The sequence below is a fragment of the Mycolicibacterium sp. XJ870 genome (genome assembly GCF_053483975.1).
Window position 1 is genome coordinate 225,590 of sequence record NZ_JBEFTI010000007.1, and the last position, 41,809, is coordinate 267,398.

Consider the following 41,809-nt stretch of genomic DNA (forward strand, 5'->3'; position numbering starts at 1 on the left):
CACCACCCGCCCAATCTTGCCTCATCAGCGGCCACAAGTACAGCCGTTGAACAGTACGGCCTTCAACTCACTTGCGGTGCAACAACACTCAGACGTCAGGGCAATAGTGCATTGAGCTACCACGGGCATCCAGCGGCGGAAGATTGCGCGCCGGCGTCTCGGGCAGTGGGGCATTGGCCGAAAGCCGGCCCTTCGCCCGGTCCCAGCCTGCCCGGGCGCGCGGGTGCATACGCCGGCGCACGGGCACCATCTTGAACGTGTAGTGCACCAGCTTGCCGAACAGCCGGTGCAGCTTCTCGTCGCGATCCGACCAGGTATAGCCCATCAACTCGCGCACCGCCGGGTCGTAGAGACCGACTGTCACCCAAACCGCGAAGGGCCCCAGCACTTTCAGGTTGAGCTTCCACAGCGGATCCGGAATCCATTGCAGTGAAGGATGTTTGGGCATGGTCGAAAGGTCGAGCACTTCACGGGCCGCGTAATTGTTCTCAAGCACATTGCGGCACATGTGGTCCCAGTAAACCTGGAATTCCTCCCACGTCTTGGGCACGGGGCGCATGCTCATTCCGTACTGGCGGTACCAGGTGACGTGCTCGTCGAAGAGCTGGCGCTTCTGATCCTCGGTGAGCCCGCCGCCGAAGCGCTCGGCGGTGAGGATGGTGCCCATGAAGAAGGTGGAATGCGCCCAGTAGAAGACGTCGGGGTTCAGCGCGCTGTACCGGCGGCCCTGATCGTCGACGCCTTTGATGCCGATGTGGTAGTCGCGCACCTGCGCGCCGGTCCTGGGGGCGCGGTCGCCGTCGAACACCACCCCGCCGATCGGGTACAGCGAGCGCAGCAACCGCGGAATGCGCTCCCGGAAGAAAATGGAGTGCTGCTCGACGGCCGCACCCAGTTGCGGATGCATGTTCTGCATCGAGCCGGCCCACGGCCCCTGCAGCAGACCGCGCCAGTCCCCGAAGATCCGCCAGGTGAGCGAATCCGGCCCAAGCACCTCCGGCAGCGCCTCGTATCCACCGGGAGCCGCGGGGCAACCCGCCGCAAGAGCGGCGGATCCGCTGGTCACGGGGCACGTCTCAGAAGTATCTTGTGTCACGGGTGCACTTTCTGCCGGCAAAAACGGTAGCCTGTCCGAATTTTGACTACGCACGTTGTCACACAAGCTTAGGAGTACATGTGGCGTCCGGTCAACGACCCGGCCGATGGTCCGGCGTTCCCCTGCGGGAGCGCACGGCCCTGCGCCGCGACGAACTGATCGCCGCCGGGGTCAAATTGCTCGGCGATGCACACGGCCCGGCACTGACGGTTCGTGCGGTTTGCCGGGAGGCCGAGTTGACCGAACGATACTTCTACGAGAGTTTCAGCGACCGCGACGGGTTCGTGCGCGCGGTGTACGACGACGTGTGCGCCAGGGCGATGACGGCCCTCACCTCAGCGATCACCCCCCGCGAGGCGGTCGAACGATTTGTCGCGCTGATGGTCGACGATCCCGCCAGGGGCCGGGTGCTGCTGCTGGCACCCGAGTCCGAACCGGTGCTGACGCGGTCGGGGGCCGAGTGGATGCCGACCTTCATCGACCTGCTGCAGCGCAAACTGACCCGGATCGCCGACCCGGTGCGCCAAGCCATGGTGGCGACGAGTCTGATCGGCGCGCTGACAGCGCTGTTCACCGCCTACCTCAACGACCGGCTGCCGGCCAGTCGGGAACAGTTCATCGACTACTGCGTCGACATGCTGCTCGGGCGGGTTCCGAGCTTCTGACTACTCGTCGGGCGTGCTGACCTCGGCAAGCTCTTCTTCCTCGGCAGCCGCGGCTTCGTCCGCGGCGGCCTTGGCCTCCCGGCCCAGCGGGCTCGCCACCGACGCACCCGGGTTCGTCGCCGTCGCGTAGTCACCCGTGCAGTTCAGCGCAACCTTGACCACGTCCTCGGTGAACTCCCAGTAGACGTCGTCGGTCATCGGCACAAGAGGCCGCGAATCCCAGGCGTTGGTGACGATGCACTCGTCCTTGGGCAACCGGCCACCGACGGTCACCGCAACCTCCGGAGTGGCTCCCTCGTCCTCGATTGCGGTGGCCGCGTCGGCATATGGCTGACCGACGACGTCCGGGGCTGCCGCCGCAGCTCCAGCGCCCCACACTGCGAGCGCACATCCCGCAGCTGACGCGCCAACGACACTTCCGAGCACTCTGACGGTCTTCATTTGGCTCGACCTTCCCCATCCGGTGAGATCTCTCCCGGAAAGTGGGGCGCCGACGCCGTTCGCTGAGTCGCCCCACGACCACGACGACGTCGCGGCTCTAGGAGCTAGCCAAATCCTACTCGTCTGGGGTGCTGGCCTCGGCGAGTTCGGCTTCCTCGGCTTCGGCGGCCTCGTCGGCGGCGGCCTTGGCTTCCCGGCCGGCCGGGCTTGCCAGCGACGCGCCCGGGTTGGTGGCCGAGGCATAACCGCCGTCGCAGTTGAGCGCGACCATCACCTCGTCCTCGGCGTGGGTGTACTCGTCACCGGCATCCCGCACAAACGGCGCGTCCCAGGCATTGGTGACCACGCACTCGTCCTGCGACAACTTGCTGCCGACCGTGACGGCAACCTTCGCCTCAGCGCCGTCGTCCTCTATTGCGGACGCGGCGTCTTCGTACGTCTGGCCCACGACGTCCGGCGCGGCAGCAGCGACCCCCGCTCCGAACAGTGCGGCGGCACCAGCGATGGCTGCTCCAGCCCCGGCAACGACAAGCTTCTTCATCTGCGCCCGACTCCTCATGGTCGTCCAAGCACTGCACCAACGGCAGTCCGCGAGGAGATTACCGAGCGAATCGCATGAAAAGCGGTTGCGCAGAACGGAATTGTGCGTGAACGCTGGGTGAAGCGCGCACCCTACTCGTCGGGCGTGCTCGCCTCGGCGAGCTCTTCTTCCTCGGCGGCAGCGGCCTCATCGGCGGCAGCCTTGGCCTCGCGGCCGGCCGGGCTGGCGACCGAGGCGCCGGGGTTGGTGGCGGTGGCGTGGCCACCGTCGCAGTTCAGCGCGACCATGACCTCACCGTCGGCATGCGCGAACTCGCCGCCGTCGTCACGCATGAACGGCGCGTCCCAGGCATTGGTGACAATGCAATCGTCCTGCGACAACTTGCTGCCGACCGTGACGGCAACCTTGGGTGTGCCGCCGTCGTCCTCGATGGCCGACGCGGCATCCGAATACGTCGCGCCAACGACGTCAGGGGCGGCAGACGCGATAGCCGCAGCCGGGAAGGTCACCAGGGCGAAAGCGCCAAGTGCACCAGCACCCACAACCAGGGTTTTCTTCACGCAGACCTCCGTGCCTAGTTCAGTTGATCGCAATGGCCCCAAGACCGTGCAGAAGAACACCGACGGAGCGTTGTTATCTAACCGCGGATCAGAGGTGGCTTCAACATGAACAGATCGGAAACGCGCTGGCGAGCCGACCGATTACTCGTCGGGCGTGCTGGCCTGGGCGAGCTCGGCTTCCTCGGCAGCTGCAGCCGCGTCGGCGGCAGCTTTTGCCTCGCGGCCGACCGGGCTGGCGACTGATGCGCCGGGGGTTGTGGCGGTGGCGTGGTCACCGTCGCAGTTCAGCGCCACCATGACCAGGCCGCCGGTGTGCTCGAACGTCGGCGCGTTCCACGTATTGGTGACGATGCAGTCGTCCTGCGCGAGTTTGCTGCCAACCGTCACGGCCACCTTGGGGCTACCGCCGGAATCCTCGATCGCCGAGGCGACATCCGAGTAGGGATAGCCCACCAGATTGGGGTCGGCACCCGCCACGCCCGCACCTGAAAGTGCGGCGCCGGCGGCAATCGCCGCTCCCGCCGCGAGAACGACGAGCATCTTCACGTATCCGAAACCTCCGAGTCGACAAGCATTCCCATGGCAGCGCAGCGTTTCAATCCACGTCGCTTCGGGGATCCTAACTGGCAGGGTCTGGCCCGGTCGTCCATACGCGACACCCAGCCACGGGTAACTTGATGTCACCGGGTTACACAGATATATTGACTGCTACCAACAGGTACAGATATCTGGCGTCGGACGCGAGGAAGTGGGACGTATGTCGAAAGAACTCAGCGACCTGCAGCTCCTGCACGAGCTTGAGCCAGTCGTCGAGTCGAGCATCAACCGCCATATGCGCATGCGCAAAGACTGGAACCCGCACGACTACATCCCCTGGTCGGACGGCAAGAACTACTACGCGCTAGGCGGTCAGGACTGGGAGCCCGGTCAGTCGAAGCTGTCCGAGGTCGCCCAGACCGCGATGGTCCAGAACCTGCTCACCGAGGACAACCTGCCGTCCTATCACCGTGAGATCGCGATGAACATGGGCATGGACGGCGCCTGGGGCCAGTGGGTCAACCGCTGGACCGCCGAGGAAAACCGCCACGGCATCGCCCTGCGCGACTACCTCGTCGTCACCCGCGCCGTCGATCCGGTGCAGCTGGAGGAACTGCGCGTCGAGCAGGTCACCCGCGGCTTCTCCCCCGGCCAGAACATGCAGGGCGACCTGTTCGCCGAGAGCCTGTTCGACTCGGTCATCTACGTGACCTTCCAGGAGCTTGCCACCCGCGTTTCGCATCGCAACACCGGCAAGGCCTGCGACGAGCCGATCGCCGACCAACTGCTGCAGCGCATCTCCGGTGACGAGAACCTGCACATGATCTTCTACCGCGATGTCAGCGCGGCCGGCCTGGACATCTCCCCCAACCAGGCGATGGCCTCGCTGCACCGCGTGCTCGACAACTTCAAGATGCCCGGCTACACCGTCCCGGATTTCCGCCGCAAGGCCGTCATCATCGCCGTCGGCGGTGTCTACGATCCGCGAATCCACCTCGACGACGTGGTGATGCCGGTGCTCAAGAAGTGGCGCATCTTCGAGCGTGAGGACTTCACCGGCGAGGGCGCGCGGTTGCGCGACGACCTCGGCCGGCTGGTCAAGGAGCTCGAGGACGCCTGCGAGAAGTTCGAGGTCGCCAAGGAGCGCCGCCTCGAGCGCGAGCGCAAGATGGCCGAGAAGAAGGCCATGAAGAACCTGCTGGTGTCGTCTTCGTCCCCTGCATGACTCTGACCGCAATACCCGCCGATACGGCCCGATCTGAACTGCAGATCGGGTCGATCGCATTGCGCAGCCCCGTCGTACTGGCCCCGATGGCCGGGGTGACCAACGTGGCGTTCCGCACCCTGTGCCGCGAGCTCGAGGTGGCGCGAGCGGGCACCGTGAGCGGGCTGTACGTGTGCGAGATGGTGACCGCGCGGGCTCTCGTCGAGCGCCATCCGGTGACGATGCACATGACGACGTTCGCGCCCGACGAGTCGCCGCGGTCGTTGCAGCTCTACACGGTCGACCCGGACACCACCTACCGCGCGGCGAAGATGATCGCCGACGAGGGCATGGCCGACCACATCGACATGAACTTCGGCTGCCCGGTGCCCAAAGTCACCAAGCGCGGGGGCGGCGCTGCGCTGCCGTTCAAGCGGCGGCTGTTCGGCCAGATCGTGTCCGCGGCGGTCCGTGCGGTAGAGGGCACCGACATTCCCGTGACGGTGAAGTTCCGCATCGGGATCGATGACGCCCACCACACGCACCTCGACGCCGGCCGGATCGCCGCAGAGGAGGGCGCCGCTGCCGTCGCACTGCACGCCCGCACCGCAGCGCAGCGCTACTCCGGCACCGCCGACTGGGATCAGATCGCCGCCCTCAAGGCGCATGTCACCGGCATCCCCGTGCTGGGTAACGGAGACATCTTCGAAGCCGACGACGCGCTGGCCATGATCGCCGCCACCGGCTGCGACGGGGTGGTGATCGGCCGGGGCTGCCTGGGCAGGCCCTGGCTGTTCGCCGAACTGTCGGCGGCGTTCAACGGACGTCCCGCTCCCACCCCGCCGACGCTGGGCGAGGTCGCCGACATCGTCCGCCGCCACGGTGCACTGCTCAGCGAGCACTTCGGCGAAGACAAGGGTATGCGCGACATCCGCAAGCATGTCGCCTGGTACCTACACGGCTTCCCGGCGGGTGCCGATCTGCGCCGTGCGCTCGCCCTTGTCAAGTCCTTGCGCGAACTCGACGGGCTGCTCGACCAGCTTGATCGCGACGCCCCGTTCCCGCCCGCCGCCACCGGGCCGCGTGGCCGGCAGGGCTCGGCGGCTTCGGTATCGCTTCCGGAAGGCTGGCTCGACGACCCCGACGACTGCGCGGTGCCGGCCGGCGCAGACGTGATGCATTCCGGAGGCTGATCTATCGAGATGACTTCGAGACGACCCCGTCATCTCTTGTGACTGGCCGTCTCTCAGGATGTCTCAGTACGATGAGGAACCTGTTGCAGCTGGCGCCGATCGCTTCGACTGGCGGAGACACGCATACAGCTGCTAGAAGACTTAGGGGTAAAGCGCTAGCAGCGCCACGAAGAACAACGCGCGCCGACGCGCACTATCCATAGAGTCGGAGGCCGGTAGGACATGAGTGACGGCGATAACGCCACTCCTGGCCGTCGGCGCCACCGCGCCCCAGATGACGGCCCTGACAACCAATGGATTACCCGATCCCCGCAGCCTTTACCAGGCGCCGCGCCGTGGGAGCGCCAGGATCATCCGCGTGTCCATGAGCCGGCCGATCAGCGCACGCCCGACGAGCCGACTGGAAGCCATGCCGACGGCGTCACCGTCGCCGACCTGATCGCGAAGATCGCAGGCACCGGCGCAGAGCCGCCGCCCGCCAGGTCCCGACACCGCCTCGAACCGGAACCCGAACCCGAGCCCGAACCAGCGCCTGAACCTGAGCCCGTGCCCGTGCCCGAGCCCGTGCCCGCAGCTGAGCCCGTGCCCGAGGCGCCGGCCGAACGGACCGAGGTTCTGCAGGCGGTTCGCTACGAATATTGGGAGCCTGAGCCCCCTGCACCGGTACGCGACCCGGACGCGATGGACACCGAGATCATCCCGGCAGTCCCGGCACACGCTCACCAGCTGCCCGACCGGCTGCGATCATGGCGCCCGGGCCGCCCGCCCGCGGGCGGAACGCCGCTGGAACCCGACGACCTTGACGACCCGACTGACCTGCCGACGCACCGCAGGGTGATGCTGGCCGGCCGCGCGGTTGCCGCCTTGATCGCCGTGCTGACCCTCGTCCTGACGGGCAGCGCCTGGCAGTGGCAGACGTCCAAGAACAACCTGCTCAACAAGGTGGCCGCGCTCGACCCCCACTCGCGCGACATCCTCGACCCCAATGCCCAGTTCGGCGACGAGAACTTCCTGATCGTCGGCGTGGACAGCCGCTTCGGAGAGAACGCCGGCATGGGTGCCGGTGACACCGAAGACGCCGGCGGCGCGCGCTCGGACACGATCATGCTGGTGAACATCCCGGCCAACCGCGAACGCGTCGTAGCCGTGTCTTTCCCGCGCGATCTGGAGATCAGCCCGATCGAGTGCGAACCGTGGAGTGCCGAGTCCGCGACATACGGCCCGCTTTACGACGAGGAATCCGGCACCTACGGCCCCGACGAGATCTACACCGAGACCAAGCTGAACTCCGCTTTCGCGTTCGGCGGACCCAAGTGTCTGGTGAAGGTCATCCAGAAGATGACCGGATTGTCCATCAACCGGTTCATGGCCGTCGACTTCGCCGGTTTCGCCAAGATGGTCGACGCCCTCGGCGGAGTCGAGGTGTGCAGCACCACGCCGCTGGAGGACTACGAGTTGGGCACCGTGCTGCCCAACGCCGGACGCCAGATGGTCGACGGCCACACCGCGCTGAACTACGTCCGCGCTCGCCAGGTCGTCACCGAGTTCAACGGGGACTACGGCCGCATCAAGCGCCAGCAGTTGTTCTTGTCCTCGTTGCTGCGCTCGTTGATCTCCAAGGACACGTTCTTCTCGCTGAACAAGCTCAACAACGTGGTCAACATGTTCATCGGCGACAGCTACGTCGACAACATCAAGACCAAGGATCTGGTTGACCTCGGCCAGTCCGTCCAGGGCGTAAATGCCGGCCGCATCACCTTCGTCACGGTTCCCACCACCGGCTACGCCGACGAATGGGGCAATGAGGAGCCCCGGCTCGAGGACATGCGGGCCTTGTTCGACGCGATCATCAGCGACGATCCGCTGCCCGGCGAGAAGAACCCGGACAACACGCCGGTGCCGGGAACCCCGGAATCGACCACGTCGTCGGTCCAGGCGTCCGAAGCCCCGCAGTCGACTACCGAGGCGCCCGCGCCCTCGACGCCGGAGTCCGCCGAGCAGGTCAGCGCCGTCACCACCGAACCGCAGCAGGTCACCGTCCAGGTGTCGAACTCGACCGGTCAGAGCGGCCTCGGCGCGACCGCGGCCACCGAACTGCAGCAGCACGGGTTCAACGTCACCACTCCCGACGACTATCCGGAGGCGCTGGCATCCACCACGGTGATGTTCTCCCCCGGTAATGAGGAGGCGGCCGCCACGGTCGCGTCGTCGTTCGCCGACCCGACCATCGAGCGGGTCAGCGGTATGGGCGACACAATCCAGGTCGTACTCGGCAGCGACTTCAATTCGGTGAGCCCGCCCACGCCCAGCGGATCGGCCGTCGAGGTGCAGGTGGTGCGCGGCACGAGCAGCACACCCACGCATCTGCCCGAGGATCTGGCCGTCACCAACGCGGCCGACACCACCTGCGAATAGGCCGAGAATCGCCATTCACCTGGCGTTCACTCTCGGCATCGTGACTATCAGGCCGCCGACCGCCTAATCTTGGTGCATGCGTACCCAGTACCACGAACAGTTAGATTCGCTGACGGACCAGCTCGGCAGGATGTGTGAGTTGGCGGGTACCGCGATGGAACGAGCCACCCAGGCACTGCTGCAGGCCGATCTGGTTCTGGCCGAACAGGTCATCACCGACCACGACCAGATGTCCGTGCTGAGCACTCAGGCCGAGGAATCCGCATTCGTGTTGCTGGCACTGCAGGCACCGGTGGCCGGGGATCTGCGCTCGGTGGTGGGCTCGATCCAGATCGTGGCTGACGTGGACCGGATGGGTGCGCTGGCCCTGCACGTGGCCAAGATCGCGCGTCGGCGCCACCCCCAGCATGCGCTGCCCGAGGAGGTCAACGGCTACTTCGCCGAAATGGGCCGGGTCGCAGTGGAATTGGGCCACGCTGCCCGCGAGGTGCTGGTCACCCGGGATCCGGAGAAGGCCGCCAGGATCCAGGAGGAAGACGATGCGATGGACGATCTGCATCGCCACCTGTTCACCGTGCTGATGGACCGGGAGTGGAAGTACGGCGTGACCGCCGCGGTCGATGTGACCCTGCTGAGCCGGTTCTACGAGCGCTTCGCCGACCACGCCGTGGAGGTGGCGCGCCGGGTGATCTTCCAGGTCACCGGCTCCTACCCCGAGGGCGAGACGGTTACCAGCCAGAAGTAACCGCTTGCCCCTGCGTCAGCAGACGCTGAAGCCCCCTGGAATACGTTTTCCAGGGGGCTTTAACGTCTGCTCGCCGAAGAAACTCGGCGGAGAAGGTCAGCCGAAGCGGCCGGAGATGTAGTCCTCAGTCGCCTTCTTGCTGGGGTTGGAGAAGATCTTCTCGGTGTCGTCGATCTCGATCAGCCTGCCCGGCTTGCCGGTGGCCTCGAGATTGAAGAACGCCGTCTGGTCGCTGACTCGCGCGGCCTGCTGCATGTTGTGCGTGACGATGACGATCGTGTAGTCCAGCTTGAGGGTCGAGATCAGATCCTCGATCGCCAGTGTCGAGATCGGGTCGAGCGCCGAGCACGGCTCGTCCATCAGGAGCACGTCGGGCTGCACCGCGATGGCGCGGGCGATGCACAACCGCTGCTGCTGACCACCGGACAGGCCACCGCCCGGCTTGTCCAGACGATCCTTGACTTCGTTCCACAGGTTGGCGCCCTTGAGCGAGCGCTCGCAGACCTCTTCGAGGGTCTTCTTGTTGCGGACGCCCTGCAGCTTCAGGCCGGCCACCACGTTGTCGCGAATCGACATGGTGGGGAACGGGTTCGGCCGCTGGAACACCATGCCGATGGTCTTCCGCACACCGACCGGGTCGATGCCCGCACCGTAGATGTCCTCGCCGTCGAGCAGCACCGAACCCTCAACGCGGGCACCGGGAATGACCTCGTGCATGCGGTTCAGCGTGCGCAGTACCGTCGACTTGCCACAGCCCGACGGACCGATGAAGGCCGTCACACTGCGCGGCTGCACCGACAGTGCTACGTCGGCGACGGCGTGAAAGGCCCCGTAGTAGATATTGACGTCTTTGAGATCAAGTCTCTTGGCCATAACAGTGAACTCCTAAACCTACTCAGACCTTTTTAGGGGCAAAGAATTTCGCGATGACGCGAGCACCGACATTGAGCAACGCGACCAGCAGGATGAGGGTGAGGGCCGCCCCCCACATGCGATCGGTGGGCACCGGGTTGGAGCCCGCGCCCGCCGAGATCTGGTCGTACATCATGCCGGGCAGCGAACCCATGAACCCGCCGAACATGTCGAAGTTCATCGCCTGGGCGTAGCCGACCAGGATCAGCAGTGGGGCCGTCTCGCCCATCACGCGTGCCAGGGACAGCATCACGCCGGTCACGATGCCCGACAGCGCCGTCGGGATCACGATGCGTGCGATCGTCTTCCATTTGGGCACGCCGAGCGCATAACTCGCCTCGCGCAGGTCCATCGGGACGATGCGCAGCATCTCCTCGGTGGCCCGCACGATCACCGGAATCATCAACAGCACCAACGACAGTGACACCGCGAAACCGGACCGCTCGAATCCCAGCGTCGCCACCCACAGCGCATAGATGAACAGTGCGGCCACGATCGAGGGGACACCGGTGAGGATGTCGACCATGAACGTGGTGATCTTGCCCAGCTTGGTGCCACCGCCGTACTCGACGAGGTACACCGCGACCATGACGCCGATCGGGATCGAGATCAGCGAGCACACGAGGCCCTGCAACAGGGTGCCGATGATCGCGTGGTAGACACCGCCGCCGGCCGAGAAGGCCGTCATGCCGGCCTGCGAGTGGGTGAACCAAACCGGCGACGTGATCGCCGCGAAGCCCTTGGTGACGACCGAGAAGAGCACCCACAGCAGAGGCACCAGAGCGATCAGCACGCACAGCGTGACGAGCACCGTCGCGAGGTTGTTGGTCACCTTGCGGCGCAGGCTCACCCCCTGGAACGCGGCAGCCTTGACCGGCTGTTCGAGCGTGGAAGTCATTTGGCACCCCTTCCGGCGACGGCGGCGCGGGCCAGCGTGTTCACGATGAACGTGAGGATGAACAACACCAGGCCGGCGGCGATGTAGGCGCCTGCCTTGTATTGGTCGTTGAATTCGCTTGCGGTGGCTGCGATCTTGCTTGCGAAGGTGTAGCCACCGTCGAACAGCGACCAACCGAACGCCGTCTGGGTGCCGCGCAGGATGATCAGCAGCGCGATGGTCTCGCCGAGCGCGCGGCCCAGACCGAGCATCGCGCCGCTGATGTAGCCCGAAAGGCCGAACGGAAGCACCGTGGTGCGCACGACCTCCCAACGGGTGGCGCCCAGCGCCAGTGCGGCTTCGATCTGCCCGCGCGGGGTCTGGATGAACACCTCACGGGTCACGGCGGTGATGATCGGCAGGATCATCACCGCGAGCACGATGCCAGCTGTGAAGATGGTGCCGCCACCGGCCACCGAGGCGTTACCCGTCTGGAACAAGAACAGCCACGACAGGTTCTCGTTGAGCCACACCGCGAACGGTTTGATCACCGGCGCCAGCACGTACAGGCCCCACACGCCGTAGACGATCGACGGCACGGCAGCCAGTAGATCGACCATGTAGGCCAGCGGGCCGGCCAGGCGCCGTGGCGCGTACTGGGTCAAGAAGATGGCGATGCCCAGGGCCACCGGCATGGCCAGCACAAGGGCGAACACCGATACGAAGACCGTCACCTGCAGCAGATCGAAGATGCCGAAGTGCATCGCCGAGGTGTCGGTGGTGATCCAGTTGCCGCCGTAGAGGAAGAAGTTCTCCTCGTTGCGGACCAGCGCCGGAACCGCGCGCCAGAGCAGGAACACCCCGATCGCCGCGATCAGCGCGATGATCAGGATGCCCGAGCCCTCGGCAAGTCCGCGGAAGATCCGGTCCCCCAAGCGGACCTTGGCACCCTTGGAGGGATTGGTGGAGATGGGTTCCGGTTCGGGGAAGGGGGCAGCGAGTGCTTCCCCCGACCCCGAGTCAGATGGATTCGGAGTGGTCACTGCTGTCCCGTCGGGGCGCCAGTCGGTCATATGGTCCGAAATCCATCCTCACCAGTTTCGTTCTGTTTCGCCAGCCAATTAGGCAATTGCGTCGATGGAGGTCGTCAGACGCTCCTTGAAGGCGTCCGGCAGCGGCACGTAGCCGGCAGCGGACAGGTTCGCCTGGCCCTGGTTGATCGCCACCGTCATGAACGACTTCACCGCAGCGGCGGTGTCGGCGTCATAGCCCTTCGAGCAGACGATGTTGTAGGTGGCCAGCACGAGCGGGTAGGACCCGGCTTCCTTGGAGGAGTACAGCGCATTCAGGTCGAGCGCCAGGTCGTTGCCCTCGGCGACGAACGTGGCGGCGTCGATGGCCTTGCCTGCGGTCTCGTCGGTCAACTCGACCGCGCCGGCACCACTGTCGATCTGCGCGAACGGCAGCTGAGCCTGCTGGGCGAAGCCCTTCTCCACATAGCCGATGGCACCCGGGGTGGCCTGCACGGCCTGCACCACGCCGGCCGACTTCTGGGCGCCCTCGCCGGCACCGCCGTTGAACTCGCTGCCGTCGCCCTTGGTCCAGCTCTGCGGGGCGGCCGCGGTCAGGTACTTCTGGAAGTTGTCGGTGGTGCCCGAGGAATCCGAGCGGTAGATCGGCGTGATGGCGACGTCGGGAAGGGTGGCGCCCTCGTTGAGCGCCGCGATGGCCGGGTCGTTCCACTTGGTGATCTGACCCTGGAAGATCTTGGCGAGCAGGTCGGCGTTGACGACGAGCGTGTCGACGCCCTCGATGTTGTAGGCCATGGCGACCGGGCCGAACACCAGTGGCAGGTGCCAGGCCGGGTTGCCGCCGCAGCGATCGGCAGCGGCCTGGATCTGCGCGTCCTCGAGCGCGGAGTCCGAGCCCGCGAAGTCGACCTGCTTTGCGATGAACTGCTCACGTCCGGCGCCGGACCCGGTCGGGTTGTAGGACAGGTTCTTGCCCGAGCAGGCCTGGCCCCACGCGTTGTTGAACTCGGCAATGGCGTTCTGCTGAGCCGTCGAGCCCTCAGCCGTCAGCGAGTTCTTGCCCCCGCACTCCGCGGAGGCTGCGGCATCGCCGTTGGTGGGTGATCCTGCGGTGCCGGCGTTGTTGTCGCTGCCGCACGCGGTCAGCGTGAGCGCCGCAATGGCCGTCGCCGATAGCGTCGTGCCAAAGACCCTGCCAATGCTGTTGAGCTTCACTTGTCCCACTTTCAGTTGCTGGCTTCAGACTCCCCGGCAACGTATTCGGCCCCGGTGGACGAATTGGGGACAACAGGTAAACGAGCAGTGAACAGGTTCAGGGTGTTCACAGCTAGCCGGGTTAACCGGTGGCGTACGCCACGTCGACGGCGAACACTTCGAAGCCCAATTTCCGGTACGTGTTGACCGCTGCCGAGTTGTCTGCCTCGACGTAGAGCAGGACCGTGGGCTGTGAGCTTGCGGTCAGCCGTTCAGCAAGGTGGTGCAGGCCGGCCAACGTGAGCACCGAGCCGAGTCCGCGGCCCTGCGCGGCCGGGTCGACGCCGACGACGTAGACCTCGCCGAGATCGGCGTCATGCACTTTCGTCCAGTGGAAACCGAGGAGCGCGCCGGTTTGCTCGTCGAACGCCTGGAACAACCCGTCGGGGTCGAACCACGCCTCGTTGCGGCGCTCGGCGAGGTCATGTTCGGTCCAGCCGCCCTGCTCGGGGTGCCAGGAGAACGCGGCGTTGTTGACACGCAGGATCTCGGCGTCATCCTCGGGACCGGAGTATGTGCCGATCCGGACCCCTGGCACGTCGCGGACCGGTGGAAGGTCGGTGAGCGGGCGGCGCATCTGCAGCAGCTCACGGGCCACCACCAAGTCCAGCGCGGAGGCCAGTGCACGTGCGGGTTCGAGGTTTCCGTGTGCCCAGATCCGGGCGCCGGATCCTCCTTCGGCCAGCGCGGTGCGCGTCATGGCGGTGCCGATTCCGCGCCGCCGGGCCTGCGGTCCCACCACCAGTTCAGCCATCGCCGGGTCGTCGCCGTCCGCCGGGGCAAGATTGAGATATCCGACCACCCGATCGTCGTCGAGGGTCAGCAGGTGGCGGGTGCGGTCCAGGGCGAGCTCGCGCAGCACCTGGTCCCCGACCGGCGCGATGCCGTCGTGCTGAGCCGCGGCCGCGATGAGTTCACGAATCTGGCCCTGGACAGAACCGGACAAGCCGGTGTGCCAGTCGGTCACCATCACTGGCTGGGCAGCCGGTCGGCCATCGGGCCGTCGGCGTCGTCGAACGCCGGGTCGAACCCGTCGTCATCCTCGGCTGCCGCATCCTCGACGCCGTGGGCCTCAGCGGCCGGGGTCCTGCCCCGGGACGGGCGTACCGCCTTGTAGCCGACGTTGCGGACCGTGCCGATCAGCGATTCATATTCGGGGCCCAGCTTGGCGCGCAGTCGTCGGACATGCACGTCGACCGTGCGGGTACCGCCGAAGAAGTCATAGCCCCATACCTCCTGCAGCAGCTGGGCCCTGGTGAAGACCCGGCCGGCATGCTGCGCGAGGTATTTCAGCAGCTCGAATTCCTTGTAGGTCAGGTCGAGCGGGCGGCCGCGCAGGCGTGCGGTGTAGGTGCCCTCGTCGATGGCCAATTCACCCAATGTGATCTTGCCTACATTCTCCTGATTGGCGGCGCCACCGCGGCGGCCCACCAGCAGCCGTAGCCGCGCGTCGATCTCGGCAGGGCCAGTGCCGGGCAACAGGATCTCGTCCAGCCCCCACTCGTGGTTGACCGCGACGAGCCCGCCCTCGTTGACCACAGCGACGACCGGTACCGAGGTGCCCGTCGTCCCCAACAACCGGCACAGGCCGCGCGCTGCGGCCAGATCGGTGCGCGCGTCGACGATCGCCACGTCCGCATTACCGGCCTCCAGCAGCGAAGACACCTCTGTCGGCGCAGTCCGCACGGTGTGAGCCAGCAGCGACAGGGAAGGTAGGACCGAGTCGGGATGTGGGTCAACGGTCAGTAGTAATAGATCCAACTGGCCCTCCGGCGCGCCGGGAATCATGTCGGGAGTTCATTCGGACGTCGATGTCCGAGTGATATCCCAGATTCATGGATGACATCTAGCCGTTACCGGCTATTAGTCGTCCAACGATAACGCTTCACCTGCTGATTAGCCGCGCCGAGCGGGGCGATCGGTCCGCGACGGGCCACCGGTGGGCAACAATGTGCCGGTGCGCAAACTGGTGATCGGGTTCGTCGCAACCGTGGCCGCGCTCGTCGTCGGAGCCGTCAGCACCGACTTCGGCGCCGCCATCTATGCCGAATACCGGCTGGCCCGCAATGTACGCAGCGCCGCAGGCCTGAACTGGGACCCGTCGGTCGCCATTCTGGGATTCCCGTTCATCCCGCAGGCGCGCAAGCACCTCTACAAGGAGGTGGAGATCCGGGCCGGCGCCGTCGACCACCCTGTGGTCGGGAAGGCCTCGCTGGAAACCACCCTGCACGACATCGACCTCACCGAATCCTCCTGGCTGATCCGGCCGGATGCGCCGATGCACGTCGGCAAGGTGGAAAGCCGCATCATCATCGGCTCCACCCACGTCGGGCGGTTCATGGGCATCGAAGACCTGCTCGTGGAGGCCCCGGCCCGGGAGACCAACGACGCCACCGGGGGCACCACCGAGTCGGGGATCTCCGGCAACACGGGCCTCGTGTTCACCGGCACCCCGAAGGCCTCGGGCCTGGACGACCGCGTCAGTGTCGCCGTGGACCTGTCGATCGCCGGGCCCGACCGAACCACCCTCGTCCTGACCGCCACCGGGATCCTGACGGGGCCCGGCACCGCCGACGAGCCGGTCCCGGCGGACAAGACGGCCGCGGTGCTGGCGGAGTTCAGCAGCGCGATCTCCGGCCAGAAGCTGCCCTTCGGCATCGCGCCGACGAGCGAGGGCGCCCGCGGATCGGACATCATCATCGAAGGGATCGCCGAGGGAGTAACCATCGACCTGTCGGGGTTCAGACAGACATGAGCTCCTCGATGGTGGTGGCGATCGCGGTGCTCGTCGCCGCGCTTGGAGTGGCGTATGTCGTCGCCCGATTGATCATGCTGCGCGCCAACCTCATCGCGGCAGGCGAGAAAGCCGCCAACGTAGACACCACCGGCCTGGGCTTGTCGCACACCGGCCCGACCGTGCTGCACTTCACCGCCGAGTGGTGCGGGCCCTGCGCCGCAGTGCGACGAGTCGTCGAGCAGGTGTGCGCCGACCTCCCCCAGGTGTCCCATGTCGAGATCGACATGGACGCCAACCCCGAAGCGGCGAGGCGACTTTCGGTGCTGTCTCTTCCCACGACCATCATCTTCGACAGGGGCGGGCGGCCCCGGTACCGCACGAGCGGTGTGCCCAAGGCCGCTGACCTGCGCTCGGCGCTCGAACCGCTGTTGGCTTGACGTCCCGGTCATTGGGTAAGCTGTCGCACGTGTCCGCCCGCCTTGAGCTTGTGCTCACCAAGCGTCGCGCAGTCGATCTGTGCCGCACCGCGGGCTGCTGCTGTCGTTGTTGTTGCTGTTGAGCGCAGCTGCGCGTTCTGACGCGCCCGCTCGGAGCCTGTGCTCGGAGCCTGCACCCAACCAGACCCTCCACGACAACAACAGGAGTTTGTGCACATGTCATCGTCAATCACCTCCTCGCCGGCGCGGATAAAGCCCATCGCCCTTCGCTGTCAGCTCTATCCCCTGGTGCTGAGGTTCCGCCGCAGCCCCGCCTGAAATCTTCAAAAACCAAGCAACCGAAAGGATCTCGTACATGGCACGCTCTGACGTCCTGGTCACCACGGATTGGGCCGAGAGCAATCTCAACGCTCCGAAGACCGTTTTCGTGGAGGTCGACGAGGACACGTCCGCCTACGACACCGGTCATATCGAAGGCGCGGTGAGGTTGCACTGGAAGACCGATCTGCAGGATCCGGTGCGCCGGGACTTCGTCGACGCCCAGCAGTTCTCCAAGCTGCTCTCCGAGCGCGGTATCGCCAACGACGACACCGTCATCCTCTACGGCGGCAACAACAACTGGTTCGCCGCCTACGCCTACTGGTACTTCAAGCTGTACGGCCATGCCGATGTGAAGTTGCTCGACGGTGGCCGCAAGAAGTGGGAGCTCGACGCCCGCCCGCTGTCCACTGACAGCGTGCAGCGGCCGCAGACCAGCTACGCCGCCAAGGACCCCGACAACACCATCCGGGCATTCCGCGACGAGGTCATCGCCGCGATCGGCGAGAAGAACCTGGTGGATGTGCGCTCCCCCGACGAGTTCTCCGGCAAGATCCTGGCACCCGCGCACCTGCCGCAGGAACAGAGCCAGCGTCCCGGGCATATCCCCGGCGCCATCAACGTTCCGTGGAGCAAGGCGGCCAACGAGGACGGCACGTTCAAATCCGATGAGGATCTGGCCAAGCTGTACGCCGCGGCCGGCCTGGACGGCGAGAAGGAGACCATCGCCTACTGCCGCATCGGTGAGCGTTCCTCGCACACCTGGTTCGTGCTGCAGGAGCTGCTTGGCCACCAGAACGTCAAGAACTACGACGGCAGTTGGACGGAATACGGCTCCCTCGTGGGGGCCCCGATCGAGTTGGGAAGTTGATATGTGCTCTGCACCGAAGCAAGGCGTGACGTTGCCCGCTGGCGTCGATCTTGAGAAGGAGACGGTCATCACCGGCCGGGTCGTCGACGGAGCCGGCCAGTCCGTCGGCGGCGCGTTCGTGCGGCTGCTGGACGGCTCTGACGAGTTCACCGCCGAGGTGGTTGCGTCGGCAACCGGTGATTTCCGGTTCTTCGCCGCTCCGGGCAACTGGACGCTGCGTGCGCTGTCGCCGGCCGGTAACGGCGACGCCAGCGTGGCGCCGACGGGCGCAGGAATCCACGAGGTCGACGTCAAGGTCGCCTAGCGACGATCGAGGCGAGGCACGAGCCGATGAGGAGCTAGGCCATCGGGTACCGCCTAGCGACGATCGAGGCGAGGCACGAGCCGATGAGGAGCTAGGCCATCGGGTACCGCCTAGCGACGATCGAGGCGAGGCACGAGCCGATGAGGAGCTAGGCCATCGGGTCCCGCCTGATCTCACTGCTCGAACGTGAGCTTGTGTGCGACGAATCGCGAATATCTCGCACACAAGCTCATGTTTGGCGGGGTGCTCCACCCGGGGCGCCGACACCTCTGACTAGGAACTAGACTCATTCCCGTGGTTTTGATCTTCGAGATCCTGCTAGTCGCGGCCGTGGTGGTCATCACGTGGTTCGCGTTGTACACCGTCTACCGCCTGGTCACCGACGAGTCGTGACATCGGGCGAGGACGTCCCCGACCTGGGTTCCGGTGACCGGGCCTTAGCCGCGGCCGCTGAACGCGCCAAGGCCACCGCAGCCCGCAACATCCCGGTCTTCCAGGATCTGCCGCTGCCGGCAGACACCGCGAACTTGCGCGATGGCGTCGGCCTCAACGATGCACTGCTGGCCCTGCTGCCGCTCGTCGGCGTCTGGCGCGGTGAGGGCGAGGGCCGCGACACCAACGGCGATTACCGGTACGGCCAGCAGATCGTGGTTTCCCACGACGGCGGCGACTACCTCAATTGGGAAGCGCGGTCCTGGCGGCTGACGGAATCCGGTGAGTACGACTCCCCCGGCCTGCGGGAGACCGGTTACTGGCGTTTCGTCAGCGACCCGGCCGATCCGTCCGGGCTCGATGAGTCGCAGGCAATCGAACTGTTGGTGGCCAATTCGGCCGGCTACGTCGAGCTGTTCTACGGCCGCCCCCTCACCCAGTCCTCCTGGGAACTGGTCACCGATGCGCTGGCCCGCAGCAAGTCCGGAATGCTGGTCGGCGGGGCCAAGCGGCTCTACGGCATCGTCGAAGGCGGCGACTTGGGCTACGTGGAGGAACGCGTCGACGCCGACGGCGGCCTGGTGCCGCATCTGTCGGCCCGTCTGTCGAGGTTCGTCGGCTGATGCGGAATTCCTGGATTGCGGCGGCCATGCTCGCCGCGGCGGCCACCCTGGCCGCGTGCTCTTCGGGTGACACTCAACCCGCCCCCAGCCCGGAGACCACACCGGAGCACGGCTCCTATGCATATTGCCTGACCGAGCACGGGGTTCCCGCCGTCCCGGGTCCCATGGCGGGCGCGCCCGCCGGTGTCGACGCGGAGAAGTGGCGGCAGGCCATGCAGGCATGTTCGACGCTGGCGCCCGGCCCCGGCCCCGGCCCCGCAGCACCCGCCGGCTGACCGAGTTACCCAACCCCAGACATGGGGCGACCCCCGAGCCGTTGGTTCCTGGTTGGACAAACCGAGGGGCTCGGGGGCCGGGTGGCTGCGGGGAATTCGCCAGCGCGCGCAGGCAATTCACCCGGCGCTGCTAGCGGGCAGCCACCTCACATGTCCATAAGTCAATCAATTTCTCGGACCACCTCCTCTCCTGTGTACGAGCGACCGTACTCCCGTCCGCGAACCCCGACAAGCGATTTTCACGCTCAGCGATCGCTGAGGATCGCCGCGTCGACCAGGCCCGCGACGTCGGCCGCCGCGGTGGCGTCGGGCAGCCGCTGACCGTCAAGGGTGTGCACCCGGGCCGCCAGCGTGATGCTGGATATCAACCAAACACCTTGTGCGGCAAGCAGATCAGCGGGGCGCAGGGCGCGATAGTCACAATCCAGCCCCTTGTTGCGAGCCACCTCGAACAGGGCTTGCTGGGTCGTCCCACGCAGGATTGGGTACCACGGTGGCGGAGTGAGCAGCACCGGTTCGCCGTCCTCACCCTCCGTCGCGATCACGACCGTGGAACGCGGCCCCTCCAGCAGGTAGCCGTCAGAGCTGACGAAGATGACGTCGCCGGCGCCGTGGCGTTCGGCATGCCGTAGCGCGGCCATGTTCACCGCGTAGGACAGGGTCTTGGCGCCTGCCACCAACCACGGCATCTCGCTGGCGCCGACGGGAAGCCCACGGTCGAGGGTGATGGCGGCGACCCCGGCGCGGCGCGCCCCGGCCACCCGGTCGGCGAGCGCGCCGATCGTGGCGAATGCTGTCGGCGGCCCGCCACTTTCGCGGCCCCGGCTGTACACCAGGCGCAGCACGCCCTCGCCGTCATGGTCGGCGGCCCAGCGTTGTGTGCCGAGCGCGACGGCGGCCCGCCAGGCCACCAGGTCCGGTTCGGGCAGGTCGAGCATCTTGGCGGACTGGCCGAGCCTGGCCAGGTGAGGCTCGAGCAGGCATGGCCGACCGTCGCGAACCAACAGCGTCTCGAAGACTCCGTCGCCTCGCACCGCGGCCAGCTCGTCAGCGTGCAGCCGAGGCAAGTTCGGATCGTGGAGTTGGCCGTCAAGGGTGACCAGCACGGCTGGTTGGCTCGCCATGGAGCCACACTGTAGCGCCGTACAGTTGACGTATGTCAGCAGCAGTCCCCGCGCCCGAGACCGGTCCGGACGCCGGCGCAATTTGGCACTACGGCGATCCGCTCGGCGAGCAGCGAGCCGCAGCCGATGACGCAGTCCTGGTCGACCGTTCTCACCGGGCGGTGCTCACCGTTACCGGGAAGGACCGCCAAACCTGGCTGCACAGCATCTCCACCCAGCATGTCAGTGCGCTGCCCGACGGTGCGGTGACCGAGAACCTGAGCCTCGACCTTCAGGGCCGTGTCGAAGACCACTGGTGGCAAACCGAGCTTGACGGCACCACGTACCTGGACACCGAGCCGTGGCGAGGCGAGGCCCTGCTGGACTACCTACGCAAGATGGTGTTCTGGGCCGACGTCAAGGTCGAGCCGGCTGATCTCGCAGTCCTGTCGCTGTTGGGACCCGGGTTGGCGAAGGATCCGGTGCTGGCCGCTCTCGGCATGGACGCCCTGCCCGACGAATCGTCGGCCGTGGCGCTGCCCGGCGGAGGATTCGTCCGTCGGTTGGCGGCCGCCGGAATCGAGCTGGATCTGGTGGTCGGACGGGATCAGGTCGACGAGTGGAAGGCACGGCTGACCGGTGCGGGCGTGCGACCGGCCGGGGTCTGGGCGTACGAGGCGCATCGGGTTGCGGCGCGTCGGCCCCGGGTTGGCGTGGACACCGATGAACGCACGATCCCGCACGAGGTCGGCTGGATCGGCACTGCGGTCCATCTAGACAAGGGCTGCTATCGCGGCCAGGAGACGGTCGCGCGGGTGCACAACCTCGGCAAACCCCCTCGGATGCTGGTGCTGCTGCAGTTGGACGGCGCCTCGGAGCGGCCTGCCACCGGCGACCCGGTGCTTGCCGGCGGTCGCACTGTCGGACGGCTCGGCACCATCGTCGAGCACGTCGACGAAGGCCCGGTCGCACTGGCCCTGCTCAAGAGGGCGCTGACCGCCGACGTCGAGCTGGTTACCGGAGGCGCCGTGGAGGTGCCCGCGGCCATCGATCCTGACTCGATGCCGCCACCGGACGCGGCGGGCGCGGGACGAGTGGCGGTTGACCGCCTGCGCGGCGGGTGACAGCTCTTCGGACCCGCAGAGGCTCGCCGAACGCGTAAACTCACCCGGTCACCAGACACGTGACTCCGGTCACGTCGAAGGTCCCTGTGGATCGGCGCGCTGCTGGTGACAGTCACGCTGCCGCGCAACGACGCACAGTAGCAGGGCACCGAGTCGCTCACCGCGGGGCAGGGCCTGCCAGCACTTCGCGGACGGGCACGGTAAAGTGTTGGCAGGACAATAAAGACACACAGATCGGAGCCGCCTAGCAATTGGGCCGCTCCGTTATTGCGCGAGGGGGTCCCCCCATGGGCCGCGGCCGGGCTAAGGCAAAGCAGACCAAGGTTGCACGTGAGCTCAAATACAGCTCACCGCAGACCGATTTCAGTCAGCTCCAGCGGGAGCTGTCCGGAGGTCCCGATGGCGAGGATGTCAACGGCGCCGACGACGATTGGGCGAGCGAGGACGACTGGCGGCGATAAGCCGACCGGCGCCCTCGCCCGACCTTCTCAGAACCTCGGGTGCTGGCCGACCAGTTGGGCGCGCAAACTGTCCTTGCCGCCCTTCTTGACCGTGCCCAGCGTCCAGCAATTCAGATGCCGGGCGGTCAGGATGGCCAGCGCGCGATCAGTGTCTTCAGGTGCCACGACCGCGACCATGCCGACACCCATGTTGAACGTCTTTTCCATCTCGACGCGTTCGATCCGGCCACGCTGAGCGATCATCTGGAACACCGGTGCCGGCGTCCACGTGCCGCGATCCAGCTCCGCGGTCAGCCCGTGGGGAACAACTCGCTCCAGGTTTCCGGCCAAGCCACCACCGGTGACATGGCAGAACGTCCTGACCTGAGTTTCGGCAGCCAGCGCCAGGCAGTCCTTGGCGTAGATGCGCGTCGGCTCCAGCAACTCCTCGCCGAGCGTGCGGCCGAACTCCTCGACGTGCCCGGCGAGGTTCATCCGGTCGATCTCCAGCAACACCTTGCGGGCCAGCGAGTAGCCGTTTGAGTGCAGCCCACTGGCAGCCATCGCGATGATCACGTCGCCAGGCCTGACCCGGTCGGGCCCCAGTACGTCGTCGGCCTCCACGATGCCGACGCCGGTCGCGGAGATGTCGTAGTGGTCAGGCTCCATCAAGCCCGGGTGCTCGGCGGTCTCCCCGCCCAGCAGGGCGCAGCCGGCCAGCACACAGCCGTCGGCGATGCCGGACACGATGGCGCTGACGCGTTCTGGGACGGTGCGCCCCACCGCGATGTAGTCCTGGAGGAACAGCGGCTCGGCCCCACACACGACCAGGTCGTCGACGACCATGGCTACCAGGTCGAGCCCGACGGTGTCGTGCTTGTCCATCGCCTGGGCGACGGCAAGCTTGGTGCCCACCCCGTCGGTCGACGACGCGAGCACGGGCTCGCGATATCCGCCACGCAGCGCGAACAGCCCGGCGAATCCGCCCAGGCCACCCCGCACTTCCGGACGGGTCGCCTTAGCGGCGAGGGGTTTGAAGAGTTCGACGGCACGGTCACCGGCTTCGATGTCCACCCCGGCCGACGCGTAGGAAATACCATGTTGTTCGGCGATGCCGTGCTGTGCGGCGCCCTTAGTCATCGCAAGCAAGGCTACCGCCCCGCTGATAGGGCGGTACAGCGAAGGACGGTTAGGGCCGTCTTAAGGCGGACGCGTTGTCGTTGTCGGCGGCCTGCACCGGGACGCTCCTCGCGTGCGCAGAATCCAGCATGTGTTCGATCACGTTCTTCCCCAGCGAGGTCTCGCCGGGCAGCGCGATCGGGTATTCGCCGTCGAAGCAGGCCGAGCACAGGCGCGTCGGGGGCTGTTCGGTGGCGGCGATCATGCCCTGCTTGGAGATGTAGCCCAAGGTGTCGGCGCCGATGGCGTGCCGCACCGCCTCGAGCATCTCGCCCTCGTGTTCCAGGGGCGCGGCGTTGGCGATCAGCTCGGCGGGGGTGGCGAAGTCGATGCCGTAGAAGCAGGGCCACCGGACCGGCGGCGAGGCGATCCGGACGTGAACCTCGATGGCGCCGGCTTCGCGCAGCATCCGGATCAGCGCGCGCTGGGTGTTGCCGCGGACGATCGAATCGTCGACGACGATGAGCCGCTTGCCGCGGATCACCTCTTTGAGCGGGTTGAGCTTGAGCCGGATACCGAGCTGTCGGATCGTCTGCGAGGGCTGGATGAAGGTGCGTCCCACATAGGCGTTCTTCATCAGGCCCTGCCCGAACGGGATGCCTGAGCCCTGCGCATAGCCGACGGCGGCGGGGGTGCCCGATTCAGGAACCCCGATCACCAGGTCGGCGTCGATCGGATGTTCAATGGCCAGCCGACGGCCGATGTCGACGCGGGTGGCGTGCACCGAGCGGCCGACCAGGGTGCTGTCGGGGCGGGCCAAGTAGACGTACTCGAAGACGCAGCCCTTGGGGGTGGGGTTGGCGAAGCGGGTGGAGCGGACACCGTCGGCGTCGATCGCCAGCAGTTCGCCGGGTTCGATGTCGCGGACGAACGAGGCACCGACGATGTCGAGCGCCGCGGTCTCCGAAGCGACCACCCAGCCACGGTCGAGGCGGCCCAGCGACAACGGCCGCACGCCGTGGGGGTCGCGGGCCGCGTAGAGGGTGTTCTCGTCCATGAAAGTCAGGCAGAAGGCGCCGCGCACGGTCGGCAGCAGCTCAAGGGCAGCCTGCTCGAGAGTGGCGTCGGCGGCGCCGTGGGCCAGCAAGGCACCGAGGATGTCGGAGTCGGTGGTGGCTGCCGGCGCGCCCTTCATATCGATCAGGCCGGCATCGCGGGCCCGGGTGGCCAGTTCCGCGGTGTTGACGAGGTTGCCGTTGTGACCGAGTGCGACGCCGGTGCCTGCAGCGGTGTTGCGGAACACCGGCTGGGCGTTTTCCCAGGTGGTGGAGCCCGTGGTCGAGTACCGGCAGTGTCCGACGGCGACGTGGCCGGGCATGGCGGCCAGGGTCTGCTCGTCGAAAACCTGGCTGACCAGCCCGAGATCCTTGAATACCAGCACCTGCGAACCATCGGCTACGGCGATACCCGCGGCTTCCTGGCCGCGGTGCTGCAGCGCGTAGAGACCGTAGTAGGTCAGCTTGGCGACTTCCTCGCCCGGCGCCCAGACCCCGAACACACCGCACTCTTCACGTGGTTCGTTCTCGTCGAGCTGGTGGTCGGTCACGATAGGGCTGCTCCCGGGGCGGCGGTTGGTGACATAACTGAGTCTACGGTCAACGCGAGGGTGCAACGGAATCGAATGGCCCATCGGTACCGATGTTTTGCAACACCGGGCACCCCGGTCTCATTTCCAACTCGTGTTCGCGGCGGGATCAGCCGTACCGGGATCCGGCGGGATAACCGTTCGCCACAGCACGTTTGGGAAGCCACGATGGTCGGGTGACGCGTCAACTCTCGGAGAACCTGACCATCGATCCCGTCGATTCCGTTCCAGGGGCACCGTGGGGTGGGGTGACGAAGATCGCATTCCGGTTCTGCTTCGTCTATTTCAGCCTGTTCTGCCTGACTTTCGCGCAGATCACGTTCGCGTTCGTCGGGGTGATCGGCCAGTGGTTGCCCGAGCGGGCGGTGATGTGGCAGATGGTGCTGCTCGACCCGGCGCTCGGCTGGGTCGGCCGCACCGTGTTCGGCGTCGACGCCGAGTTGCACCGCGATTCGGGCAGCGGGGACCAGACGGTGATCTGGGTGCTGGTGTTCTGTCTGTTTGCGGTGGCGGTGGCGGCCACCGTGGTCTGGTCGGTGATCGACCGACACCGACCGGGATATCCGCGGTTGTGGGCCTGGTTCCTGACGTTCCTGCGGTTGGGTGTGGCCGGGCAGATGTTGTTCTACGGGTTCGCGAAGCTGATCCCCACCCAGATGCCCGCACCGCCGTTGACGGCACTGCTGCGGCCCTTCGGGGACTTCAGCCCCGCCTCGGTGCTGTGGCTGCAGGTAGGCAGCTCCCACCCGTACGAGATGATGCTGGGCGCGGTCGAGGTGCTTGCCGGAGTGCTGCTGTTCGTGCCCCGTACCGCGACGCTGGGCGCGCTGCTCGGCCTGACCAGCATGGCTCAGGTGTTCCTGCTGAACATGACCTTCGACGTGCCGGTCAAGATACTGTCCGGACATCTCCTGCTGATAAGCCTGGTGGTACTCGCGCCGCAACTCGATCGATTGACGAATCTTCTTGTGCTGCAACGCCCCTCAGAACCGGCCAGCCAGCCGGAACTGTTCACCGGTGCGCGGGCCAACCGAATCTCCGCACAGGTGCAGGCCGCACTGGGCATCTGGGTACTGATCGGATGCCTCTGGGCCAGCTCACAGGCGTGGGTCGAGTACGGCGGCGGCCGACCCAAGCCCGAGCTGTACGGAATCTGGACGGTACGCGAGTTCAGTGTCGACGGCAGAACGCTGCCGCCCGTGACCTCCGACCAGACTCGTTGGCAGCGGGTGGTTTTCGATGAGCCCGGGGTTCTCACCTACCAGCGCATGAACGGTGAGCTGGTCCCAGCGACCGCGCGGACCGAGGACGGCACCATCGCACTGTCCGCGCCGGACGGGGCCGCCCTGGCCGATTTCACCGTGTCGCGGCATGCCCCGGAGCACATCGAGTTGACCGGCAACCTCGACGGCCGCCCCGTTCGGATTTCGCTGGACCAGGTCGACCTGAACCAGTTCACGCTGCACAACAGGGGCTTTCACTGGGTGCAGGAGTACCCGTACTTCCGCTGAGTCAGGCGCCCATGGCGTGGGCCATCGCCACCACGACAGGGCCGAGGAGCGGCAGCGCCACATTGGAGAATGCGTAGACGATCGTGTACGCCATCAGCGGAGTCGCGTTGCCCGCGGCCTGCTGGACGGCGGTGACGCCGGGCGTCGAGCACTGCTGGCCGGTGATGGCGCCCAGTGTGAGCGGCGCGGGCAGGCGCATGACCTTCCAGGCGACGAACAGCGACACGGTCGCCGGTATCGCGGTCATCGCGACGCCAGCGATCGGCAGACCGACACCGAACTCCTTGACCAGCGCCACCGCTTGCGGACCCGACGACAGGCCGACCGCACAGATGAACACGGCCAGGCCCATCGTCTTGATGACGTCGGCCGCGCCCGAGTCGTACTGCCCGAACGTGGGCCGCTTGGAGCGGATCCAGCCGAACAGGAGGCCGGCCAGCAGGCACCCTCCGCCGGTGCCGAGGGTGAGCGGAATGTCGCCGATCTGCCAGATCAGGCCCCCGATGAGGAACCCCGCGACGACGCCGAGCGCGATGAACACGAGGTCGATCTTGACCGTCGGGTTGAGCCGGAACCCGACCCGGCCGATCACGCGCGCAAGGTCACGGGACGCGCCGGCGAGGCGAACCACGTCGCCGTGCTGGATCGTCATCCCGTCGTGGACGGGAAGGTCTTGGTCGCCCCGGGTGACCCGCTGGAGGAACACGCCGCGCCTTTCCTCCGCGTTGACCTCGCGCTTGAACCGGCCGAGCGTCGTCGTCCGGTAATCCTTGGCGGTGACGACGACGTCGGCGACGTCGAGGTCCATCGCGAGATCCCCTACGGCGACCTCCTCGCCGATGCTGTCCTCCGCCCCCACGAGCCCCTCCCGCAGACCCACGACGAGGACGCGGTCGCCTTCGGCCAGTTCCAGGTCGGGATGGACATCGAGGAGCTGGCGGCCTCTGGAGACCTGTTCGACGACGGGTCCGTCGCCCAGGTCGCCCTGGACGCGCGCGACCGTCTTGCCTGCCGCGGTCGCCACTCGGTAGACGCGCCCGACGATCCGCGGCGCCGCCGGGGTGGCGGTGTCCTCGTCGGCACCTCCGCCGAGCTGCTTCCACAGCTTGGCCGCCTCGTCGCGCAGGGAGACCCGCATGATCAGCGGAAAGACCTGACTGGACAGGAGCACGATGGTGATGAGCCCGCAGATGTAGGAGATCGAGTAGGCGGTGCCGACGTTGGCCTGCAGCGTCTCGATCTCGGAGTTCGACAGCGGGAGCCTGGCGATCGCGTCTGTGGCGGTGCCCACCACCGCGGACTCGGTGGCCCCGCCCGCCAGTAGTCCGGCCGCGGTGCCGATGTCCACGTTCATGATGAGGATCGCGGCGGCGGTGATACCCAGGACGCAGACGACCTCTATGGCGGTGAACGCAGCGTACTTCAGGCTCTCGCGATTGAGGCTCGCGACGAACGTCGGCCCCGAGACGTAACCGAGCGTGAAGATGAACATGGCGAATGCGATGGTCTTGACCTGGTCATCCAACTTGATGTCGCCCATCATGCCGACCAGGATCGCCACGACCAGTGTTCCGGCCACGCCGCCGAGGGAGATCTTCCAGACCCGCACCTTGCCCACCGCGAACCCGAGCGCGAGGCACGCGAAGAGCGCGATCTCGGGAGTCGATTCAAGCGTGTCGATGATCCAGTCCACCCCGTCACCCCTTCCCCGCCCGGACGATTGCGAATGTATCCGGATTCCGAACTTCACGCTGCGCAACCGCAGATTCCACTGGCGTGCACGACAATCCGCACTTCAGCTGGTGTCGAGGCGGACCAGCGGCAGCCAGTTCGCCACCTCCGGCGCCCGTGAGCCGGACATCTGCACCGCACCACCCGCCGCGGTGAGATCGAGAAGGCCTGCGGCCAGCAGCAGCCAGGTGCGGGGATCGGTCTCGACGACGTTGGGCGGGTTACCGCGAGTATGGCGCGGACCCGAGATGCATTGCACCGCAACAAACGGTGGCACGCGGACTTCGACGCTGGCGCCGGGGGCGATAGCGGCCAGGGTGCGGGCGGTCAGCCGCACCGCGTCGGCGAGTTCGGTGCGCGCGGGTTCCGGCCGAGATGCGTCGCGCAGCCAATCAGCCACGGCCGCGACCGCTTCGGCGGTCTTCGCCGGATCGGCACTACGGCGTGCGGCCATACTCTAGTGTCTCAAAGTGTTTGTCGATCGCCGCAATCCGCCGTACAAAACGGCCGGAGCGCTGTTCCTGGCGATCCTTGCGCTGATTCTGACGCTCGTCGCGCTGCAGTTCCGGGGCGCGTTCGAACCCCGAACCCAGCTGACGCTGCTGGCCTCGCGGGCCGGCCTGGTGCTGGACCCGGGGTCCAAGGTGACCTACAACGGGGTCCCGATCGGCCGAGTTGCCCGCGTCGGCACGGAAAGCGGCGACGACATCGTCGCCCGGGTGACCCTCGACATCGACCCGCGGTACCTGAACCTGCTGCCGGCAAACGTTGAGACCTCGATCCAGGCCACCACCGTCTTCGGCAACAAGTACGTCGCCTTCCGGACACCGGAAACCCCGAGCCCGCAACGAGTTTCGGTCGCCGAGCCGATCGACGTGACCGGGGTGACAACCGAGTTCAACTCCCTGTTCGAGACCATCACCGAGATCACCGAGCAGGTCGACCCGATCAAGCTGAACCAGACCTTGTCGGCCACCGCGCAGGCGCTCACAGGCCTGGGCGACAAGTTCGGCCGATCCCTCGCCGACGGCAACGCCATTCTCGACGACCTGAACCCGCGCATGGACCGGGTGGGGCGCGACATCAGCGCGCTCGCCGACCTCGGCGGGATCTACGCCGACGCGGCGCCCGACCTGTTCGGCGGACTGGACAGCGGCGCACGCACGGCTGCCACCCTCAATGCCCAGCGCGACGATGTCGATGCGGCACTGATCGCCGCCATCGGCTTCGCAGGCACCGGTGCGGACATCCTCGAGCGCGGCGGGCCTTACCTGCAGCGGGGCGCGCAGGACCTGATTCCGACGTCGAAGCTGCTCGACGACTACCGCGGCATGATTTTCTGCACCATCCGCAACTACCACAACGTGGCACCAAAGATGCGCGAGGTCTTCGGCGGCGACAACGGTTACTCGCTGGAATCGTATGGAACACCCATGGGCGCGGGGAACCCGTACGTGTACCCGGACAATCTGCCGCGGGTGAACGCAAAAGGCGGGCCGGAAGGGCGGCCGGGCTGCTGGCAGGAGATCACCCGCGAGCTGTGGCCGGTGCCGTATCTGGTGATGGACACCGGGCTCTCGATCGCGCCCTACAACCACGTAGAACTGGGTTCGCCGATGTTCGTGGACTACGTCTGGGGGCGCCAGATCGGTGAGCCGACCATCAACCCGTGATGTTGACATCAACTTCCGTTGAGGTTTTACGTTGGGTTCATGACGTTCAAACCGCACGAGATCGTATTCCTGCGTGAGGCCGAATTGGGCCGGCTGGCGACGATTCAGCCCGACGGTACACCGCAGAACAGCCCGGTCGGATTCACGTTCAACGAGCAACTGGGCACCATCGACATCGCCGGCTACCGCATGTCGCACAGCCAGAAGTACCGAAACATCGCGCACAACAACCGGGTCGCCTTCGTGGTCGACGACATCACGTCCCGCGATCCGTGGCGGGTGCGTTGTCTGGAGATCCGTGGCACGGCCGAGCAGGTTCAGGTGCCTGTGGCTATCGGCGCGGCGGGCGACGAGCTCGACACCGCGATCATCCGGATCACACCACGCCGCATCATCGGCTTCGGCATCGACGACCAGGAATCCGAACCACACCAGCTGGTTGCGGACATCCGATCGGTCGAGTAGCGCTATTGCGCCGGCCTGCGTTGGGCGACCAACGCGGCCACCGCCCCCGCCTCGTTGACCGCCAGGTGTGCGAGCATCGACGCGGCCACGCTGCCCGACCGCGCCGCGAGCAGGCCGAACACCCAACCGGCCACCCCTGTCACCACAACGGTCCCGATCACCGGCGCACCGGTAGCTCGGGCGTCGGCGATGTGTGACAGCCCAAACGCCGTGGCCTGCAACAGTTGTCCGCCTACGGGCCCGAACGCGTCGGCACCCACCGTGCCCAGGGCCGCCCGGAACGCCGCCTCCTCCGACCAGACGGTGCCTACCGGTATCCGTACCAGCAGCCATCCGGCCGGTGCATCCGGCATTTCACGCAGAAGCATCGCCGCACGCACCACGGGCAGGGTTGTGCTCGCCGAAACCCCTGCCGCCACCGCGGTTGCGGCCGCAGCTCCCAGCTGCAACCCCTGCCACACGGCGGGCGGGCGCAGGCCTGGTCGCGACCGGGTCAGCACCATCAGCCCGGTCCCGAGCAGCGCCCGCACCAACGGCTGCGATCGGGCAGGTAGCCGCGGATCCACCAGACCGTTCCACGCGACCAGCCCCGCGGCCAGCATCACCGCTCGGATTCGGCTGGAGGCCATCAGTATTCGGGACCGTCGTCGCCGGCTGTCTTCTGCAGCGCGATGCGGATGCGTTCGGTGTCCTCGGGCGTCCAGCCGTCCGGCGGCGCCACCGCCGCCCAGCCGTCGAGCACCGATTCGCCGTAGTTGTGCCCATGCCCGGCCGGCACGCTCGACGCGTTGGTCATGTCGGCGGCCACCTGCCAGAAGGTGATGATCGGATACCAGCGCATGGATGCCGTGCGGTCGCCACCGGGCGGCCCCTCCAGCCAATCCGGTTCGGAGAACAGCAGATCCGTCGACCACCAGATGATCGGGTCGGACGGGTGCTGGAGGAAAAGCACCCGTGTGCCCTCCCACGGTTCGGCGGCGTCGCGGGCGATCTCGACGGCGTCGGCAGCTTCGGAGAACCGGACGGTGCGGCCGTTGTCGTAGCGCGGACGGACCTCCGGGGTGCCGGGGTCACGCCGGACGGTAAGGCCGCGCCACAACGGGCTGGCGTTGGGCGGACCCACCCACAGCACCGACGAGAACCCCATCCGGGCGATGTCGGGCAGCCAGTCGAATGCGCCCTGCCCGGCCATCGATCCCAGGCTTTCACCGTATAGCACCAGTTTGGGCCGTCGCTCCGGCGGAAGTTGTTGCCAGCGAACATGAATGGCGTCGATCATCAACCGGCCGGTTTTCATGGAGATCTGGCGGTCACTCATGAACGAGATCCAGCTCGGCAGGTAGGAGTACTGCATTCCCACCATCGCCGTATCGCCGTTGTACATCAGCTCGAGCGCACGCGCGGCCACCGGGTTGACCCAACCGGTTCCGGTGGTCGGGACGATGATCAACAATTCGCGGTCGAATGCGTTGGTGCGCTCAAGTTCGCTGAGCAGCACCGCAACCCGTTGCTCATCGGTGTCCGCGGTCTGCAGGCCCGCATAGACCCGGATCGGTTCGGTGGCGGGCCGTCCGTTGACCTGCTCCAACTCGTCGGCGCGCGGACCGGTCGCCACGAAGTTGCGGCCCTGGAAACCCAGCGTATCCCACGGCGCGAAAGATGCTGGGCTACCTGATCTTTCGGACTCCGTCGGCTGGCTGACCCCCTCACGGGTGGTGGTATTCTGCGGCTGGAACAACCGGCTGGCGCCGGCCAGGAATCCCCGGTACAGCACGCCGTTGGCAAGGGTGATCACCAGCACCACCACGATGGCGGTACCGATGAACTGGGCCACTTCGCGGTGCAGGTGCCAGCGCCGGATGAGCACCCTCGCCAGCAGTCGTACCGCGTCGCGCAGTACGCGCGCGGCCGCGATAAGCGCGCCGGCCACCGCGATGGCGATGATCAATGTGCGTAGGTAGCCAAGGGTGGCCGGCCCTTCGATGCCCATGAGCCGCGACACTTGCCGTTGCCAGGCCGCCGCCGGGATGAGCATCAGCACGCACGCCGCGGCCGACCCTCCGACCACAAGCGCCTTGGCCCATAACAACACCCATTTGCCCGGCGGCCACCACGTTCTCGCCCGTAACCCGAAGCGGTACACGGCTTTCCCGATCAACACGCCCAGCCCGTAGCCGATGGCCGCGTTGATGCCGCCGATGAGACCGGCGAACAACCAGTCGCGTGGCAGCAGCGACGGCGTCAGCGAAAGGCAGAAGAACAGCGCGCCGACGGCAATGCCGACGAAGTCGAGACGAACCAGGCTCCAGGCCCAGAGCAGCAGAGGGTGACGATCGTTGAGGTTCTGGGTCCTCACCCGAACAGCCCGGGCAGCACGCCCTCCGACGTGCTCCGCAGCTCCGACAGGCTGACACTGAACTGGCCCTGGACTTCGACCGAATCACTACCCTGATCGACCACGCCGATCCGGGCCACGGGTAGTCCCCTGGCCTCGCACATCGACCGGAACCGGCTCTCCTCGGTGCGTGGGACCGCGACAAGAACCCGGCCCGCCGATTCGGAGAACAACGTCACGAACGGATCAGAGTTTTCGGGAAGGATGACCCGGCAACCGGTTTCACCGGCCAGCGCCGCTTCGACCACAGCTTGGATCAGACCGCCCTCGGACAGATCGTGGGCCGCGGAGATCAATCCGTCGCGCGATGCCGCGGTCAGCACCTCGGCGAGCAGCTTCTCGCGGTGCAGGTCCACCTTCGGCGGCACACCGCCCAGGTGGTCACCGGTGACCTGCGCCCAGATCGAGCCGTCCAACTCGTCGTGGGTATCGCCGAGCAGCAGCAGTGTTTCGCCGGGCTCGGTACCCAAACCGGTTGGGATGCGCCGTTTCACATCGTCGATCACACCGAGCACACCGACCACCGGGGTGGGCAGGATCGCGGTGGTGCCGGTCTGGTTGTAGAAGCTGACGTTGCCGCCGGTCACCGGAATGCCCAGGGCTGCACAACCATCGGCGAGCCCGCGCACGGCCTGACTGAACTGCCACATCACGCCGGGATCCTCCGGAGAACCGAAGTTGAGGCAGTTGGTCACCGCGACCGGGGTGGCCCCGGTGACCGCGACGTTGCGGTAGGCCTCGGCCAGTGCGAGCTGTGCGCCGGTGTACGGGTCGAGTTGCGTGTAGCGGCCCGAGGCGTCGGTGGAGACGGCGATGCCGCGGCCGGTGGCCTCGTCGATGCGCAGCACACCGCCGTCGGCGTGCTCGGCGAGCACGGTGTTGCCGCGCACGTAGCGGTCGTACTGCTCGGTGATGAACGCCCGGCTGCACAGGTGCGGGCTGCCGATCAGCGCCAGCAGGGTCGACCGCAGCTCGTCGCCGGTCTTGGGGCGCGGAAGATTCGCCGAGGTGTCGGCGATCAACGCGTCCTGAGTGTCGGGCCGGGCCAACGGCCGCTGGTACACCGGGCCTTCGTGGGCGACGGTGCGCGGTGGCACGTCGACGACGGTCTCGCCGTGCCAGGTGATCTCGAGCCGATCGCCTTCGGTGACCTCGCCGATGACGGTGGCCAGCACCTCCCACTTGCGGCACACCTCGAGGAACGCGTCGACGTTCTCCGGCATGACCACCGCGCACATCCGCTCCTGCGATTCGCTGGAGAGGATCTCGGCCGGAGTCATATTGGCCGCGCGCAGCGGCACCGTATCGAGCTCGACCCGCATACCGCCGTCACCGGCGGAGGCGAGTTCGGATGTGGCACAGGACAGTCCGGCGCCACCGAGGTCCTGGATGCCGACCACCAGGCCGGCGGCGTAGAGCTCGAGGCAGCACTCGATGAGCACCTTCTCCATGAAGGGGTCGCCGACCTGGACGCTCGGGAGCTTCTTGCGGCCGGCAGCGCCGGTCTCGTCTCCCCCGAACGTGTCGCTGGCCAGCACCGAGACTCCGCCGATACCGTCGAGGCCGGTGCGGGCGCCGAACAGGATGATCTTGTTGCCTGCACCTGACGCGAACGCGAGGTGCAGGTCCTCTTTACGCAATGCGCCCACACACAACGCGTTGACCAATGGATTGCCGGCATAGGAGGGATCGAATATCGTCTCGCCGCCGATGTTGGGCAGGCCCAGCGAGTTGCCATAGCCGCCGACGCCGCGCACCACGCCGTCAAGCACGCGGCGGGTGTCGGGGGCGTCGGCCGCGCCGAAACGCAGCTGGTCCATCACAGCCACCGGGCGGGCGCCCATCGCCATGATGTCGCGCACGATGCCGCCGACGCCCGTCGCCGCGCCCTGGTAGGGCTCGACGTAGGACGGGTGGTTGTGCGATTCGACCTTGAAGGTGACGGCCCAGCCGTCGCCGATGTCGACGACGCCTGCGTTCTCACCGATGCCGGCCAGCATGCCGGCGCGCATCTCGTCGGTGGTGGTCTCCCCGAAGTAGCGCAGATGCACCTTCGAGGACTTGTAGGAGCAGTGTTCGCTCCACATCACCGAGTACATCGCCAGCTCGGCGTCGGTGGGGCGACGGCCCAGGATCTCGCGGATCCGCTGGTATTCGTCGTCCTTGAGGCCGAGTTCGCGGAAGGGCTGGGGGTGATCGGGGGTGGCGGCTGCCCGCTGCACCGAGTCGATATCGTGGGTGAGCTCAGACGTCACCCGATCAGTTTAGTTTGTGTCTGCCGCTGGGCGCGGGCAGGTTTTCCAGGTGGTCAATCGGGTCGCCCCGGCGACGGCCGAAGGAACCCGAATTTGGAGACCGGGGACGGGTCGCCCCGGCCCAAGCTATTCAAGATGAAGACTGCCCTATGCCTGTCGGCGAGAGCACGTCGCTACACTGCGCACAGTCACGGTTGGGGGATAGCAGTTGTCTGATCGGTTATCTGTCAGCCCAGTTGGGTTGCGTGCTGTATCCGCAGCGTTGGATGAGCACGCGAGTCAGCTAACGGGCACTGAGAGCGCAGCGCCTGCCGGTGGCAGATCATCGAGCGCCGGAGCGGCTAGTTTCGCCGCAGCCATCGAAGCGTTCAGCCATGCCTACGCCGGTCGCCTCACAGGTCGCGGCGAATCGGCGGCCGCGGCGGCCGATTGCTACGACAGCACCGACAACATCGGGGCCACCGAGCGCCGATATGAGCACGCCTGACCTGGCCGGGCTGCTGCGCAAACCTGCAGTCCGACTACCGGGAAGGCCCTCCCGATTTGATACCGAAGGTTCTCGTCCTCGGCTGCCTCGTCACTCTGTCCGCACTCGCGTGCCAAAGCCACGCCGAACCAGCGCGTGGCAACACCGTCGACCTGCTTTCCCTCAGCCTCGACGAAGTAAAGCAGATCAGCGGATTCGACAAGTTCACGCGGGACGTCGACACCCGCGAACCCGCTGCGGACGATTACGCGCCCGCCGGGCCATGCCAATCGCTGTCGGATGATCTGGTGGCGTTCGGGGACAGTTGGACCGAATTCCGAGCGATCGCCGACTCCGGCAACGTCGACGCTAACGGCCGAGCACCGTCAACGTCCCGCGTAACCCGGGACGCTAACACTCCCTTGACGGTGCCCTTGATGGCCGCTGCAATCCAGAAAATCGCCGTCTACTCCAATGATGCTGCGGCGCGTGAGGTTTTCGACCGGCGAGTCACAGCGATGGCGGAATGCGCCGAACTGAACATCCCCATCTACAGCGGAACCCTCTCGCAGCCAGACCCCACCGTCGCGGTGTACAACAGCGGAGGCAATGTGTTTGTTTTCGCCGTCAAGTCCACCGTTGTCATCGACGTGTCAGTGGTCGCGCTGCCCGACGCTGAACGAATCGCCTCCGACATCTCCCGAGCGATCATCGAGCGAATTAACTAAAGGTCTGGCAATGGTCTCGTTCCCCTTGGCACAGACGCGATGACCCGCCGCTGGGCGCGGCCAGGTTTTTCAGCTGGTCAGGCGGGTAGCCCCCACGTATGAGTCAAACAGTCGCCGAACATGTCCTCGACCGGCTTCGACAATGGCACGTCGGGCAGGTGTTCGGCTATCCGGGCGACGGGATCAACGGGTTGATCGCGGCTTTCGGCGAGGCCGGGTCAGCCGGCCCCCAGTTCGTCCAGACCCGCCACGAGGAGATGGCCGCGATCGCCGCCACCGGGTACGCCAAGTTCTCCGGCAACGTGGGAGTGTGTCTGGCCACGTCGGGTCCTGGCGCCATTCACCTGCTCAACGGGCTGTACGACGCCAAGCTCGATCACACACCGGTGGTCGCGATCGTCGGTCAGACCGCGCGCAGTGCGATGGGCGGCAGCTACCAGCAGGAGGTAGACCTGCAGGGGCTGTTCTCCGACGTCGCGAGCGACTACCTGGTCGAGGTCAACGTGGCCAGCCAGCTACCCAACGCGCTGGACCGGGCGTTCCGCACGGCGCGGGCCCGCCGGGCGCCGACCGCCGTGGTGATCCCGTCGGATCTGCAGGAGCAGCCGTATGAGGCACCCGGGCACGCGTTCAAACAGGTGCCCTCCAGTGGTCCGCATGACGCCGAACCGGTGCTCGCACCGGATCCCGCGGCGCTGAAGACCGCCGCCGAGATTCTCAACGCCGGCGCCAAGGTGGCGATCCTGGTCGGCCAGGGTGCGCGCGGGGCGGCCGAGGAGGTGGCGCAGGTGGCCGAGCGCACCGGCGCCGGGGTGGCCAAAGCACTGCTCGGCAAGGATGTGCTGTCCGATGAACTGCCGTACGTCACAGGCTCGATCGGGCTGCTCGGCACGCGCCCGAGCTACGAGCTGATGCGTGACTGCGACACCCTGCTGATCGTCGGCTCCAATTTCCCGTACAGCCAGTTCCTACCGGACTACGGCCAGGCCCGGGCGATTCAGATCGACATCGACGGAGCCGACATCGGGATGCGCTACTCCACCGAGGTCAACATCATCGCTGACGCGAAAACTGCTCTGGCGCAGCTGGTTCCGCTGCTCGAGCCGAAAACGGACCGGTCCTGGCGGGAATCGGTGGAAAAGGGAGTCGCGCGCTGGTGGGAGACCGTGGAGCGGCAGTCGATGTTGTCCGCCGACCCGATCAACCCCATGCGGGTCGTGTGGGAACTGTCCCGCAGGCTGCCCGAGCACGCGATCGTCACCGGTGACTCGGGCTCCTCCACCAACTGGTACGCGAGGTGTCTACGGTTCGGGCCGACCACCCGGGGGTCACTGTCGGGCACGCTGGCCACCATGGGATCGGCGGTGCCGTACGCGATCGGCGCCAAGTTCGCCTACCCGGACCGCCCGGTGATCGCCCTGGCCGGTGACGGCGCGATGCAGATGAATGGGCTGGCAGAGCTGCTGACCATCCGCCGGTACCGCGAGCAGTGGTCAGATCAGCGGCTGGTGGTGTGCGTGTTCCACAACAACGACCTGGCGCATGTCACGTGGGAGCTGAGGGCGATGGGTGGCGCACCGAAGTTCGAGGGATCGCAGAACCTGCCAGAGGTGTCCTACGCCGACGTGGCGAGGTCGATGGGCTTGCGTTCGATCGCCGTGGACGATCCCGACCGGGTCGGACCGGCCTGGGAGGAGGCGCTGGGCGCCGACGAGCCCGTCGTGTTGGACGTGCGCACCGATCCTGAGGTTCCGCCGATACCGCCGCACGCCACCTACGAGCAGATGAAAGCCACCGCCGAGGCGGTCGTCAAGGGCGATCCGAACGGCTGGCGCATGGTCGCCGAAATCGCCAAGAACAAAGCGGCGGAACTGCTTACGCATACGGGTTTGCCTTCTCGGTCTCAGGGGTAGGCCGAAGACGTCACCAAAACAAGGATCGAAGGAGTGACTCATGAGCACAACCACCGAGTCCGGCCATGTGACCGGCACCAAGGACAAGAACTACAACCTGATCTGGTACACCGAGCAGTGCCTCGAGAACGCCCTGCGGATGGAGACCTACATCGCCGACGCCGAGCGCGATGGCGACACCGAAGTCGTCGAGCTGTTCCGCAAGGCGCAGTCCGACAGCCGCAAGGGCGCCGAGATGGCCAAGCACATGTTGGCCAAGCGGATCACGTAGTCCCTTACTGCCCCGCGATACAGAACGCGTTGCCCTCGGGGTCGGCCAGGACGACCCAGTTGAACTCCGGCCCGAAACTGTGCCGACCGGTCTCGGCGGCCCCGAGGCCTACCAGCCGCGCCACCTCGGCCTCCATATCCGCGGCCTGGAAGTCGAGGTGGACCCGATTCTTCCCCGGTGTCGGGTCAGGCACCTTCTGAAAGCCAAGCCTCGGCCCGTCCGGCCGGACCAACATCACGAATTCTCCTGGTGCATACGCGTTTACATCACCGCCGACGGCATGCGACCACCACTGGGCCAGCGCGTCGGGGTCACTGCAATCGAAGGTGATCATCTCCACGGAAAGGGCCATGGCGCTGACCCTAGATCAACCCGGTGACAAGAAAGCCCGCAATGCCGCCGAGTAGTCGGCGATGTCGTGGGCACCCATGAATTCCCGTGCCGAATGCATCGCCAACTGGGCTGCGCCGACATCGACGGTCGGGATACCGGTGCGCGCGGAAGTCATCGGCCCGATGGTCGAACCGCAGGGCAGGTCGGCGCGGTGCTCGTAGCGTTGCAGCGAAACGCCGGCCTGGTCACAGGCCAACGCGAACGCCGCCGCGGTGCGGCCGTCGGTGGCGTAGCGCAGGTTGGGCTGCACCTTGAGCACCGGACCGGCGTTGACCGCGATCTGGTGTCCGGGTTCGTGGCGGTCGGGATAGTTCGGGTGCGTCGCGTGCGCCATGTCGCCAGAGGCCGCCATCGACCCGGCCACCCGGCGCAGGAAGTCTTCACGGCCGCCGCCTGCCGCGAGCGTGATGCGCTCCAGCACCGTCGGCAGCAGCTCGGACTGCGCACCGTGATCCGAGGTGGAACCCACCTCCTCATGGTCGAACAGCGCCAGCACCGGTACATGACTCTCGGCGTCTGCCGCCAGGAACGCCTCCAGCCCGGCGTAGCAGGTGGCCTGGTTGTCCAGCCGGGGTGCGCTGACGAACTCGCCTTGAGCACCCGTGACCGCCGACGGAGCCAGATCGTGAGTCATCAGATCGAAGCCAAGTACGGCGCTCTCGGCCACCCCGGCCCGCTCGGCGACGAAGCCGATGAAGGACCCTCGCCGCTCGCCCAACCCCCACACCGCGTTGACATGGCGCTGCGGGTCCGGACTGACGCCCTTGCGGTCCTCCGACAGGTGGATCGCCAGTTGCGGGACCCGCAGGATCGGTTCGTCGACCCGCACCAGTCGATGCTCGATCCGGTTTCCGCTCCGAACTGAGAGCCTGCCGCTGATGCCGAGGTCGCGATCCAGCCAGGAATTCAGCCAGGCGCCGCCGTAGGGCTGCAGCGCCACCACCTGCCAGCCTGCGACCATCCGGTCGGGATGCTGTTTGACCCGCAGGTTGGGGCTGTCGGTGTGACCGCCCACGACCCGAAAAGGTCCGTCACCGCCCCGCCAGGCCACCAATGATCCCGCGCGCACCGTGAAGAATCCGCCGGATTCGCCGCTCGCGGTGGCCGGCCATGGGTCGGTTTCGGCCAATGCGGTGAATCCCGCGTCGACCAGTCGTTGCGCCGCGGTGGCGCATACATGGAACGGGGACGGCGAGGCGTCGATGAACTCGCAGAGGTTCTGGGGGCTGGCTGCCATATCTCTATCTTGACCGGGATTTCGGCGCACTCCGCGTTAGGGTCCTGATGTGCCCGCACCACAGCCCCAGCCGGTTCTGGCGCCGCTGACACCCGCCGCCATCTTCCTGGTCGCCACAATCGATGAGGGCGGGGAGGCGACGGTTCACGACGCCCTGCCCGATATCTCGGGGCTGGTGCGCGCAATCGGGTTCCGCGACCCGACCAAACACCTGTCGGCGATCGTCTCGATCGGTTCGGATGCCTGGGACCGGCTGTTCTCCGGTCCGCGGCCCGCCGAACTGCATCCGTTCACCGAACTGACCGGACCGCGCCATCACGCCCCCGCGACCCCGGGAGACCTGCTGTTCCACCTGCGGGCCGAGTCGATGGATGTGTGTTTCGAGCTCGCCACCAAGCTCCTCGAGGCGATGGAGGGGGCGATCACGATCGTCGACGAGGTGCAGGGGTTCAAGTTCTTCGACAACCGCGACCTGATGGGTTTCGTCGACGGCACCGAGAACCCGGACGGGCCGGTGGCCGTCACCGCAACCCAAATCGCAGGCGAGGATCCGGATTTCGCCGGCGGCTGCTATGTGCACGTGCAGAAGTACCTGCACGACATGGGTTCGTGGAACTCGTTGTCGGTCGAAGAGCAGGAGCGGGTGATCGGCCGCACCAAACTCGACGACATCGAGCTCGACGATGCGGTGAAGCCTGCCAATTCGCACGTCGCGCTCAATGTGATCGAGGACGCGGACGGCAACGAGCTCAAGATCATCCGGCACAACATGCCGTTCGGTGAGCTCGGCATAGGCGAATTCGGCACGTACTTCATCGGCTACTCGCGCACACCCGCGGTCACCGAACAGATGCTGACGAACATGTTCATCGGGGACCCGCCCGGTAACACCGACCGCATCCTGGACTTCTCCACCGCAGTCACCGGTGGATTGTTCTTCACGCCCACCATCGACTTCCTGGACGATCCACCGCCGTTGGCGGCGGATGAGCAGGAAACGCCGGAGGTCACTTCGGTCAGCTATAGCGGCTCGCTCGGTATCGGCAGTCTGAAAGGAATCCGTTGATGAACAACCTCTACCGCGAACTTGCCCCGATCACCGAGTCCGCTTGGGCTGAGATCGAATTGGAGGCCACCCGGACATTCAAGCGGCACATCGCCGGCCGTCGCGTGGTCGACGTCAGCGAGCCCGGCGGCCCGGTGACCGCGGCGATCAGCACCGGGCATCTGGTCGATGTCAACCCGCCCGGTGACGGCGTGATCGCCCACCTGCGCGACGCCAAGCCGCTGGTTCGCCTGCGCGTGCCGTTCACCGTGGCGCGCAAGGACATCGACGACGTCGAACGCGGATCACAGGACTCCGACTGGGATCCCGTCAAGGACGCCGCCAAAAAGCTGGCGTTCGTCGAGGATCGGGCCATCTTCGAGGGCTACGAGGCGGCGGCGATCGAAGGCATCCGCAGTTCCAGCTCCAACCCGGCACTCGCGCTGCCCGACGATGCCCGTGAGATTCCCGACGTGATCGCCCAGGCGCTGTCAGAACTGCGGTTGGCCGGCGTGGACGGTCCGTACTCGGTGCTGCTGTCGGCGGAGACCTACACCAAGGTCAGCGAGACCACCGCACACGGCTATCCGATCCGCGAACACATCAACCGACTGGTGGACGGCGAGATCATCTGGGCGCCGGCGATCGACGGTGCATTCGTGTTGTCCACTCGCGGCGGGGATTTCGACCTCCAACTCGGCACCGACGTGTCAATCGGGTACCTGTCCCACGACGCCGAGACCGTGCACCTGTACATGCAGGAGACCATGACGTTCCTCTGCTACACCGCCGAAGCGTCCGTCGCCCTGACTGCCTAATCCCTTGCA

The 41,809-nt window shown here is 66.6% G+C and carries 43 protein-coding genes; 22 read left to right on the forward strand and 21 right to left on the reverse strand.

Features of this window, described 5'->3' with window-relative positions:
• Window positions 1–88: 88 nt before the first annotated feature.
• Window positions 89–1,096, reverse strand: a complete 1,008-nt coding sequence (locus ABQF30_RS23405; protein WP_448468257.1) for an oxygenase MpaB family protein — start codon at window positions 1,094–1,096, stop codon at window positions 89–91.
• An 80-nt stretch (window positions 1,097–1,176) separates the two neighbouring features.
• On the opposite strand from ABQF30_RS23405, the gene ABQF30_RS23410 reads away from it, so the two are divergent.
• Window positions 1,177–1,761: a TetR/AcrR family transcriptional regulator gene (locus ABQF30_RS23410; protein ID WP_448468259.1), complete on the forward strand. Its 585-nt coding sequence runs from the start codon at window positions 1,177–1,179 to the stop codon at window positions 1,759–1,761.
• Here ABQF30_RS23410 and ABQF30_RS23415 read toward each other — a convergent pair whose 3' ends face one another.
• From ABQF30_RS23415 to ABQF30_RS23430, 4 genes are all read right to left on the reverse strand, one after another.
• The gene (locus ABQF30_RS23415) at window positions 1,762–2,202 is read right to left on the reverse strand and encodes a hypothetical protein (protein ID WP_448468261.1); all 441 of its coding nucleotides are present in this window, start codon (window positions 2,200–2,202) and stop codon (window positions 1,762–1,764) included. It lies immediately after the preceding gene.
• 115 nt (window positions 2,203–2,317) lie between these two features.
• Window positions 2,318–2,743, reverse strand: coding sequence for a hypothetical protein (locus tag ABQF30_RS23420; RefSeq protein ID WP_448468263.1), 426 nt, complete (start codon window positions 2,741–2,743; stop codon window positions 2,318–2,320).
• A gap of 131 nt (window positions 2,744–2,874) precedes the next feature.
• Complete coding sequence (locus ABQF30_RS23425; protein WP_448468265.1) at window positions 2,875–3,303, reverse strand: hypothetical protein; 429 nt, start codon at window positions 3,301–3,303, stop codon at window positions 2,875–2,877.
• 141 nt (window positions 3,304–3,444) lie between these two features.
• Window positions 3,445–3,843 carry a hypothetical protein gene (locus ABQF30_RS23430; protein ID WP_448468354.1) on the reverse strand — a complete coding sequence of 133 codons (399 nt, stop codon included), beginning with the start codon at window positions 3,841–3,843 and terminating at the stop codon, window positions 3,445–3,447.
• 217 nt (window positions 3,844–4,060) lie between these two features.
• Between ABQF30_RS23430 and ABQF30_RS23435 the strand changes: the two genes are divergently transcribed.
• The 4 genes from ABQF30_RS23435 to phoU all read left to right on the forward strand — a co-directional run bounded on the left by ABQF30_RS23435 (window position 4,061) and on the right by phoU (window position 9,397).
• Complete coding sequence (locus tag ABQF30_RS23435; protein ID WP_448468267.1) at window positions 4,061–5,065, forward strand: acyl-ACP desaturase; 1,005 nt, start codon at window positions 4,061–4,063, stop codon at window positions 5,063–5,065.
• Between the two features lie 38 nt (window positions 5,066–5,103).
• On the forward strand, window positions 5,104–6,237 hold the full coding sequence (gene dusB, locus ABQF30_RS23440; RefSeq protein ID WP_448468356.1) for a tRNA dihydrouridine synthase DusB: 1,134 nt from the start codon (window positions 5,104–5,106) through the stop codon (window positions 6,235–6,237).
• Between the two features lie 222 nt (window positions 6,238–6,459).
• On the forward strand, window positions 6,460–8,652 hold the full coding sequence (locus ABQF30_RS23445) for an LCP family protein (RefSeq protein ID WP_448468269.1): 2,193 nt from the start codon (window positions 6,460–6,462) through the stop codon (window positions 8,650–8,652).
• 76 nt (window positions 8,653–8,728) lie between these two features.
• Window positions 8,729–9,397, forward strand: a complete 669-nt coding sequence (phoU, locus tag ABQF30_RS23450; protein ID WP_448468271.1) for a phosphate signaling complex protein PhoU — start codon at window positions 8,729–8,731, stop codon at window positions 9,395–9,397.
• 96 nt (window positions 9,398–9,493) lie between these two features.
• Here phoU and pstB read toward each other — a convergent pair whose 3' ends face one another.
• The 6 genes from pstB to ABQF30_RS23480 all read right to left on the reverse strand — a co-directional run bounded on the left by pstB (window position 9,494) and on the right by ABQF30_RS23480 (window position 15,232).
• Complete coding sequence (gene pstB / locus ABQF30_RS23455; RefSeq protein ID WP_448468273.1) at window positions 9,494–10,270, reverse strand: phosphate ABC transporter ATP-binding protein PstB; 777 nt, start codon at window positions 10,268–10,270, stop codon at window positions 9,494–9,496.
• A gap of 22 nt (window positions 10,271–10,292) precedes the next feature.
• Window positions 10,293–11,207 carry a phosphate ABC transporter permease PstA gene (gene pstA, locus ABQF30_RS23460; protein WP_448468275.1) on the reverse strand — a complete coding sequence of 305 codons (915 nt, stop codon included), beginning with the start codon at window positions 11,205–11,207 and terminating at the stop codon, window positions 10,293–10,295.
• Window positions 11,204–12,259 carry a phosphate ABC transporter permease subunit PstC gene (gene pstC / locus ABQF30_RS23465; RefSeq protein WP_448468277.1) on the reverse strand — a complete coding sequence of 352 codons (1,056 nt, stop codon included), beginning with the start codon at window positions 12,257–12,259 and terminating at the stop codon, window positions 11,204–11,206. The genes pstA and pstC overlap by 4 nt, the downstream gene beginning before the upstream one ends.
• A 48-nt stretch (window positions 12,260–12,307) precedes the next feature.
• The gene (pstS, locus tag ABQF30_RS23470) at window positions 12,308–13,432 is read right to left on the reverse strand and encodes a phosphate ABC transporter substrate-binding protein PstS (protein WP_448468279.1); all 1,125 of its coding nucleotides are present in this window, start codon (window positions 13,430–13,432) and stop codon (window positions 12,308–12,310) included.
• 121 nt (window positions 13,433–13,553) lie between these two features.
• Window positions 13,554–14,441 (reverse strand): mycothiol synthase, encoded by an 888-nt coding sequence (gene mshD / locus ABQF30_RS23475; RefSeq protein ID WP_448468281.1) that lies wholly within the window; start codon window positions 14,439–14,441, stop codon window positions 13,554–13,556.
• Window positions 14,441–15,232: a winged helix-turn-helix transcriptional regulator gene (locus tag ABQF30_RS23480; RefSeq protein WP_448468358.1), complete on the reverse strand. Its 792-nt coding sequence runs from the start codon at window positions 15,230–15,232 to the stop codon at window positions 14,441–14,443. The genes mshD and ABQF30_RS23480 overlap by 1 nt, the downstream gene beginning before the upstream one ends.
• 178 nt (window positions 15,233–15,410) lie before the next feature.
• Between ABQF30_RS23480 and lmeA the strand changes: the two genes are divergently transcribed.
• The 7 genes from lmeA (at window position 15,411) to ABQF30_RS23515 (ending at window position 19,468) form a co-directional block, all read left to right on the forward strand.
• A complete protein-coding gene (gene lmeA, locus ABQF30_RS23485; RefSeq protein WP_448468283.1) occupies window positions 15,411–16,226 on the forward strand; it encodes a mannan chain length control protein LmeA in 816 nt (271 codons plus the stop codon).
• On the forward strand, window positions 16,223–16,645 hold the full coding sequence (locus tag ABQF30_RS23490) for a thioredoxin family protein (RefSeq protein ID WP_448468285.1): 423 nt from the start codon (window positions 16,223–16,225) through the stop codon (window positions 16,643–16,645). The genes lmeA and ABQF30_RS23490 overlap by 4 nt, the downstream gene beginning before the upstream one ends.
• Before the next feature lie 50 nt (window positions 16,646–16,695).
• Window positions 16,696–16,767: a putative leader peptide gene (locus tag ABQF30_RS23495; RefSeq protein WP_448468360.1), complete on the forward strand. Its 72-nt coding sequence runs from the start codon at window positions 16,696–16,698 to the stop codon at window positions 16,765–16,767.
• A 233-nt stretch (window positions 16,768–17,000) separates the two neighbouring features.
• Complete coding sequence (locus ABQF30_RS23500; RefSeq protein ID WP_448468287.1) at window positions 17,001–17,834, forward strand: sulfurtransferase; 834 nt, start codon at window positions 17,001–17,003, stop codon at window positions 17,832–17,834.
• Between the two features lies 1 nt (window position 17,835).
• Window positions 17,836–18,138: a DUF1416 domain-containing protein gene (locus ABQF30_RS23505; RefSeq protein WP_448468289.1), complete on the forward strand. Its 303-nt coding sequence runs from the start codon at window positions 17,836–17,838 to the stop codon at window positions 18,136–18,138.
• A gap of 389 nt (window positions 18,139–18,527) precedes the next feature.
• Window positions 18,528–19,193 carry a heme-binding beta-barrel domain-containing protein gene (locus ABQF30_RS23510; protein ID WP_448468291.1) on the forward strand — a complete coding sequence of 222 codons (666 nt, stop codon included), beginning with the start codon at window positions 18,528–18,530 and terminating at the stop codon, window positions 19,191–19,193.
• Window positions 19,193–19,468: a hypothetical protein gene (locus tag ABQF30_RS23515; RefSeq protein WP_448468293.1), complete on the forward strand. Its 276-nt coding sequence runs from the start codon at window positions 19,193–19,195 to the stop codon at window positions 19,466–19,468. The genes ABQF30_RS23510 and ABQF30_RS23515 overlap by 1 nt, the downstream gene beginning before the upstream one ends.
• A gap of 245 nt (window positions 19,469–19,713) precedes the next feature.
• Here the strand turns inward: ABQF30_RS23515 and ABQF30_RS23520 are convergent, their stop codons facing one another.
• A complete protein-coding gene (locus ABQF30_RS23520) occupies window positions 19,714–20,592 on the reverse strand; it encodes an aminodeoxychorismate lyase (protein ID WP_448468295.1) in 879 nt (292 codons plus the stop codon).
• Between the two features lie 32 nt (window positions 20,593–20,624).
• Between ABQF30_RS23520 and ygfZ the strand changes: the two genes are divergently transcribed.
• Both ygfZ and ABQF30_RS23530 read left to right on the forward strand, forming a co-directional pair.
• The gene (gene ygfZ, locus ABQF30_RS23525) at window positions 20,625–21,695 is read left to right on the forward strand and encodes a CAF17-like 4Fe-4S cluster assembly/insertion protein YgfZ (RefSeq protein ID WP_448468297.1); all 1,071 of its coding nucleotides are present in this window, start codon (window positions 20,625–20,627) and stop codon (window positions 21,693–21,695) included.
• Window positions 21,696–21,982: 287 nt separating this feature from the next.
• Window positions 21,983–22,156, forward strand: a complete 174-nt coding sequence (locus tag ABQF30_RS23530) for a DUF3073 domain-containing protein (RefSeq protein WP_448468299.1) — start codon at window positions 21,983–21,985, stop codon at window positions 22,154–22,156.
• A 27-nt stretch (window positions 22,157–22,183) separates the two neighbouring features.
• Here the strand turns inward: ABQF30_RS23530 and purM are convergent, their stop codons facing one another.
• Window positions 22,184–23,275 (reverse strand): phosphoribosylformylglycinamidine cyclo-ligase, encoded by a 1,092-nt coding sequence (gene purM, locus ABQF30_RS23535; protein WP_448468301.1) that lies wholly within the window; start codon window positions 23,273–23,275, stop codon window positions 22,184–22,186.
• Between the two features lie 49 nt (window positions 23,276–23,324).
• Window positions 23,325–24,860 carry an amidophosphoribosyltransferase gene (gene purF / locus ABQF30_RS23540; RefSeq protein ID WP_448468303.1) on the reverse strand — a complete coding sequence of 512 codons (1,536 nt, stop codon included), beginning with the start codon at window positions 24,858–24,860 and terminating at the stop codon, window positions 23,325–23,327.
• Window positions 24,861–25,075: 215 nt separating this feature from the next.
• On the opposite strand from purF, the gene ABQF30_RS23545 reads away from it, so the two are divergent.
• A complete protein-coding gene (locus ABQF30_RS23545) occupies window positions 25,076–26,410 on the forward strand; it encodes a DoxX family protein (protein ID WP_448468305.1) in 1,335 nt (444 codons plus the stop codon).
• Window position 26,411: 1 nt separating this feature from the next.
• On the opposite strand, the gene aspT is transcribed toward ABQF30_RS23545, so the two are convergent.
• On the reverse strand, window positions 26,412–28,103 hold the full coding sequence (aspT, locus tag ABQF30_RS23550; protein WP_448468307.1) for an aspartate-alanine antiporter: 1,692 nt from the start codon (window positions 28,101–28,103) through the stop codon (window positions 26,412–26,414).
• A 102-nt stretch (window positions 28,104–28,205) separates the two neighbouring features.
• Window positions 28,206–28,595 (reverse strand): sterol carrier family protein, encoded by a 390-nt coding sequence (locus ABQF30_RS23555; protein WP_448468309.1) that lies wholly within the window; start codon window positions 28,593–28,595, stop codon window positions 28,206–28,208.
• 16 nt (window positions 28,596–28,611) lie between these two features.
• Here ABQF30_RS23555 and ABQF30_RS23560 point away from each other — a divergent pair, with 16 nt between their 5' ends.
• Window positions 28,612–29,814, forward strand: coding sequence for an MCE family protein (locus ABQF30_RS23560; RefSeq protein WP_448468311.1), 1,203 nt, complete (start codon window positions 28,612–28,614; stop codon window positions 29,812–29,814).
• Window positions 29,815–29,853: 39 nt separating this feature from the next.
• Window positions 29,854–30,279, forward strand: coding sequence for a PPOX class F420-dependent oxidoreductase (locus ABQF30_RS23565; protein ID WP_448468313.1), 426 nt, complete (start codon window positions 29,854–29,856; stop codon window positions 30,277–30,279).
• Between the two features lie 2 nt (window positions 30,280–30,281).
• Here the strand turns inward: ABQF30_RS23565 and ABQF30_RS23570 are convergent, their stop codons facing one another.
• The 3 genes from ABQF30_RS23570 to purL are packed head-to-tail and all read right to left on the reverse strand — an operon-like array spanning window position 30,282 to window position 34,929.
• Window positions 30,282–30,908: an Rv0804 family intramembrane glutamic endopeptidase gene (locus tag ABQF30_RS23570; protein ID WP_448468315.1), complete on the reverse strand. Its 627-nt coding sequence runs from the start codon at window positions 30,906–30,908 to the stop codon at window positions 30,282–30,284.
• A complete protein-coding gene (locus ABQF30_RS23575; RefSeq protein ID WP_448468317.1) occupies window positions 30,908–32,635 on the reverse strand; it encodes an alpha/beta hydrolase in 1,728 nt (575 codons plus the stop codon). Before ABQF30_RS23575 ends, ABQF30_RS23570 begins: the two co-directional genes overlap by 1 nt.
• On the reverse strand, window positions 32,632–34,929 hold the full coding sequence (gene purL / locus ABQF30_RS23580; protein ID WP_448468319.1) for a phosphoribosylformylglycinamidine synthase subunit PurL: 2,298 nt from the start codon (window positions 34,927–34,929) through the stop codon (window positions 32,632–32,634). Before purL ends, ABQF30_RS23575 begins: the two co-directional genes overlap by 4 nt.
• A 543-nt stretch (window positions 34,930–35,472) precedes the next feature.
• Here purL and ABQF30_RS23585 point away from each other — a divergent pair.
• From ABQF30_RS23585 to ABQF30_RS23595, 3 genes are all read left to right on the forward strand, one after another.
• Window positions 35,473–36,123: a sensor domain-containing protein gene (locus ABQF30_RS23585; protein ID WP_448468321.1), complete on the forward strand. Its 651-nt coding sequence runs from the start codon at window positions 35,473–35,475 to the stop codon at window positions 36,121–36,123.
• A gap of 98 nt (window positions 36,124–36,221) precedes the next feature.
• The gene (locus tag ABQF30_RS23590) at window positions 36,222–38,036 is read left to right on the forward strand and encodes a thiamine pyrophosphate-requiring protein (RefSeq protein WP_448468323.1); all 1,815 of its coding nucleotides are present in this window, start codon (window positions 36,222–36,224) and stop codon (window positions 38,034–38,036) included.
• 40 nt (window positions 38,037–38,076) lie between these two features.
• The gene (locus ABQF30_RS23595; RefSeq protein WP_448468325.1) at window positions 38,077–38,307 is read left to right on the forward strand and encodes a hypothetical protein; all 231 of its coding nucleotides are present in this window, start codon (window positions 38,077–38,079) and stop codon (window positions 38,305–38,307) included.
• Window positions 38,308–38,311: 4 nt separating this feature from the next.
• On the opposite strand, the gene ABQF30_RS23600 is transcribed toward ABQF30_RS23595, so the two are convergent.
• Window positions 38,312–38,659, reverse strand: a complete 348-nt coding sequence (locus ABQF30_RS23600; protein WP_448468327.1) for a VOC family protein — start codon at window positions 38,657–38,659, stop codon at window positions 38,312–38,314.
• A 15-nt stretch (window positions 38,660–38,674) separates the two neighbouring features.
• Entirely contained in the window at window positions 38,675–39,937 is a 1,263-nt protein-coding gene (locus ABQF30_RS23605) for a M18 family aminopeptidase (protein WP_448468329.1), read from the reverse strand.
• 49 nt (window positions 39,938–39,986) lie between these two features.
• On the opposite strand from ABQF30_RS23605, the gene ABQF30_RS23610 reads away from it, so the two are divergent.
• Window positions 39,987–41,003, forward strand: a complete 1,017-nt coding sequence (locus tag ABQF30_RS23610; RefSeq protein ID WP_448468331.1) for a Dyp-type peroxidase — start codon at window positions 39,987–39,989, stop codon at window positions 41,001–41,003.
• Entirely contained in the window at window positions 41,003–41,800 is a 798-nt protein-coding gene (locus ABQF30_RS23615; RefSeq protein ID WP_448468333.1) for a family 1 encapsulin nanocompartment shell protein, read from the forward strand. Before ABQF30_RS23610 ends, ABQF30_RS23615 begins: the two co-directional genes overlap by 1 nt.
• Window positions 41,801–41,809 lie beyond the last annotated feature (9 nt).

What these genes read in the sequence shown, in the direction of transcription:
- ABQF30_RS23415 (WP_448468261.1), bottom strand. Translation starts at nt 2,202, where the DNA reads ATGAAGACCGTCAGAGTGCTCGGAAGTGTCGTTGGCGCGTCAGCTGCG.
- ABQF30_RS23420 (WP_448468263.1), bottom strand. Translation starts at nt 2,743, where the DNA reads ATGAAGAAGCTTGTCGTTGCCGGGGCTGGAGCAGCCATCGCTGGTGCC.
- ABQF30_RS23430 (WP_448468354.1), bottom strand. Translation starts at nt 3,843, where the DNA reads ATGCTCGTCGTTCTCGCGGCGGGAGCGGCGATTGCCGCCGGCGCCGCA.
- ABQF30_RS23435 (WP_448468267.1), top strand. Translation starts at nt 4,061, where the DNA reads ATGTCGAAAGAACTCAGCGACCTGCAGCTCCTGCACGAGCTTGAGCCA.
- ABQF30_RS23445 (WP_448468269.1), top strand. Translation starts at nt 6,460, where the DNA reads ATGAGTGACGGCGATAACGCCACTCCTGGCCGTCGGCGCCACCGCGCC.
- phoU (WP_448468271.1), top strand. Translation starts at nt 8,729, where the DNA reads ATGCGTACCCAGTACCACGAACAGTTAGATTCGCTGACGGACCAGCTC.
- pstB (WP_448468273.1), bottom strand. Translation starts at nt 10,270, where the DNA reads ATGGCCAAGAGACTTGATCTCAAAGACGTCAATATCTACTACGGGGCC.
- pstA (WP_448468275.1), bottom strand. Translation starts at nt 11,207, where the DNA reads ATGACTTCCACGCTCGAACAGCCGGTCAAGGCTGCCGCGTTCCAGGGG.
- pstC (WP_448468277.1), bottom strand. Translation starts at nt 12,259, where the DNA reads ATGACCGACTGGCGCCCCGACGGGACAGCAGTGACCACTCCGAATCCA.
- mshD (WP_448468281.1), bottom strand. Translation starts at nt 14,441, where the DNA reads ATGGTGACCGACTGGCACACCGGCTTGTCCGGTTCTGTCCAGGGCCAG.
- ABQF30_RS23490 (WP_448468285.1), top strand. Translation starts at nt 16,223, where the DNA reads ATGAGCTCCTCGATGGTGGTGGCGATCGCGGTGCTCGTCGCCGCGCTT.
- ABQF30_RS23500 (WP_448468287.1), top strand. Translation starts at nt 17,001, where the DNA reads ATGGCACGCTCTGACGTCCTGGTCACCACGGATTGGGCCGAGAGCAAT.
- ABQF30_RS23505 (WP_448468289.1), top strand. Translation starts at nt 17,836, where the DNA reads ATGTGCTCTGCACCGAAGCAAGGCGTGACGTTGCCCGCTGGCGTCGAT.
- ABQF30_RS23515 (WP_448468293.1), top strand. Translation starts at nt 19,193, where the DNA reads ATGCGGAATTCCTGGATTGCGGCGGCCATGCTCGCCGCGGCGGCCACC.
- ABQF30_RS23520 (WP_448468295.1), bottom strand. Translation starts at nt 20,592, where the DNA reads ATGGCGAGCCAACCAGCCGTGCTGGTCACCCTTGACGGCCAACTCCAC.
- ygfZ (WP_448468297.1), top strand. Translation starts at nt 20,625, where the DNA reads ATGTCAGCAGCAGTCCCCGCGCCCGAGACCGGTCCGGACGCCGGCGCA.
- ABQF30_RS23530 (WP_448468299.1), top strand. Translation starts at nt 21,983, where the DNA reads ATGGGCCGCGGCCGGGCTAAGGCAAAGCAGACCAAGGTTGCACGTGAG.
- purM (WP_448468301.1), bottom strand. Translation starts at nt 23,275, where the DNA reads ATGACTAAGGGCGCCGCACAGCACGGCATCGCCGAACAACATGGTATT.
- ABQF30_RS23555 (WP_448468309.1), bottom strand. Translation starts at nt 28,595, where the DNA reads ATGGCCGCACGCCGTAGTGCCGATCCGGCGAAGACCGCCGAAGCGGTC.
- ABQF30_RS23565 (WP_448468313.1), top strand. Translation starts at nt 29,854, where the DNA reads ATGACGTTCAAACCGCACGAGATCGTATTCCTGCGTGAGGCCGAATTG.
- ABQF30_RS23570 (WP_448468315.1), bottom strand. Translation starts at nt 30,908, where the DNA reads ATGGCCTCCAGCCGAATCCGAGCGGTGATGCTGGCCGCGGGGCTGGTC.
- ABQF30_RS23590 (WP_448468323.1), top strand. Translation starts at nt 36,222, where the DNA reads ATGAGTCAAACAGTCGCCGAACATGTCCTCGACCGGCTTCGACAATGG.
- ABQF30_RS23595 (WP_448468325.1), top strand. Translation starts at nt 38,077, where the DNA reads ATGAGCACAACCACCGAGTCCGGCCATGTGACCGGCACCAAGGACAAG.
- ABQF30_RS23600 (WP_448468327.1), bottom strand. Translation starts at nt 38,659, where the DNA reads ATGGCCCTTTCCGTGGAGATGATCACCTTCGATTGCAGTGACCCCGAC.
- ABQF30_RS23605 (WP_448468329.1), bottom strand. Translation starts at nt 39,937, where the DNA reads ATGGCAGCCAGCCCCCAGAACCTCTGCGAGTTCATCGACGCCTCGCCG.
- ABQF30_RS23615 (WP_448468333.1), top strand. Translation starts at nt 41,003, where the DNA reads ATGAACAACCTCTACCGCGAACTTGCCCCGATCACCGAGTCCGCTTGG.